Below are 57366 nucleotides of genomic sequence, written 5' to 3'. Positions count from 1 at the left end.
CGAGTTGCGGATATTTACCGCGACTTGCGGCTTGCGAATATATTTGAGCAACGCCGACTCGATATATTGCGCGACTTCGACCGAAGTCTTGCCGCGCACGTCGATCAGACCAACCAGAGGCATCGAGATGCGGCCGCTTGGGTCCACCTGGGTTTCCAGGCTAAGGTCATTGACGCCATAGACATCGATCCCGATCGTATCGAGGGGGCCGATCAGGCTCTCGCGATCCTCGGCGACCAGGTCAGCGCGCGTTGGAACCGGGAGCGCATCGGTCCGAACCACCTGAAGGCCGGGGCCAGGCAAGACGCGGGGACCCGCGCATCCCGAGAGAATCAGCGCACTCGCGAGCGCGGCAGCCAAACAACGCATTGATTTAGAAGTTTCCCTATCGCAACTTAGCCGCGCTATACGTAGAAGATCATCTGTCGTAAAGCGGTACTCCGGTGTCGACGGAGGCCCTTGGCAGGACCGTCCAGGCCGCCGCGATTACCGTCAGCACCATCATCAGTGGCGTCCGGATCGGATAGTCGGCCGCACTTGCCACCATTACGAGGAGGATGACCAGGGCGCCTGCACGCGCTGCAGCGATGGCCTCTTCCGCAATCGCCGCGTGCCCCGCCCGCATGCGGAGCGCGGCCACTGCGCCGATACCCCACCAGACGATGAATGCCGCCAGCAGCGCGAGCCCCACCGCACCGCCCTCGATCGCCAGCTGTAGATAATCGTTATGCGCCTCGTTCAGATAGGTCAGTCTTAGGAGCTCGTCCGGCTCGGCGGCGCGGAACGCCGGCTCGAACCCGCCGAAGCCGGTGCCCGACGGGAAATAGGTTCCGAACACCCGCTGCAGCGTCGGCAATGCCTTCACCCGCGTGTCGTCGGCGATGTTCAGGGTAAACAGCCGCACGATCGAGCGCGCCTGCGGAGACGCCAGCGCGACGGCCGTCAGCGCGACGACGCCGGCGACGGCGCCGCCCAAGACCATCCAGCGCAGCCGCGGCGCCATCCGTCGCAGGATCGCGAGCAGCGCGGCGCCGTGGAGGGCTATCGTGCCAACCAGCGCGATCGCTCCCACGATCAGCCCGGCGCGCGATCCCGTGGTCAGCAGCGCCACGACCAGCAGCAGCCCGAACCCGCCCGCCAGCCAGACACGCAGCTCGCGCGTCAGCCAGCGATCCGCACCGCTTCCGGCCCACAGCGCCAGGATCGGGAAGCCGGCAGCCAGGAAGAGCGCCTGATGGTTGCGATTGGCGAAGAAGCCCACGCCGGATTCGCGGTTGGTCACCGCATACCAGCGCAGCGCGCTGTCCGCGCCCCCGCTCACTTGCGCGACGCCAAGAACCGCGCTGGCCACGATCAGTCCGAGCACGGGCCCGGCAAGCCGGAGGCGATCGGCAGGGGTCAGGAAGACCAGCCCGATCAGGACCGCGGCGGGCGGGATCAGCGCGAACAAGGCGTTATATCCCAGCGGCGGCGCGATTGCGAGCGGGCGCCACGGCTGGGGCAGCCCTGCGAGCGGCGCCGCCTGCGCGAACAGCGCCCGCCCCGGCAGCGCCGTCCACATCTGCGGCGGCAGGGGAACGAGCATCGCCGCCATGACGAGCGCCAGGACGGCCACGAACAAAAGCGGCAGCCGCAGCGAGCGCCATTCGGCGGGACGGCCAACCAATACCAGCACCGCCAGCAAGGCCGCCATGCCGGCGCGCACCACTGCCTGCGCGGACTCGTCCGCGCGCGAGGCGCCGCCAAAGAGCGCCGCGAGGACCAGCATCGCGGACAGGACCCAGAATGCGCGACGGCTGGCGCGATCGGCTGGGGTTGGCTCCGGGCGGGCGCGCGCAGTGGACTTGCTATAGCTCATGGGCGCGATGCCTAGCAATCGTCCCAACCCAGGTCGAGTGGGTCGCTTGTGGATAACGAATAACAGCCGCGCCCGGGGCTGCGACACTAAGGATATGAGGGGAAGGTATAATATGCGAATTTGCCGGCCCGCCGGTCGGCACGGATAGGCAACGGCATCATGCAATCGGGCCATGCGGAAAAGGTTGCTATCAACTTGTCTCTGAGATAGAGCACCAGCGGGTTTAATTCAGGGAGAAGATTACCCGGGGGGACAAGTTTGTGGCGCGATCGTCATCCTTGACGTACCGTTTCGGCGTATTCCGTTCAGATCGCATGGGCGATTCGATAGGCGTACCCCCTAAGAGCCGCGGCGAGGTTCGTCGCCCTCGGTTCTCTTTTTTCGTTTAGGCTGCAAGGCATCAAGGGAGTTTGGTCAAAATGGCTATTTATGTAGGTACTGGTGGCAACGACACTATCGACGGTTCGGCGACCGACGACACGATCCTCGGCAACGACGGCAATGACAGCCTGCACGGTCTGGCTGGCACTGACTCGATCGAGGGCGGCAACGGCGACGATCTGCTCGACGGCGGCACCGGCAGCGACATTCTGGTCGGCGGCGCAGGCAACGACACCTATTATGTCGATGGCGATGGCGATGTGATCACTGAAGCGGGCGCGGGCGGCACGACCGACGCCGTCATCTCTTCGAGCAGCTACACGCTCCTGGCAAATGTCAGCGTCGACTCGCTGTCGTATGGTCCGGCTCCGGTCGCGGGCAAGGCATTCACCGGTGCGGACTCGACCGGGACGGTCGGCGTCAATCTCACCGGCAACAATCTCGCCATTGTCATCAACGGCAACGCCGGTCAGAACGTTATCGACGGCGGCCGCAACACCGATGCGACCAAGGGCGATACGCTCCAGGGCTTCGACGGCAACGACACCTATGTCATCCGCAACCCGAACGACTTCATCGTCAGCGACACCAAGGGCATCGACACGGTTTATGTGTCTGCGTTCGATCTTGGCCAGCAGGGTCAGGCAGTTCCGACCTACTCGCTGCTGACGAACGGCACGACCGGCATTGATAGCCTTTCGGCATCGAACCAGAGCGGCACCGAGAGCATCTATCTCACCGGCGGTTCCGACAGCCAGAGCGTCGTCGGCAACATGGGCACCAACACCCTTGACGGTGGCGGCGGTGTCGATACGCTGATCGGTCTCGACGGCAACGACACCTATCTGATCGGTGACACGCTCGATGTGATCAGTCAGGAAACCGGTGGGTTCGATACGGTGACCTTCATCACCGGCCTGGGCACCTATAACCTGACCACCGCCGGCAATAAGGCGATGGCAGATACGTCGATCGAAGTCGTTCAGGCGACCGACACTACGAACAACGTCACCGGCAACAACCAGGGTCAGGTTGTGACCGCAGCCGGCCTGGCTGCTGGGACCGCGGCAACGCTGAGCGGCGGTGCAGGCATCGACACGCTCGTCGGTCATGCGGGTAACGACGCCTTCGTTGTCGATGTCGACGGCGAGACCGTTACCGAGACCAGCAAGGCGGGCACCAGCGCTAACGACGTGCTGCTCTACGAGGGCAAGACCGGCGGCTTCAACCTGGCGGACGGTCAGCTTATCGAGACGATGGCGGTAGCAGATACCACTGGCGTGGTAGGTGCTCGTCTCGCGTATAACGGCACCTCGAATGGCGTTTATCTGGTCGGCAACGACGCGTCGCAGTCGATCTTCGGCGCCGGCGGCAACGACATCCTCAATGGGGATCGCGGTGCCACCACCAATGCCGACACGCTGTACGGCGGTGCAGGCAGCGACACCTATCGTGTCTACGCGACCACCGACATCGTTTCGGAAGGTCAGTTCAGCACAGCGGGCGTTGTCGACAACACCAAGGATGCCGGCGGCGCGAACGACACGATCTTCACGAGCGTGACCTACTCGCTCGGGACGGTTCTCGGCGGCGGTCTTGGTGGCGGCGTTGAGACGCTTTCGACGTCCGACCAGGGCGCTACCACGGCAATCGATCTGACCGGTGCTGCGAATGCCAACACGCTGATCGGCAACTTCGGCAAGAATACGCTCGACGGTGTTCTGAACACCGGTGCGGACGCCGGCAAGGGCGATACGCTGATCGGTCTTAGCGGAGACGACACCTACACGGTCCGTCAGGCCAACGACGTGGTCATCGAGGCTTCCGGTGGCGGCCTGTTCGACACGCTGAACTTTGCAGCTGGCTTTAAGGATGCCACCGGCCTCGCGGCAGGTACGACTTATGTCCTCAACGCCGACTCCGAAGTTGACACGATCAACCTCAGCAATGGCGTGATCGATATCACCGGCAGCAAATATGCCCAGGTCATCAACGGCTCGGTTGCCGATGAGACGATCCGGGGCGGCGGCGGCGCCGATCTTCTGGTCGGCGGTGGCGGCAACGACACCTACTTCATCTCGGCCGGCAGCGACGGTGTGGTGATCCAGGATACGGTCGGCGCGAACGTCGTGAACTATACCGGCACGACGGGCGGCTTCGCCCTCACCAACGCGGCGACTGTCGCTACGGTGAATGCTACGGGCTCAAGCGGCGACGTCTACCTCGTCGGCAATAGCGGCGTGCAGACTCTCAATGGCAACGTGGGCAACAACATCCTGAACGGCGGCGGCGGTCTCGACGGCGCGGGCAAGGGTGACACGCTGGTTGGCGGCGCGGGTGACGACACCTATCGTGTCTTCAACTCGAACTACCAGGGCTCGACGACTGCCGCAGCTACCGGTGATGTTGTCACCGAGGGTGCAGGCGCAGGTAACGACACGGTCTACACCAGCGCGAGCTTCGTGCTGGGCACCAACGTCGAGAACCTGGTCGCAGCTGATCAGGCCAATGTCACGACGCTGACGCTGGTCGGTAACGCGCTCGACAACGTGATCTCGGGCTCGAACGGCAACAACGTGCTGGTTGGTGCAGATGGTCGTGACTATCTCACCGGTCTCGGTGGGGCGGACACGTTCCACTTCGGCGGAACCATCGCGCTCGCAAATGCCGACACGATCGCGGACTTCAGCTCGGCGCAGGGTGACAAGATCTCCCTCTCGGAGACTTCGTTCGCGGCTACTGGCGGGGCGACCGCTTTCGGTCCGACCGTTGAAGGCGCCGAGTTCCAGAACGGCACGGTTGCCAGCGGCAGCCAGGCTACCATCCTGTACGATCAGGCAACTGGCCGCGTGTTCTTCGACTCGGACGGTGCTGGTGCGACTGCGGCGGTTCTCTTCGCCCAGGTCAATCCGGGCACGACGCTCGCAGCGACGGACTTCGTGATCACGCCGACCACGACGCTGCCGACCGCAGCGTAAGCTGCATTGAATACCAAACTCCCTGGAGGGCCCCCGTTCGCGGGGGCCCTCTTTTTTTGCCTGCCGCAGGTCGCCCGGCCTGCGCGGGGCGGCCCGTGGACAGCGGGTTCCACATCGGTTAAGGGCGCCTTACCCTCGGGGCGGCACGCCGGGTTCTTGCGTGCAGAAGGAACTCATTTTCGGATGCGTACATATTCGCTGCCTCGCCGCCGTGCAGGCCGCCGGGCCTCGCCCCTTCTGATATCGCTGGCGCTTCCCCTGGTCGGCTCGCCGCCCGCCGCGGCGCAATCGACTCCCCCCGTCTCGATCAGCCCGCCTTCCTCCGCCGAGAATCCGGCGCCCGCGCCGTTCACCTCCACGGTCGTTCCCCCGGTCAATGTCGATGTCCGTCCGCCCCAGGCGCCGGTGATCGATCCCGCCGCCCGCGTCGCGGTGCCGGTCGCAGGGCCGCCGCCGCTGCCGGTCTCCGAAGGACCGCAGGATGTGCGGCTGCCCGGCCCGGCCGCGCGCCCGCTCGATCTCGATCCGGCCGACGATCCGCTGCTCGCCAGCGTGCTGGTCTCGGCCCCGGCGGATGGCTTCCGGGCGCTCGTCCAGGCCGCGGTCGTGCGCCATCCGGGGCTCGACGAGACCAGCGGCTATGCCGAGGAAGCGCGCTATGCGCTGTATCAGCAGGAGGCTGCCAAGGCGCCCTCGGGCGAGCTCAACATCGTCGGCTTCCAGGTGCTCGGTCGCCAGTTCTCGGGCGATTCGGTCGACAATATCGTCGAGCGGACCCGCGCCAACCGCCGCTTCGACGAACTGGCCGTGGTGAACCAGCTCATCACCGATTTCGGCGCCACCAATGCGCGCATCGATGCCGCCGGCGCCCGGCTGCGCGCCGCCGCGCTGGGGGTGGACAATGCCGCCGATCAGGTCGCGCTCAACACGATCGCCGCCTGGTACGACGTCTATTCGCTCCGCACGATCATGGCGCTCACCAGCGCCTATCAGCAGGATTCGCTCAAGAATCGCGAAGGCGTGCGCAAGCGGATCGCCGGCGGCGTCTCGGCGCAGAGCGATGCCGCGCTGATCGAGAATGCGCTCGCGCAGCTCGATATCCGCAGCGCCCGCTATGCGCAGCAACTGAGCTCGGCCGAGGCCCGCTTCCGCGAGCTCACCGGCGCGCCGCCCCCGCTTGGGCTGATGCGCGCGCCCGAGCTCGGCACCCCGCCCGAGACGATCGAGGAAGCGCGGACCGCGGCCGACACGACTCCCGCGGCGCGTGCCGCGCGCGAGCAGGAGGTTGCCGCCCGCCGCGATGCGCGCGCCGCGGAGCGCGATCTGTTTCCCACGGTCGGCGCCTCGATCAACGCCGGGCGCTATGGCCTGCTCGAATCGCCGCGCGATTATGACGTCGTCGCGCGGATCACGCTGCGCCAGCGCTTCTTCGGCGGCCTGCCGCAGCGCGCCAAGGGCGCCGCCGCGCATGCCAGCGCGATCGCCGCGCGGACGACGCGCATCTCCGAGGAGGGCCGGCGCGATGCCGCGGTCGCGTTCAGCGATCTCGAGGCGCTCGATCGCCAGCTGGAGGCGATGAAGGCCTCTTATGCCGCGACCCGGATCACCCGCGACGCCACCGTCGAGCGCTTCCGCTTCTCGCGCGGGACGATCTTCGATGTGCTCAATGCCAGCGATACTTTCTATGCCGCGGCGATCAGCTATGTGCAGGCCTTGGCCCAGCGCGATGCCGCGCGCTACGTGCTCCTCTCGCGCACCGGCCGCCTTCTCGATGCGCTGGCGATCCCCAAATATATCGTCCGGGACTAAGTCATGACCGAGCATTCCATGTTTTCCGCTTCCAGCAAGCCGTTCGCGCCGTGGCTGGTTCAGCCGATGCTCGAAAATCGCAGCAGCTATGTGAAGGTCGGCTTCACCGCGATCCTGATCAATCTGTTCGGGCTGGTCACGCCGATCTTCACGATGACGATCTACGATAGCGTGCTGCCCAACAACGCCACCGCGTCGCTGGTCGGGCTGGCGATCGGCATCGGCATGATCATCATCTTCGATTTTCTGCTGCGCTCGCTGCGCGCCTATTTCGTCGACGTCGCCGGGGTGAATGTCGATCGCTCGATCGGCGAGGTCGGCTTCGATCGGCTGATCGGGATGCGCATGGCGTCGCGCCGCGGGTCGACCGGGGCGATGGCGGGGACGATGCGCGAGCTCGAGACGCTCCGCGATTTCTTCGCCTCCGCCACGATCGTCGCGCTGATCGACGTGCCGTTCATCCTGCTCACGCTCATCGTCATCGCGCTGATCGGCGGCTGGGCCGTGATGGTGCCGCTGGCGATGCTGCCGCTCGTCGTGCTGTCGGGCGTGCTGACCTTCCCGGCGATGGACAAGCTCGCCGCCGATGCGATGAACCAGGGCCTCACCAAGCAGGGCGTGCTCACCGAGACGATCGGCGGGATCGAAACGGTCAAGGCGACGGGTGCCGATGCGCTGCTCAAGCGCCGCTGGTTGAGCGCGATCGACGATTATTCGCACATGTCGCTGCGCCAGCGGCTGCTCGGCACGATCAGCATGAACGTGGCGAACAGCGCCCAGACCATCGCCTATATCGGCACGATCGTCGTCGGCGTGTTCATGATCGAGAATCGCAGCCTGACGATGGGCGGGCTGATCGCCTGCTCGATGCTCAGCAGCCGCGCGGTCGCGCCGCTGGCGCAGATCGCGCAGCTTTTGTCGCGGCTCAGCGCCACCAAGACCGCGTTCCGCACGCTGCGCCCGTTCATGGAGCAGGAGAGCGAGGGCGAGAACCGCCACCTGCTCAAGCCCGCGCGGATCGATGGGCTGCTCGAATTTCGCAACGTCACCTTCCGCTATCCGGGTGCCAAGGAGGATGCGCTGAGCGGGATCAACCTGACGATCCGGCCCGGCGAGCGGGTGGGAATCCTCGGGCGGATCGGCTCGGGCAAGTCGACCCTCGCGCGGCTCGCGCTGGGCCTCTACGATCCGGCCGACGGCATCGTTCTGCTCGACGGCACCGACGTCCGCCAGATCGACCCAGCGACCTTGCGCAAGCATATCGGCGCATCGCTGCAGGAAAGCGTGCTCCTGTCCGGCTCGCTGCGTGAAAACATCACCCTGGAGCGCGAGAATATCGGCGATGAGGAAATGCTGCGCGTCACCCAGTTGACCGGCACGCATGAGTTCATCGGACGGATCGCGAACGGCTATGACCTGCGCCTCGCCGATCGCGGCGACAGCCTGTCCGGCGGTCAGCGGCAGAGCGTCTCGCTCGCCCGCGCCTTGGTGGGCTCGCCGCGCATGCTGATCCTGGACGAGCCGACCAGCGGCATGGACCAGATCAGCGAGAATGTGCTGATCGATCGCCTGACCGCGGAGGTCGCGGGCCGCACGGTCCTGGTGATCACCCACCGCATTTCGCTGCTCCGCCTGGTCGATCGGGTGATCATCATCACCGACGGCAAGGTCAGCGCCGACGGCAGCCGCGACGATATCGTCCGCGCCATCACGCGCCCGGTGGCGGCATGATGAACATGCAGAACAAGCAAGATATGCAGGTCCCGACCGAGTCTCCCACGCGCGGGGAGCCCAGGCTGCTGCAGCCGAACCGCATGTCGAATTTCCTGCTCTACGGGACACTCGGCTTCTTCGCGCTGATGCTGCTGTGGGCGATCTTCACGAAGATCGACCGGACGGTGCACGCTAGCGGCCGCGTGGTGCCGACCGCGCAGCTCCAGCGCGTGTCGAACCTCGAAGGCGGGGTGGTCGCCGAGATCCTCGTGCGCGCCGGCCAGATGGTGAAGGCAGGCGATCCGCTGATCCGGCTCGATCGGACTGCAGCAGAGAGCGACTATTCGTCCAGCCAGTCTTCGATCGCATCGCTGACCGCGAAGATCGAGCGACTCCAGGCCGAAGTGACGGGCCGGACACCCAATTTCGCGACTCCGACAAACCCTGCCGAGCGCGAGCAGGTGGATATCGAGCGCTCGCTCTATATGTCGCGCCAGGCCGACTTGCGGAGCCTGGTCAATGCGTCGCAGGCGCGGCTGGTGCAGGCCCAGCGCGCAGTGGGCGAGGCCGAGGCAAATCTCAACGCGTCGCGGACGGCGCGCGACGCCGCGCGGCAGCAGGCCTCGATGCTGCGCCCGCTCGTGGCCAGCGGAGTCGAGCCGCAGCTCTCGCTGATCCAGGCGGAGCGCCAGGCCAATGTCGCCGCCAGCCAGGTGGCGGCGGCGCAGGCTACGGTGGCGCGCGTCCAGTCGGGCGTGGTGGAGGCGCGCGCGGCGTTGATCCAGGCGCGCGACAATTGGCGCGCCCAAGCCGCAACCGAGCTCGCAACCGCACAGGCAGAAGCGGCCGGCCGCCGCGTGGCGCAGCCGGCGTTGCAGAACCGCCTCAACCGCACCGTCGTGCGCGCACCGCTCACGGGTCGCGTCAATCGCGTGCTCGTCAACACGGTCGGGGGTACGGCCCGGGCGGCCGAGCCGCTGGTCGAAATCGTGCCTTCGCAATCCGGCCTGACGATCGAGGCCGCGGTTCGACCGAGGGATATCGCGTTCGTACGTGCCGGCCAGCGCTCGCTCGTCAAGATCACCGCCTACGACTATTCGATCTATGGCGGCATGGAAGGCGAGGTGGTGGACATCTCCCCCGACGCCATCGTCGACGAACGTACCGGCGAAACCCACTATACGGTTCGTATCCGAACCAGCTCCGATACGCTCACCTCGCCCTCGGGCCAGCGTTATCCGATCACCTCGGGCATGATCGCCGACGTCAACCTGATCGGGGACAAGCGCTCGATCCTGAGCTATCTGCTTACCCCGTTCACGCGGCTCAGCGAGGATGCATTCCGCGATCGCTGACGCGCGCGGATCCCATAGTCAGAAACCGGATCGGCGCGCTCCCATGAACGTCCTGCTTGTTCATCAGAATTTTCCGGGGCAGTTCAAGCATCTCGCCCCGCAACTGGTGGCGCGGGGCGATCGGGTGGTGGCGCTGACCATGAATGTCGCGCCCGACATGCCCGGGGTGGAGGTGCGCAACGCCAAACCCACCATCGGAACCGCTTCGAAGTTGCCTTGGGCGCAGGATTTCGAGACCAAGCTCATCCGCGGCGAGGCGGCGCTCCGCGCAGCCATGGCGCTGCGCGACGAGGGATTCTATCCCGACGTAATCGTCGGCCATCCCGCATGGGGCGACACCTTGTTCGTCAAGGAAGTGTGGCCGGAGGCGCGCTTCGGCATCTACTGCGAGTTCTTCTACAGCGACACCAACGGCGACGCGGATTTCGATCCGGAGTTTCCTGTGCCGGGCAACGAGGTTGCCCGCCGCGTGCGCCTCAAGCTGAAGACGTTGCCGCAGAGGCTGCATTTTCCACTCGCCAATGCCGGAATTTCGCCGACCCGGTTCCAGGCCGATACCTACCCGGCGATTTTCCGCGATCGCATCACCGTGATCCACGACGGGATCGACACCGATCGCATCGCGCCACGCACGGATGGCTCGATCCGGCTTGGGGATGGCCGGACGATCACCCGTGCGGACGAGGTCGTCACGTTCGTCTCGCGCAATCTCGAGCCCTATCGCGGCTACCACATCTTCATGCGCGCCTTGCCCGAGCTGCTGCGTCGCCGACCCAACGCCAGGGTCTTTCTCGTCGGTGGAGACGGCGTCAGTTATGGTGCCGCGCCTGCCAAGGGCAGCTGGCGAGACCTGTTCTTGAATGAGGTGCGCGACAAGCTCGACATGTCACGCGTCCATTTCGTCGGGCATCTGCCCTATGACGTGTTCCTCGGCCTGCTGTCGATCACGCGGCTGCATATCTACCTCACATATCCGTTCGTCCTTTCCTGGAGTCTGATCGAGGCGATGGCGCTCGGCGCCCCGATCCTCGGCAGCGATACCGCACCTGTCCGCGAAGTGATCGAACATGGCCGTAACGGCATCCTCACGCCTTTCTTCGATCCGGCGGCGCTCGCCGCCCAGGCCAGCGAGATGCTGGAGGATGACGATCTCCGCCTGCGGCTTTCGGCCGCTGCTCGTCAGACAGCGGTCGAGGGTTATGATCTGAAGCGCGTGTGCCTGCCGCGACAATTGCAGTGGATCGACGCGCTCGCCGCCCAGACGCCGCGACCCGCATTGTTCGACGACGATTGACCACCGGCTTCGGCTGTTGCCGCCATCCGCAGCCCTGACTATGACCCACGCCATGTCGCCCGTGCAGCTCATACTCCCAAAGAGGTTCGCCGATCCGCGCGGATGGTTCATGGAAGTCTATTCGGAACCGAAATTCCGCGAGCGTGGGATCGACTGCGATTTCGTCCAGGACAATCACTCGCTCTCGATTCCCGCCTTCACGTTGCGCGGTCTGCATTTCCAGACGCCGCCGCATGCGCAGGACAAATTGGTCCGCTGCGTTCGCGGCCGGATCTTCGACGTCGCGGTCGATGTGCGACGCGATTCGCCGACCTTCGGCAAGTGGGTCGGCGCTGAACTGTCCGCGGAGAATGGCCATCAATTGTTCGTGCCGGTGGGTTTCGCGCACGGATTTCTGACGCTCGAGCCCGATTGCGAAGTCACCTACAAGGTGTCGGCGCTATACGCTCCCGAATGCGACGGCGGAATCCGCTGGGACAGCGCCGGTGTCGATTGGCCGCTTCCCGCGGGTGCCGAGCCGATCTTGAGCGATAAGGACGCGCAGCTTCCCTCATTGTCGGATTTCTCCGCTCTCTTTCCCTATAACGGCCGCCCGCTCGGCCCACTCGCCTAAGGACCTCGAATATGCGCGTGTTGGTTACCGGCGGCGCCGGCTTCATTGGCTCGGCGCTGGTCCGCCATCTGATCGCGCATAGCGAGCATGAAGTGCTCAACTTCGACAAGCTGACCTATGCCGGGTCGTTGACGACGGTGGAGACGGTGGCCGCCAGCAATCGCTACCGTTTCGTGCGGGGCGATATCTGCGACGCCGAGACGGTGCGCGCGACGATCGCCGAGTTCCGCCCGGACGTCATCACCCACCTGGCGGCGGAGAGCCATGTCGATCGCTCGATCGACGGGCCGGGCGCTTTCATCCAGACCAACCTGGTCGGCACCTACACGATGCTCGCAGAGGCCCGCGCTTATTGGCAGGCGCTCGATCCCGCGTCGCAGGAGCGCTTCCGCTTCCATCATATCTCGACCGACGAAGTCTATGGCTCGCTCGGACCGACGGGGCTTTTCACCGAAGACACGCCTTATGATCCGCGCTCGCCTTATTCGGCGTCGAAGGCCGGATCGGATCACCTGGTCTCGGCATGGGGGCACACGTTCGGCTTGCCGGTGATCGTGACCAATTGTTCGAACAATTACGGCCCCTACCATTTTCCCGAGAAGCTGATCCCGCTCGTCATCGTGAAGGCGCTCGCGGGCGAGCCGCTGCCCATTTATGGCAAGGGCGATCAGGTGCGCGACTGGCTGTACGTCGAGGACCATGTCGCGGCGCTGCAGGCGGCGTTCGAGCGCGGCACGCCGGGCCGGACCTACAATGTCGGCGGCAACAACGAGAAGCAGAATATCGAGGTGGTCAAGACCATCTGCACGATCCTCGACCGGGTGCGTCCGCGTGCGGACGGGCAGCCTTATGCGGCGCAGATCACCCATGTCGCCGATCGTCCGGGGCATGACATGCGCTATGCGATCGATGCGAGCCGGATCGCCACCGAACTGGGCTGGACCCCCAAGGAGAGCTTCGAGAGCGGCATCGAGAAGACCGTCCACTGGTATCTCGAAAACGAAGCCTGGTGGCGCCCGCTCGTGGAGGCGAAGGCGGCCGAGCGGCGTGGCGTGACTTCGTGAAGCAAATCCTGGTCACCGGCGCCAAGGGCCAGCTGGGAACCGAATTGCGGCGCGCTGTGCTTCCCGAGGGCTGGGAGGTCGTGGGTTTCGGTTCGGCCGAGCTCGATCTGAACGACCTGCAGGCGATCGCCACCACCGTGGCTTCGCGGAAATGGGCGGCCGTCATCAACGCCGCCGCCTATACCGCGGTCGATCGGGCGGAAAGCGATGTCGTCGCCGCCTGGCAGGTCAACGCGCTGGCGCCGGCAGCCTTTGCCGCGGCGTGCCAAGCCGCGGATATCCCGTTGATCCAGGTCTCGACCGACTATGTCTTCGACGGCGAAAAGCCGGGTAGCTGGGAGGTCGACGATCCGGTCGGGCCGCGCAGCGTCTATGGCGCCTCCAAGCTCGGCGGCGAGCTGGCGGTGCGAACCGGATGCCACAGGCACGCGATCGTCCGCACCAGCTGGGTCGTCTCCGCGCATGGTGCCAATTTCGTAAAGACGATGCTGCGCGTCGGCGCCGAGCGCGATCAGCTCAAGGTCGTCGACGATCAGCATGGCGCCCCCACCTCCGCGCACGACTTGGCCGCGGCGCTGATCCAGATCGCCCGCAGGTTGGTCGAAGTGCCGAACCTGCAAGGCACCTGGCATTTCAGCAATGCCGGGGAGACCAGCTGGTACGGCTTCGCGCGCGCGATTTTCGATCAGGCGGGCGCGCATGGCGGCCCGGCCCCCGAACTGTTGCCGATTGCCTCCGCCGACTATCCCGTCCCCGCGCGGCGGCCCGCCAACTCCTTGTTGAGCCACGCCGCCTTGACGCGCGATTTCGGCATCGTACCAAGACCCTGGACCGAGGCGCTTTCCGACATCCTCGCCGAGCTTTACCGAAAGACCAAATCATGAAGGGCATCATTCTGGCCGGCGGGTCCGGCACCCGGCTCCATCCGGCGACGCTCGCGATCAACAAGCAGCTGCTGCCCGTCTATGACAAGCCGATGATCTATTATCCGCTGTCGGTGCTGATGCTCGCCGGCATCCGCGAGATATTGATCATCTCCAGCCCCGAATTTCTGCCCAATTTCCAGCGCATCTTCGGCGACGGCAGCGATTGGGGCCTCTCGATCTCCTATGCCGAGCAGCCGCGCCCCGAAGGGCTGGCGCAGGCGTTCACGATCGGGCGCGAGTTCATCGGCGACGATCGCGTCGCCCTCGTTCTGGGGGACAACATCTTCTTCGGCGCGGGGCTGCAGCAGCTTTGCGCAAGCGCCGTCGCGCGCACCGACGGGGCCACGGTCTTCGCCTATCGGGTCGAGGATCCGGAGCGCTATGGCGTGGTGGAGCTCGACGCGCAGCGCCGGGCGCTCAGCCTGGAAGAGAAGCCGAAGGCGCCCAAGTCCAACTTCGCGGTGACCGGCCTTTATTTCTACGACAACCGCGTCGTCGACTATGCCGAGAATCTGAAGCCCTCCGCGCGCGGCGAGCTGGAGATCACCGACATCAACCGGCTCTACATGGAAGCCGGCAACCTGTTCGTCGAGCAGATGGGCCGCGGCTATGCCTGGCTCGATACGGGCACGCATGACAGCCTGTTGGAGGCCTCCGAGTTCGTCCGGACGATCCAGCACCGCCAGGCGATCCAGGTCGCATGCCTCGAGGAAATCGCCTTGCACCAGGGCTTCATCAGCATCGAACAGGCGACTGCGCGCGGAAAAGCGCTCGAAAAGACCGCTTATGGCCGTGCCATACTAACCGCGGTCGAGGACGAGCTGCGGGCGTGCGAACTTAGCACTCAGGGGAATGTATGAGCATTTGGACTTCGGGCTACGTCACCGACGTTGGCTACACTTTCGGCTTTTATCCTGAGATGAGCCCCGCTTCGTTGACGGGTGCGCTGAGAATGTCCGGCCATGACGTCCGGCTACGCGACGATTTCACTTATTGTGAGCTCGGGATCGGCCAGGGTGTCACCGCGGCGCTGCTCGCGGCGGCGCATCCAGAAGCACGCTTCTACGGCAACGATTTCAATGCGTCGCACGTCCTGCACGCGCGCGACCTGGCGGCGGCGACGGAGCTGACCAATCTCACCGTGTCGCCGGCGTCGTTCCAGGACTATGTCAACGATCCCGATCTGCCGGACCGTTTCGACGTGATCGCACTGCACGGCATCTATTCGTGGGTGGACGGAAAACTGCGTGACGCGATCCGGGAGTTCATTGATAGGAAGCTGGCCGTCGGCGGCATCCTCTACATCTCGTACAATGCGTTTCCCGGATGGTCCGCGATGTTGCCAATGCGTCAATTGATCTTCGATCACGGCTCGCGCGGCACCGGAAGCGCGATCGATCGCGTCAAGGGAGCGATCGCTTTCGTCGAGCAGGTCAAGCAGTTGGGGGGCGGATTCTTCCGCCAGAATCCCGCGATGGGGCCCAAGTTCGATAATTTGAAGGCGATGTCTCCGGCCTATCTCGCCCATGAATATTTCAATCAGGTTCAGCAGCCCTTCTATTTCTCAGCGATCGCTGAAGAAATGTCGGATATAGGCCTGAGCTTTGCGGCGTCGGCAAACTTCGTCGACCGTTTTGCCCGTCGGACGATGACAGCAGAGCAGCGTGCATTCCTCGACGCGCTGCCTTCCGAAATCGAGCGTGAGAGCATGTTCGATTATTTCGCGAACCAAGTGTTCCGGCGAGACTTGTTCGTGCGCGGATCGCGCCCGCTCGCACCGGGGCAGGCCAATTCTGCGCCCGGGCAGCGCTTCGCCGCGGTCAAGCCGCTGTCAGAGATGCCCGAGCAAGTCGTCACGACGACGGGTGCCGCGTCGATCAAGCGTGAATCGGGCGAGCCCGTGCTTGCCGCGCTACTGAAGCGACCGAGCACGACGGAAGAGCTGGTCGCGGCCTTGTCCGGCGGAGCGCAATCCACGCTGAATGTCGGCCACAGCCTGGAATATCTGCTCGCTGCAGGTTGCATCGTCCCCGCGCTCCCCGCCGCAGGCGAGGAGGCGCGTTCGCGTTCGACCGAGGTCTTCAATCGGCATGTGCTCGCCCGCTCCGCGGAAAGTTCGGACCTGATGTACCTCGCTTCGCCGGTGACCGGTCAGGGCTTTTCCTTGAGCAGGATCGAGATGCAGTTCCTGGAAGCTCTAGCCGCGCATGGAGGCGCAGTCGGCGATTGGACGGCGCCCGTTTGGGACAATCTTCGTGCCAGGAATGAGCGCCTGCTGAAAGATGGCAAGCCGCTGGCGAGCGATGAGGAGAATATCGCGGACCTGAAGCTGCGCGGCGCCGAGTTCGTCGCCAAGCGCGTGCCGATCCTGCGCTCGCTCGGCATTGTTCAATAGGGGCTCGATGGCGGCTGCGCGCGCCGGTCGGACTCTATTCCGCGGAGCGACCGTCTAGCGCGTCGAGCAACCGCTGATTCGCCAGATGCACGTCGAAGCGCGTTTCTGCGATCCGGCGGCTCTGCGCGCCCATGCTTGCGATCAATGCCGGATCCTCCAGGAATCGAAACATCGCCTGCGCCAAGGGCTCAATCGAACGGATGGGAACCATGAAGCCATTGACGCCTTCATCGACGGTTTCCCGGCACCCCACGGCGTCGGTGGTGATGACGGGTCGCCCCATCGCCATTGCCTCCTGCGTGCTCTTCGGCACACCCTCGCGATAGGAGGGCAGCACATAGACGCTCGCGCGTGCGATCCACTCGCGGACATCGCTCACTTCACCCGGCCATTCCAATATTCCCTCGGCCACCCATGCGAGGATCTGGTCACGGCTGAGGCCGCCGGGGTTGGAATCGATCGGTCCCAGCAGGATGAAGCGCGCGGCGGGGAAGCGTGCACGAACGAGGCGCGCCGCCGCCACGAACTCGCCGATGCCCTTTTCCCGAAGCAGGCGGGCGATCAGCAGAAAAGTGACTTGGTCGGGGAAGGGCGTAGGCGTGAACTTCGTCAAGTCCACGCCGATTCCGCCGATCACCTCGGTCTTGCGCGCGTTGACCATCCCGGACGAAACGAACAGCGCTCTATCGTCGCGGTTCAGGAAAAGGACCCGGTGCGCAAAGGCCAGTGCGAGCGTGTAGAGCCGCATCGTGGCAAAGCGGAGTGCGCGGCGCTTTAGGCTCTTGGCGCCTTCGCCCTCGGTGAAGACGTAGCCCAGCCCTTCGACGATTCCGACGCGGCGGCGCACGCCGGCCGCGGCCGCGGCCAAGGTTCCGTAATTCACCGCCTTGGGCGAGTAGCAGAGGACGGTGTCGGGCTTGAGTCGCCGCAGACGGCGCCATAGCCGGACGATGTCCACCAAGTCACGCGACAGGCGCATCCCCGTGCGCTCGAGCGAATAATCGAGCGGTTCCGCGCCGAGCGCACGCGTCAGGGTGCGTTGCTCGTCGTCCCAATCGGGCGCAAGGGCGAGGACCCGGTCGCCTCGCCCCACGAGTTCCGCGATCAGGGGGCCACGAAAATTCGCTACCGAATTCGCGATGCCGGCGACAAGTACGATCTTTCTCATCGGATGCACTCTCTCGCGTCGCCGCGATCTATCAGTTCTGCAAATTTCTGCACGAGCGTAGGCGCGATCACTTCGGCGGAATATGTCTTCTCCACCTTATGCCGGGCCGCCGTGCCGAGGCGGGTACGCAGGCCCGCGTCCTCCGCCAAGATGCGCAATGCCTGGACCCACTCGTCGACCGAATCGGCCAGGAACCCTATGTCCGGTGTCACGATAACCTCGTTCACTCCCACCGGCGAAGCGATCACGGGCCGACCCGCAGCCATATATTGGATGAGCTTGTATCCGCATTTGCCGCGTTCCCACGGTGTGTCGGTGAGCGGCATCACGCCGATATCGATGCTCGCCGCCATCTCGGCCTCGGTAGCTTCCGACCATGGATGGCTTTCCTGCGGCGCCTCCAGCCCCGGCAGCTGCGCGGCCCCCATCGTCACCAGGCGGAGCGGGATCTCGGGGGTCAGCCGGTTGATCGCCTCGATGACAGGCGTGAGATAGCGTGCATTGGCCGGGGTTCCGATCCATCCCACCCGCACGGCATCATCTGCTGTCTTGCGCTGGGTGGAATAGCGCGCAGCCTCCACTACCGTCGGCACGCGGATCACGGTGCGCGCGCCGTGCCTGGCAGCGTAATCGGCGAGATAGGCATTGCCTGCCGTCACCAGGGCTGAGCCCGCCAGCAGCGGGTCAAGCTTGTGGGCCAGAAGTGATCGAACCGGCCCGGACGCGGACAGATCGTAATTGTGGAAAATCGCATCGTCATAATCGACGACGTAAGGCCGCCGTCTAAGGCCGATCAGCCGTTCCATCCAACCCGGTAGATAGGGAAATACTTCCTTCTCGATCCAGACGAGATCGGCGCGGTCGGCCGAGACCGCCGCGAGTCGTCGGGCGTAGCCCAGAAAGGTATGCAGCTTGCTCTTTGCTCCGCTAGCAAAAAAGCCGCGAAGATAGGCGTCGCTGAAAAAAGGAGAGACGCGCACTTTGGCCCCTGCAGCCTCGAGCGCTGGGATGAACTGGCTCATCCGCAACCTGCTGCTTGGACCGGTGTCGGTGTAGCGGGGAAGCATAAGGATCGTTCGACCGGCCAGAGATTGTCGCGAGTCCTGCGTCATCCGATTCCTGTTTGCTGAGTGCGCGCGCCCTAACACCTGTCTATCGCGAGTGCCACCGGGTCGCGACGTCGCCTCGTGGCGGTGATGTTATCGCGCCTCGCCGATCAGCGCGGCCGCCTTCGCGCCCGTCCAGTCCATCTCGCCGGCCACCCGCCAGAGCTCGCGCCCTTTCGAATCATAGAGGATCGTCGTCGGCAGGTTCAGCCCCATGCCGCTGCTGAACGCAGTCTCGGTATCGAGATAGGGCTGGAGCTTCTTGAACGCCGCTTTCGCGAAGAAGGGTGCGACCTTCTCCGCGTCGAAGTCCTGGCTGATCGTCAGGACCTGGAGCTTCTCGCCCTGCGCCACGGCGAGCGCATCGAGCGTCGGCATTTCGGCGACACAGGGTGCGCACCAGGTCGCCCAGAGATTGAGCAGCACCGGCCGCCCCGCGAAGGCCGCGAGCGTCACCGTCTTGCCGGCCGGATCGAGGAATTCGGTCGCGGGCGCGGCCTCGCCTTTGTGGCTGCGGTCGACACTGCCCTTCTCCTCGGGCGCGGCGACGTTGGCGGAGACGTTCGCCTCCGCTTGCTGCGCAGGCTGGGATTGCCTATCGCAACCGCCGATCGCCGGTGCGGCCAGAAGGAGAAGCACGATTAGCGAGCGCAAGGACAGCTCCAAGCCCCAGGAGGGCAACAAGATGTGGGGTGGGCGCTTCGCCGAAGGCCCGTCTGCAGTGATGCGCGAGATAAACGCCTCGATCCCCTTCGACAAGCGAATGTGGCGGCAGGACGTCCGCGGATCGCAGGCGCATGTCGCGATGCTCGGCAAGCAGGGCATCGTCTCGCCCGAGGATGCCGCGACGATCGCCGCGGGCTTGGAGCAGGTTGCCGCCGAGTTCGAGGCTCACGGGGTGCCCGACGATCTGGCGCTCGAAGACATCCATATGCTCACCGAAGCCCGGCTCTCGGACAAGATCGGCCCGGTCGCGGGGCGCCTCCACACCGCACGCTCGCGCAACGATCAGGTCGCGACCGACTTCCGCTTGTGGGTGCGCGACGCGATCGACCAGGCCGAGGCGGCGCTGGGCGCGCTCCAGGATGCGCTGCTCGCCCGCGCCGAGGAACATGCCGAGAGCGTGATGCCCGGCTTCACCCATCTCCAGAGCGCGCAGCCGGTGACGCTTGGCCACCATCTGATGGCCTATGTCGAGATGGTCGGTCGCGATCGCTCGCGGCTGCGCGACGCGCGCGCGCGGATGAACCTGAGCCCGCTCGGCGCCGCCGCGCTCGCCGGCACCGGCTTTCCGCTCGATCGCGACGCCACCGCCGCGGCGCTCGGCTTCGACGGCCCGACGCGCAATTCGCTCGATTCGGTCTCGGACCGCGACTTCGCGCTCGATTATCTCACCGCCGCCGCGCAGTGCAGCCTCCACCTCAGTCGGCTGGCCGAGGAATTCGTGATATGGGCGAGCCAGCCCTTTGGCTTCGTCGCTTTGTCCGACCAATGGTCGACCGGCAGCTCGATCATGCCGCAGAAGCGCAACCCCGACGCCGCCGAGCTGGTGCGCGGGCATTCGGGCCGTATCGTCGGCGCGCTGGTCAGCCTGATGATCACGATGAAGGGGCTCCCGCTCGCTTATTCGAAGGACATGCAGGACGACAAGCCACCGGTGTTCGAGGCGCACGATCTGCTCGGCCTCTCGATCGCGGCGATGACCGGCATGGTCGAAAGCGCGAGCTTCCGCACCGATCGCATGCGCGCCCTCGCCGAATCGGGCTTCGCCACCGCGACCGACCTCGCCGACTGGCTGGTCCGCGAAGCCGGGGTGCCGTTCCGCGAGGCGCATCACATCACCGGCCGCGCCGTCGCCGCGGCGGAGGGGGCGGGGGTCCGCCTCGATCAGCTGCCGCTCGCGACGCTCAAGGAAATCGACGACAGGATCAACGAGTCGGTATACGGCGTGCTCAGCGTCGATGCGTCGGTCTCCAGCCGCACCAGCTTCGGCGGGACTGCCCCGATCCGGGTCCGCGAAGCGATCGCGGCGGCGCGGCGGCTGCGCGAGGAGGAAGGCCGATGAAGCGACTAATTCCCCTGGCCGGCCTGATGCTCGCGCTCGGCGGCTGCGGCGCGCGCGAGGGCCTGGCGCCACCCCCGGGCCAGGCGCTGCCGATCGCCCCTTATGGCGCGACCGCGACGCCGACTCCTCAGGACCTGCTGAAGCCGCCGATGCAGACCCGCCCCGCCCGCAGCGACGATCTGATCGAGAGCGTCGACCGACGGCGCAGCGACCAGTTCGACCTGCCGCCCCCCAACTGACGGAACCCATGGACCATTTTTCCCTGATCGACGGCGAGATGCATGTCGAGAATGTCCCGCTCGCCCGCATCGCCGAGGCGGTGGGCACCCCCGTCTACGTCTATTCGACCGCGACCTTCCAGCGCCACGCCCGCGTCTTCCGCGATGGCCTCGCGGGGGTCGGGCGCAAGCATCTCGCCTTCGCGGTGAAGGCCAATCCCAATCTCGCGGTGCTGCGCCTGCTCTCGAACGAAGGCTTCGGCGCCGACGTCGTCTCGGGCGGCGAGCTCGCCCGCGCGCTCGCGGCGGGGATGCCGGCGAAGGACGTGGTCTTCTCGGGCGTCGGCAAGACCCGCGCCGAGCTCGAACAGGGCTTGGATGTCGGCATCGGCCAGTTCAACCTCGAGCTCGAGGAAGAAGGCGTCGTCCTCGCCCAGCTCGCCGCCGCGCGCGGCCTGCGCGCGCCCGCGACGCTGCGGGTCAATCCCGATGTCGATGCCGGCACGCACGAGAAGATCAGCACCGGCCGCGCCGAGAACAAGTTCGGCCTGCCGATCGACGAAGCGCCGGCGATCTTCGATCGGCTCGCGCCGCTGCCCGGGCTCAATCTGCGCGGCGTCGCGGTGCATATCGGCAGCCAGCTCAGCAGCCTCGAGCCGCTCGAGCGCGCCTTCGTCCGCGTCGGCCAGCTCGTCGCCGATCTGCGCGCCGCCGGCCACACGATCAGCCATGTCGATCTCGGCGGCGGGCTCGGCGTGCCCTATCGCGCAAGCGACAATCCGCCGTCGCCCGCCGAATTCGGCGCGATGGTCGAGCGCGTCACCCGCGGCTGGGACGTCGAGCTTATGTTCGAGCCGGGACGGGTGATCTCGGCCAATGCCGGGGTGCTGCTGACCCAGGTGCTGTGGGTCAAGCCGGGCGTGGTCCACCCCTATGTCATCGTCGATGCGGCGATGAACGATCTCGCCCGGGTCGCGCTCTACGACGCCTATCATGATTTCGCCGCGGTCCGGCCGACCGGCGCGCGGATGATCGCCAATGTCGCGGGCCCGGTCTGCGAGAGCAGCGATGTCTTCGCCAAGGGCCGCGACATCGACGTGGTGAAAGGCGGCGACCTTGCCGTGTTCCGCAGCGCCGGCGCCTATGGTGCGACGATGGCGAGCACCTACAACAGCCGCCCGCTGGTCCCCGAGGTCCTGGTCTCGGGCGACAAGTTCGAGATCGTCGCCAATCGCATCACCGCCCAGACGATCATGGGCGAGGAGCATGTCCCGGACTGGCTGAAATGAGCCTCGCCGCCCTGCCGATCTTCGTGCGGTTGGGCGGGCGGCCGGTGATTCTGATCGGCGCGGGCGAGCCCGCCGACGCAAAGCGCCGCCTGCTCGAGCGCGCGGGCGCGGCGATCGTCGGCGAGGACGTGCAGGCCTCGCTCGCCATCGTTGCGCTCGACGATCCCGAGCCCGTGGTGGCGCGATTGCGCGCGCGCGGCGTGCTGGTGAACACGGTCGACCGGCCCGATCTGTGCGATTTCACGCTGCCCGCGATCGTCGATCGCGATCCTTTGCTGGTGGCGATCGGCACCGGCGGCGTATCGGCAGGGCTTGCAGCGGCGCTGCGCCAGCGGCTCGAAACCCTGCTCCCCGCCGGTGTCGGCCGACTTGCGCGCGCGCTCGAAGCCGCGAAGCCCCGGATCCGCGCGCGCTGGCCCGATCTGGGCGACCGCCGTCGTGCGGTCGGCGCGGCGCTGTCGGGCCCGCTCGATCCGCTCGCCGATCAGGGTGACGACGCAGTGGCGCGCTGGCTTGAGGACGCCGTGGGCGCGAAGCCCGTGCTGCTCCGCTTCACGCTCACTTCGCCCGATCCGGACGATCTCAGCCTGCGCCAGGCACGCGCGCTCGCACAGGCCGATCGGGTCTTCCATCGTCGCGACGTGCCGTCCGCCATTCTCGATCGCGCCCGCGCCGATGCGGTTCGCATCGCCTGCGACAGCGCGCCCGCCGATCCGGGGTCCGGGATCGCAGTCGATCTGGAGATGGCGCGTTGAGCGGCTTCGCCTATGTAGTCCGCGGCGGCAAGGTCGAGACGCCGCCGCTCAAGCAGGCCGCCCAGGCGCAGGCCGATCTTGTCTGGGTTCACCTGACCACCAACGACGATCGCGCCAAGGTCTGGCTGCGCGACGGCGCAAAGCTCCCGCCGTTCGTCATCGAATCGCTGACCGCCGCGGAAACCCGCCCCCGCTGCGATGCGGTTGGCGAGGGCGCCATGGTCAATCTGCGCGGGCTGTCGAGCGAGCAATTGGCGGCGTCCGATCCGCTTGCCTCGATCCGCATGTATGCCCTTGGCGGGACCGTCTTTTCGGTGACGCGCAAGACGCTGAACGCGGTCCAGCCGGTGCGGGAGATGGTCGAGGCGGGCAGGGTGTTCGATCCGGGCGACCTCATCGCCGCGCTGGCGCTCGCGATCACCGAGGAGCTCGACCCCGTCGTCGCCGATCTCGGCGATTCGCTCGACGATTGCGAGGAACGGATCGTCACCGGCCACGCCTTCGAGCTTCGCCGCGCAGTCAATCGCACGCGCAGCCAGGCGATCGGCTATCGCCGATTCCTGGCGCCGCAGCGCATTGCGCTGGAAAAGCTCGCCGCGCTGCCGGGCGACTGGCTGCGCGACGATGATCGCCTCCATCTGTCCGCCGCCGCCGATCGCGCCGCGCGCATGGCCGAGGAACTCGAGAGTATCCGCGAACGTGCCGCGCTTACGCACGAAACGCTCACCGATCTGCGGGCCGAGCAGATCGACCAGCGCTCGCTCGTCATTGCGGTGGTCGCGATGGTTTTCCTCCCGCTGACCTTCCTGTCGGGCCTCCTCGGGATGAACGTCGCGGGTATTCCCTTCGCGCACGAGCCTTGGGCATTCTGGGGCGTGGTGGGCGTATGCGGCGCGCTGGCGCTGACGATCGCCACCTTCTTCCTCTGGCGGCACTGGTTCGATGGGTAGCGCGTTTTAGGCCGCGACGGCGCGCGCCTGTTTCTGCAGCGTGTGCAGCGACGCGGCGAGGCGGAGCTTTTCCGCCTGCGCTGCCGCCAGTTCGACCTTCATTTCCCCCAATTCCATCGCGCGCGCGGCGATCCGTGCGTCCAGCGCCAGGTTCGATCGCTTCAGTTCCTCGATCCGCAGCGACCGCGCCAGCGTCCGCTCGAGCCGAGCCGCCAATATATCGAACGCGACCGGCTTCGTCAGGCAGTCGTCCGCACCGACGGCAAAGGCCTGGAGCTCGGCGGCGTTGCCGGCTCCCGATGACAGCAGGACAACCGGCAGGTCGGCGGTGTCGCGCGCGCCGCGTATCTCGCGAAGCACGTGCAGGCCGATCGTGTCGGCCGCCTGCGTGTCGAGCAATATCAGATCGAAACCCCGCGCCGCGATCAGCTCGAGCGCCTGCGAGCCCGAATGGCCGAGGACGACGAGATAGCCGAGCGTGCCGAGCTGTTGCGCCACCCTGTGGAGGCTGTCGCGGTCGCTGCCTACGGCCAGAATGGTGCGGGTCGCCTTGCGGCGTCCGCCCATGCCCCGGCCAACAGGCTGCTCCATCCGCTCGATCTCCGCTTCTCGAAGGGGCGGAGCCTAGGGGAAAGCCCTCACGAAAGGGTTAAGCGCCGTGCAACCAGCGCCTCAACGGTTCAGGAAGGAGAATAGCTGGTCGACCATGACATGCATCGAAGGTTCACAGCGCGCGACCGCGTCGCCCGGCTCGCTGGTGTTGATCGCCAGCCCCATCGGGGTCGGCCAGCCGCGCAGCGAATGGGTGATCGTGCGCAGCGCATGCAGCGTCGATACCGCCGCCTGCCATCCGGCGGCGGTGGCGATCAGCCCCACCGGCAGCCCGTCGAGATAGACCCGCTCATCGGTGCGCAGCTGCTCGACATAATCGAGCGCGGTCTTGACCAGTCCGGACAGCGTCCCGTGATAGCCCGGCGAGCCGACGATCACTGCGTCGGCGGTGCGCAGCGCTTCCAGATAGCGCGCGATCGCCGGATTGCCCTCGACATTGCCGGGCTCATAATGGGGAAAGGCGATGTCGTCGCCGGTCAGCAGCGTCGTGCGGGCGCCGCGCGCAGCGGCCATGGCCAATGCCGCGGCCAGCAGCCGACCGGTCGAGGATTCGGGCCGCAGCGTGCCCCCGAGGGCGACGATATGGGGAGCGCTCATAGCGAACCCGCTAGCCCAAAGCCGCCGATTGCGCCAGCATGGCCGCTTGCGGGAAAGTTCACTGGGTTCGATCGTTCGGCAAGCGAAGGAGAAACGGGATGCTCGAACATGTGCCGCACTGGCTGGGAAGCGCGCTCAAAGGGTTGCGCGCCGGCACCGATAAATTGGCGATCGTCCAGCCCGAGCTCGGCACGTTCGAATCGCTCCATCTCGCCAGTCCCGCCTTCGCCAATGGCGGTCGCCTGCCCGAACGCTTCACCGCCGATGGCGAGGGGGTCTCACCACCTCTGTTCTGGACGGGCGTGCCCGACGGCACCGAGCGCCTCGCGCTGATCGTCGAGGATCCCGATGCGCCGGCGCCCGCGCCGCTCGTCCATGCCGTGGTCTGGGATCTGCCGGGGCACGAGGGGGAACTGAAGGAAGGCGCGATCCGCCGCGACGGGGCCGGCAGCAGCGATGGCACCGATGTCGGCCGCAACTCCTATCTCGGCGAAGGCTGGCTCGCGCCCGATCCGCCCACCGGCCATGGCGAGCATCATTATGCCTTCCAGCTCTTCGCCCTGGGCGCGGGGCCCGATGTCGGCGATACGCCCGGCCGCGGCGCGATCGTGGCTGCGATGGCCGGCCGCGTGCTCGCCGCGGGGCTGCTCACAGGCACCTATTCGCGTGGCGAAGAGGCGCCGCTAGGCCCGGTCGGGGGCGCCGCCCTGGCGTGACTGCGCTTGACATTGTTCTTGTTTTGTTCTACTGTCATTCTCGGCGCTCTTTGACATAGTTCCGGCGAACCCTCTCAACGCATCCGCTTGCCATCGTGGCGAATGCGTCTTGGCGCGACTTTCTGTGACTTTCGCGTCGCGGCGTTCCATCCCCTCGCGGGAATGAAACGCGCCTTGGTGCGACTTTCTGTGACTTTCGTCAGCCGTTGACGATCGTTCCGCCATTGGGATGCAGCACCTGGCCGGACATATAGCTGGCATCCTCGCAGGCGAGGAACAGGAAGGACGGTGCGACTTCGTTGGGCTGGCCAGGGCGTCCGATCGGTGTGTCTTCGCCGAAGGTCGCCAGCTTTTCGGGAGAGGCGCCGCCCATCGGGTTGAGCGGAGTCCAGATCGGGCCGGGCGCCACCGCGTTGACGCGGATGCCCTTCTCGATCAGATTTTCGGAAAGGCTGCGGGTGAAGGCCGTGATCGCGCCCTTGGTCGAGCTATAGTCGAGCAGCTCCTTGGAACCCTGGTACATCGTCACCGAGGTGCAGTTGACGATCGCGGCGCCCTCCTCGAGGTGCGGCATCGCCGCCTGCACCATGAAGAACATGCCGAAGATGTTTGTCTGGAAGGTGCGCTTGAGCTGTTCCTCGCTGATATCGACGATATCCTTGTCGGGATGCTGCTCGCCGGCATTGTTGACGAGGATGTCGACCTTGCCGAATTTCTCGATCACCTGCGCGATCGCGGACGTGCAGAAATCCTTGTCGCCAATGTCGCCGGCGATGGTCAGCGCCTCGCGGCCTTCCGAGCGGACGATGTCGGCGGTCATCGCGGCGTCGTCATGTTCGCAGAGATAGAGAATCGCCACGTTGGCGCCTTCGCGCGCATAGAGCGCCGCGACCGCGCGGCCGATGCCGCTGTCGGCGCCGGTGATCACCGCCACCTTGTCCTTGAGGCGGTCGGAGCCCGGATAGCGGGGCTCCCAATCGGGCTTGGGGTCTAGCGCGCTTTCATGTCCGGGCAGCGCGTCTTCATGGATCATCGGGATCGTGTCGGTATCGCTCATCGGCTGGCTCCTGACGGGAGGTTCAGCATGGCTAACCGGTTCAGAAGGTGGGAAGTTCCCTGGGGCCGGGGTGGCGGCGGGTTCAGCCGATGAAAGCCGAACCCTGCGCGCCGGTGCCGACGATCATGACCGCGGTAAGCGCGAAAGAGATTGCGCCGGCCATCAGGCTGCGGATCATGCTGATCTTGTCCCCGCTCATGCGACGGGGATCACGGGAGTCGAGAGGAGAACGAGCGTGGTGGTGAAGAGGATTGCGCCGAACATGGCGATCGAGCGCTGAAGTGAGTCGAGGCGTGCAGTCATGGTGGATACTCCCTGGTTTCGTCTGCCGGACCATCCGGCGGCGAATGCCAGAGAGGTTTGCAGGGAGCGTGCCAATTTCTTAAGTTGCTGAATTCGTTGGATCGGTGAGCGGCGATCCGCGATCGTTGGTGTTTTGCACACCTCGATTTGGTGTATTTCACCAATTCAAGGTCGCTCTATCCGACCCGTATGCAATTCCGTCCTGCGCTCTTTGCCGCATAAAGTAGCCGGTCCGATCGCTGGAAGGCGGCATGGAAAGTATCGCTCGGGGTTGCCGCGGTCAGCCCGGCCGAGAAAGTGATCTCGCCGAGCGGCGCATCGCTCTCGCGCAGGCGATAGCGTTTTGCGGCGACGGTGATCCGAGCGGAATCGAGCTTCGCCCCCGCCGTCTCGGCATCCATCGCGGAAAAGAGGATGGCGAACTCCTCGCCGCCATAGCGGGCGACGAACTGCCCCGAACAGGCTTCGGTGAGGGCGGCGGCAATAGCCTTGAGCACCCGATCGCCCACCGCATGGCCGAACTGGTCGTTGACCGCCTTGAAATGATCGACGTCGCAAATCGCCAGGCACAGGATTTCGCCGGTCGCCACCTGCGCGGCATAGGCCTCTTCGAAGGCACGGCGGTTGGGCAGCTCAGTCAGCGGGTCGCGGCGGGCATTGTCGCGTGCCTCTTCCAGTTTCTCGCGCAACTCGCTCGCCTCGCGCGTGGCCGCCTCGAGCCGCGCCTCGGCAGTACGGACCCGCTCGAGCATCGCGCCGGTGATCTGGGCGACCTCGCCGATCATCGCGGCGCTTCCGCCTGCGGTTGCGGATCGAGAGATTGCCGCGGCGCTCTCCGCCAGGTCGCGGCCGAAGCCTTCGGTCTCTGCACGCATCGCCAGGACCATGTCCTGAAAGCCTTCGACCTGCATCTGGGTCTGCGCGACCAGACCATCGGCCGGGCTGGCGTCGGGAATCTCGCTCTTGTGGGTCGGCTGGAGGTCGCATCCCAGCCCCTCGATGTCGCGCTGGGTCAGGCGAACGCCACCGTCGGTCAGCGCGCGTACGGCTTTCGCGAGGGGTCCGTCGGGATTAGCGAGCAGATGATAGGCGAACGCATAATTGGCGGGATGGGCGTCGAGCCGCTGATCGATCAGGAATTCCCCGATCCGATCATAGAGGCGGCGGACCGCATCGCCCCCGCTTGCAACTCGCACGGCTGTCGCCCCGGCCATCGCCACCAATCCCTAGATGCTCTTCGTGCGCGCCGGCATTCGAATCCGGCAATGTCTCGATGGCCGCAACTTTAGGGACTAACTGCTAATATAGCGTGAGCGGAACCTGCGAAGACGTGAAGTCTCCGGAATGGATCAATAAGTTCAGTTACGCTTGCCGGCACGGTAGTTGCGGACCGCCTGCAAGGTCAGCTTGACGTGATCGCCGGGGTTCATGTCGGTATGGGCAAATAGAATGCGGCCATTGGGCGCGATCACGAAGCTGGTACGGCTGGTGACGGTCGACGGCGTGCCGTCCGGCTTCTTGAGCAACACGTCGTAACCCTTGACGATCGCCGGGCTTGCCGCCGCCACCGCGAACTTGCCTGCGCAATATTCGCTGCTGAACTTCTGGAGCTGATCGACGTTGCCCGCGGTCATGCCGATCACGGTTGCGCCCGCCTTGGTGAAATCGGGCAGCGCTTCGGCAAAGGCATGGGCCTCCGCGTTGCAGCCCTTGGTGAAGGCGGCGGGGAAGAAATAGAGGACCACGGGCCCATTCTTGAGCGCGGCTGCCAGGTTGACGTCGAGCGGCTTGCCTGCCGATGCGCCGGGCGCCGTGAAGATCGGAGCCTTCGCACCCGGCGCCAGCGCGGCCTGCAGCGGAAGCGCAAGCGGCAGGAGAAGGGCAGCGAGGAGGAGCTTGGTCCGCATGATATTCTCCCTGAAACCTATCGCGTGAGCGCGATCCCGAGCCGGGCATGGCTATCTTTTCGACGGAGGTCGTCGAGGACTTCGCTATAGCCGGTGAACGCCTGGCCGAACAGATAAAAGCCCGCTCCGCCGATCCGCGCGAGCGGGTAGGAGACGAATAGTTCGGCCGCGCCGCGCCGCGTCTCGAAATTGCCGCGTCCGGTCAGCGCGATCTTGAGCCCGTCCTTCTGGCGGATCGCCGCGGTGAGCGCGGTGTAGCCGAAATAGTCCTTCACATCGCCGGCATCGCCGGCGCTGCCGACATAGAACCAGGCCTGCGGCGCGACATCCAGTCGCCAGTCCCCGCCCAGATCGAACGACTTCTCGGCGCGCGCGAAGATGCGGTTGAGATCGACCGACTCTCGATCGCCGCGGCCGTTCGAATCGTGCCGCCAGCCGAGTGCGATCTTAGTCTCGTCGTCGAAGGGAATGTCGGCATAGACTTCGGGGCTATAATTGGTCGAGCGGAACGGGCCGGACGGCCGGTCGATCGCCCAGAACATCGCCTGGGTATAACCGAAGCGCAGATTTCCGAGCTTGAGCGGCGCATCCTCGGCGAAGGCGCGGAAGGCGAAGCTGAACTGCAGCTTCGCGCCCGCATCGCCCGCGCCGAACGCGCCGTAGATCGGCTCATGCGCCTCGAAGCGATCGAGGAAGGAAGCGGAAGAGCCCGTGGAACTCTGCACCACGGTCTCTTCGCTCGGCATCGGCGCGGCGGGATGCTGGGCCGAGGGCGGCACCGCGGCCTGCGCGACGCTCACCGGCACGTAGCGCGCCTTGGCGAAGCCACCGGGGGCAATCGTCCGCGTCGGGCCGGGCAACCGCTCGAGCAGCATGCGGGTCCCGTCCAGCGCGGTCACTTCGATCTGCCGCGGCCCGGCGTCGGCGATCGGCGCCTCGCTTTCATTCACCAGGAACACCTCGACCCCGCGCAGCGCCTCCTGCTCGGACGCCGGCTGGGCCGGGACGGCGCGGACCTGCGCAAGGGCGGGCGGGGCGGCAATCAGCCCGAAAGCAAGGAGCGGCAGGCGCATGGCCAAAGTCGTTGCCAGCGCTTTGTGACCTTGGCGAGTCAAAAGCAGGCGGCTAGGGCCGGGGCATGCCCGTCACCACATCCGATATCGCCCTTGCCGAACGCCTCGCCGATGTGGCGGGGGCCGCGATCCGCCCCCGCTTCCGCGCCGAACATGGCGCAGAGGCGAAGGACGACCTCTCGCCCGTAACCCTCGCCGACCGCGAAGCCGAGGAGGCAATGCGCCGCCTGATCATCGCCGAGCGGCCGATGGATGGCATCATCGGCGAGGAATATGGCGAGCGCGAAGGCAGCAGCGGCCGCATCTGGGTGCTCGATCCGATCGACGGCACCCGCGCCTTCATCGCCGGGCGTCCGATCTTCGGTACGCTGATCGCCTTGATCGAGGAGGGCTGGCCGCTGCTGGGGGTGATCGACCAGCCGATCGCGCGCGAACGCTGGCTGGGCGTCGCAGGGCGACCGACCCTGTTCAACGGCAAGCCGGCGCGCACCGGCATCTGCCGCGATCTCAAGGGGGCGATCCTGGGGACGACGTCGCCGGCCCTGTTCGACGATTCGCAGCTTCACGCCTTCGAGCATCTCGACGCCGCGGTGATGAGCACGACGCTGGGCGGCGATTGCTACAATTACGGCTGCGTCGCCAGCGGCTGGATGGACGTGGTCGTCGAAGCCGGTCTCAAGCTACATGACTTTGCCGCGCTGGTCCCGGTGGTCGAAGGCGCGGGCGGGCGGATGTGCGACTGGCAGGGCGATCCGTTGCATGCGGGCAGCAGCGGCGAAGTGATCGCGGCGGGCGACCCGGCGCGGATCGACGATATCCTCGAAGCCCTGGCCTGCCGGGGGCACTGAGCCTTTAGAAAATACCCAGGAACTTCTTGCGCTGTTCCTTGCGCTCGCCCCGCGAACGCTTGCCATCCTCGGACGTGGCGGTGGTGCCTTTGCCGATATCGTCGCGAGGACGCCCCTTGTCGTCGCGCTGCGCCCGCGCCGAGGCACCCGCAAGCACCGGGCCGCAATCGGCCGCCTTGGCATCGCCCACGTCGACGAAGGCGATGACCGCGGCGAGCGGGCTGGCGACGAGCGCGAGCCCCAGCCCGACGCCGGCGCGCGAAAGCAGTTCGGGTGAGATCACATCGATCTTCGGCTGCGCGAAGAAGCCGCCGATGCCCACCGGCGATTGTCCGGCGAACAGGCTGAACTTCTTTCCGTCGGCACGAAAAGCCAGATCGAGCGTCTCGTTCTTGAAGCTGAAGCCGCCGCGGCCCAGCATCACACTCTTCTCGGTATCGATCAGGATCGGATCGGCGGCGGCGATGCCGTTGCGCACGGTGAAGCCGAGCAGCCCGCAATTGATCTGCACCGGCTCCTTCAGCTTATTCTCGAACATCTTCTGGACGAAGGTGCCGATATCGAGCTCGGCGAGCTGTACGTTGCGCGTCCAGAAGCTGCCCTTGGGCAGGATGATGGCGATGCGGCCGTTCGAATTGGCGAGCGAATCATGCACGCTGTTGCCCCGGCCGGTCAGCTGGACGCGCGCCTTCAGCGTGCCGCTGGTTCCCGATTCCTCGACCCCGAAGCCGGCGAGCAGCACCCCCATCGGGGTGGGCGACAGGCGGATGTCATAATCCGTGACGACCGGCTGGCGGCGCGAATCGATTATGATGTCCGAACTGACCATGCCGCGCGCCAGGCTGAAGTTGAGCGGCGAGAGTTTGAGGAGGCGGTCGTCCAGCTCCAGTCCCAGGCGAACGTTCGACATGGGCAGATTGTCCGCCCGGACGTTGCGCACGGTCCAATCGACCTTGGCGTCGAAATTCTTGAGCGCCTCGGCGCGCAACTGTGCGTCGGGGAGAATGCGTGGCGCCCCGCCCACGCTTGTCACCACTGCGCCCGCCGCCGACGCGCTAGGGCTGTAGCCGATGAATGGCCCGGCATCGACGATGTCGAGCGTTCGGGTGGCGAGATCGGCGGTGAGCAGCAGCCGCGGCTGGAGCATCTTCACCGTGACTTTGCCAGCAAGGTCGCTGGCGCCGAAGGTGCCGCGAAGGTTGGTGAAGCGCCATTCGTCGCCAGCCTTGGTCATGGCAGATTTGAGGCGATAGGTGCGCGTATCGGGTAAGGCGACGCCGAGCAGCGAGAAGGCATCGGCGATATTGCGGCCGCGCAGATCCATCTGCAGGTCGGAGCCGTCGAGTTCGGTGAAGCCGGGCAGCGTGCCGGAAACGTCGAGCGTCGTCCGAAGCGCCTCGGCATGGAGCTTCAGTTCGTTCCGGCCGCCCTGGATCGTGGCGTTGGGGCTCAGCAGGGTTCCGTTCATGACGAACCGGGTGCCGCGAACCGTGCCGTTGCCGTCGAAGCCGACCGCGCTGGCGAATCTGGTGTCTGTGGCCTCGACCGGATCGACCCGGATGGCAGCCGCGATATGCATGCGCGGATCGACATAGCGGACCATGGTGCCGCGGATCAGCGCACGGGCGATCACCGGCAGCTCGAGCGGCTCGCCTTTTTCCTCGCTGAAGGTCCAGGTGTTGCGCGTGTTGCCCTTGTTCCATTGCAAGTCGAGCCGGCCGTCCTCGAGGCCGAGCCAGTTGATGCGGCGATTGCCGGTGATGAGGCTCCAGGTCGAGATTTGCGAATCGATCCGCCGAGCCTCGAAGAAATTGCCCGTGCCGGCCCAGTCGGGATTGGTGATCGTCATCCCCTCGGCGACGAACTTCAGGTTGAACGGCGCGAAATACAGCTGGAAGTCGCCTGCAACCTTGACTTGGCGGTTGGTCTGGCCGGCGACGATCGTCTCGAAGCTGTGCTTCAGGAAGCGGCCCTTGGTGACGAACAGGATCACCCAGGCCAGCACGACAAGGCCGAGAAGCGTGCTAAGGACGGCGATACCGGAAGCGAGCGGGGTGCCGATCGCCCGGGCGGGGCGCGCGCGGATCGTTTCGGGTGTCGCCATTTCCTCTGCCATCCCGGCAGAAAGCCCCGCGCGGCGACTAGTTCCGCGAGAGGTGAAGGGGCGTGCCGGGACGCATCCGACTCAGGTTGCCAATCCGTGGCACGTCGGCTATGCGCCCGCCTTTCCTCGTCCGTCAGGAACACGCCCGGCCATCAAGGGCTGCCGCGGCTGTTCGCACGTTCGAGATCATAAGGAGACCAAAATGCCCAAGCTCAAGACCAAGAGCGGTGTGAAGAAACGCTTCAAATTCACCGCCACTGGCAAGATCAAACACGGTTTCGCTGGCAAGCGTCACCGTCTGATCAGCCACAACGCCAAATATATCCGCCAGAATCGCGGCACCTCCGTGCTCGCTCATGCCGATACCGCACGGGTCGTCGGCTGGGCGCCCTACGGTCTGAAGTAAGGAGGCCCGGACATGGCTCGAGTAAAACGCGGTGTAACCACCAAGGCGAAGCATAAGCGGATTCTGGATCAGGCGAAGGGCTATTATGGCCGTCGCAAGAACACGATCCGCATCGCGCGCCAGGCCGTCGAGAAGGCCGGCCAATATGCCTATCGCGACCGCAAGGTTAAGAAGCGGAGCTTCCGCGGCCTGTGGATCCAGCGCATCAACGCCGGCGTCCGGGCCGAGGGCCTGACCTATTCGCAGTTCATGCACGGGCTCAAGCTCGCGGGCATCGAACTCGACCGGAAGGTCCTGGCCGACATCGCCATGCACGAGGGTGAAGCGTTTAGCGCCATCATCGCGCAGGCGAAGGCGGCTCTGCCCCAGGCCGCCTGAGGCAGCCTGACGCTAGACGAACAAGGGGCGTCGGTGGCAACACCGGCGCCCTTTTTTCTTGAAAGCATAGCATGATCCAATTGCACGCCATGACCGATCGAGACTTCGCCTGGCTGCTGGGTGAGGCGGAGAGCGACGATTCGCTCCGGCTTTGCGAGGGTGGGATCGGACCCCACGAAGTGACCGCGATGCTGCGCGGCATAAGCGCTGAGATCGCGGCGGGGACCGACCAGCCGGTGGCGTGGCTGATCGTTCAGGACGGTCACGTCGTGGGCATGACGAGTTTCACACGCGCGCGCGGCGATGGCGGTTACGATATCGGCTATGGCATGGCGCCCACTTTCGAGGGGCGCGGGATCATGAGCGCGGCTTTGGCGGAACTCGTTCGGATGGCGCCGGGACTGGGCCATAAGCGCTTGACCGCCGAGACCAGCGTGGACAATCCGGGATCGCAGCGCGTGCTGGAAAAGAACGGTTTCATGCCCGTGGGCACCCGCGACGATCCCGAAGACGGTGCGCTTATCCAATGGGCCATCGAGCTACCTCAGACCAAGAGTGACGCATGACCGATCTTGAACAACTTCGCCAGGACCTGCTCGGCGCGATCGATGCCGCCGCAGGGCTAGACGCGATCGAGGCGATCCGCGTCCACGCGCTGGGCAAGCAGGGCGCGGTGACCGGGCTGCTCAAGACGCTGGGAGCGATGAGTCCCGAGGAGCGCCAGCTGACTGGCCCGCGCATACACGCGCTGCGCGAGGCGGTGACCGAGGCGCTGTCCGAGCGCAAGGAGATGCTCGAGCGCAAGGCGATGGATGCGCGGCTGGCGAGCGAGACGCTCGACATGACGCTGCCGGTCGACCTGGTGCCGCCGGGCACGGTGCATCCGGTGAGCCAGGTCATGGACGAGCTGGCGGAGATTTTCGCGGACCTGGGCTTTGCCGTCGCCTCGGGACCCGAGATCGAGGACGATTGGCGTAATTTCACCGCGCTCAATATCCCCGAGACGCATCCGGCGCGGGCGATGCACGACACCTTCTACTTCCCGGAAGTGGAGGGCGCCGAGCATCGCATGCTGCTGCGCACGCATACGTCGCCCGTGCAGATCCGTACGATGATGATGCAGAAGCCGCCGATCCGTATCATCGCGCCGGGGCGGGTCTATCGCTCCGACAGCGATGCGACGCACACGCCGATGTTCCACCAGATCGAGGGGCTGGTGATCGACAAGGGGATCACGCTCGGCCACCTGAAATGGACGCTCGAGACCTTCCTCAAGGCCTATTTCGAGCGCGACGACATCGTGTTGCGGCTGCGGCCGAGCTATTTCCCCTTCACCGAGCCGGGCGCCGAGGTCGATGTCGGCTATTCGGTGGTCAACGGAAAGCGCGTGATCGGCGGCGACCCGTCCAAGGGCAATGGCGGCTGGATGGAAGTGCTGGGCAGCGGGATGGTGCATCGCAAGGTGATCGAGGCCTGCGGGCTCGATCCCGATGAGTGGCAGGGATTCGCGTTCGGCACCGGCGTGGATCGGCTGGCGATGCTCAAATATGGGATGGACGATCTGCGGCCCTTCTTCGACGGCGATCTGCGCTGGCTCAGACATTATGGATTCTCGGCGCTCGACGTGCCCACGCTGAGCGGAGGAGTCGGGGCATGAAGTTCACCTTTGCCTGGCTCAAGGAGCATCTGGACACCGAAGCCGACCTCGATACCGTGGTCGAGGCGCTGACGCGCGTCGGGCTCGAAGTCGAAGGCGTCGAGAATCCGGGCGAGAAGCTTGCCGGGTTTCGCGTCGCGAAGGTGCTCACCGCCGAACGCCATCCGCAGGCGGACAAGCTACAGGTGCTGACCGTCGATACTGGCGACGGCGTGCCGCTCCAGGTCGTGTGCGGCGCACCCAATGCGCGCGCCGGGCTGATCGGAGTTTTGGGGACGCCAGGCGCAGTGGTGCCCGCCAACGGGATGCAATTGAAGCTGTCCTCGATCCGCGGCGTCGAATCGAACGGCATGATGTGCTCGACGCGCGAGCTGGAGCTGGGCGACGATCATGACGGGATCATCGAGCTGCCGGCCGATGCGCCGGTGGGTGCGGACTTCGCCGATTACGCGCAGCTCAACGATCCGGTGATCGATGTCTCGATCACCCCCAACCGGCAGGATTGCATGGGCGTGCGCGGGATCGCCCGAGATCTGGCCGCGGCAGGACTGGGGACGTTGCGACCGCTGGAGGCGATGCTGAGCCAGCTTCCCTCCCCCGAGGGCGAAGGTCCCGGGCCGGAGGTTCGTACCGACGATGCGGAAGGCTGCCCGGCCTTTTTCGCGCAGGCGGTGTCGGGCGTGGTCAATCGACCCTCGCCCGACTGGCTCCAGCAGCGGCTCAACGCTGTCGGGCAGAAGCCGATCTCGGCGCTGGTCGACATCACCAATTTCGTCATGCTCGGGCTCGGTCGCCCGCTGCATGTCTATGACCGGGCGACGCTGAAGGGCGGGCTGGTCGCGCGCAAGGGCGTGGACGGCGAGCAGGTGCTGGCGCTTAACGGCAAGACCTACACGCTCGACGCGACGATGACCGTTATCGCCGATGATGAGAGCGTGCACGATATCGGCGGGATCATGGGCGGCGAGCATTCTAGCGTGCAACTCGGCACGACCGACGTGCTGATCGAATGCGCTTATTTCGATCCCGAACATATCGCCCGCACCGGCCAGAAGCTCACGCTGACCAGCGACGCCCGCACCCGCTTCGAGCGCGGCGTCGATCCCGCCTTCCTCGACGACGGCCTGGCGATCGCCACGCGGCTGGTCCTGGCCTTGTGCGGCGGTAAGGCGAGCGGAGTCACGCGCAGCGGCCAGCCGCCGCTCGCGCAGCGCAGCGTCCGCTACGATCCCGCGCGCGCCGAGACGCTGGGCGGGCTGGCCGTCGCCGAAGACCGGCAGAAGGCGATCCTCGAGAGCCTGGGCTTCACGGTGGACGGAAGCTGGAACGTCACCGTGCCGAGCTGGCGCCGCGACGTCGACGGATCGGCCGATCTGGTCGAGGAAGTCATCCGCATCGAAGGGATCGACAAGGTCCCCTCGACTCCGCTCGATCGCGCCCCCGGGGTGGCACGGCCCACCGCGACGCCTGAGCAGAAGCTGGAGCGCAAGCTGCGGCGCACCGCGGCGGCGCGCGGGCTCAACGAGGGGATCACCTGGAGCTTCCTCTCCGAGGCCGAGGCGGCACCGTTCGGCGGCGGCGCCTGGACGCTCGCCAATCCGATCAGCGAAGACATGAAGGTGATGCGGCCCTCGCTGCTCCCCGGGCTGCTCGCCGCGGCCGAGCGCAACCTCAAGCGCGGCGCGACCAGCGTGCGCCTGTTCGAGCTCGGGCGGCGCTATCTGGCCGATCGGGAGCGGCTGACGCTGAGCGTGGTGCTGGCCGGATCGCGGAGCCCGCGCGGCTGGCAGGCGGGCCGCGCGCAGCCCTTCGGCGCGTTCGACGCCAAGGCCGAGGCGCTGGCTTTGCTCGAAGCGGCGGGGGCGCCGACTGCGAACCTGCAGGTCATGGGAGAGGCGGGCGACGTCTATCATCCCGGCCAGTCGGCGACGCTGCGGCTGGGGCCGAAGACCATACTCGCCGCGTTCGGGATGGTGCATCCCACCGTGCTCAAGGCATTCGACCTGGAGGGCGATATCGCCGCAGTGGAACTCTATCTCGATGCGCTGCCCGCCAAGCGCGGGACCGGCTTCATGCGCCCGGCCTTCGCGCCGCCGGCGCTGCAGGCAGTGACGCGCGACTTCGCCTTCCTGGTGCCCGCCGATCTCGTGGCCGGCGATCTGGTGCGCGCGGTGAAAAGCGCGGACAAGGCGCTGATCGTCGACGCGCGGCTGTTCGATGTCTTCACCGGCACCGGGGTGCCCGAGGGGCAAAAGTCGCTGGCAGTGGAAATCACGCTCCAGCCCGGCGAGAAGAGCTTCACCGATGCCGAGCTGAAGGCAGTGGCGGACAAGGTTGTCGCCGCCGCCGCGAAGCTTGGAGCGAGCCTGCGCGGATGACCATGCTCGACCGGTTCAGCCATGGTCTCAGCGAGATGATGGAAGACCCGGATGACGTGGAATATATGACCGTCGTCGTACCCGGCGATCTGGATCCGTTCGATCGGCACTACCGGTTCAGCGTGCATATCGACGCCGAGCTTCGCCTTGCCCGCCTTGGCTGTAGCGTCGGCGGCGGCACGCTGTATCAAGGCGTCGATTTCGAGGACGAGGACGAGGAGGGCGAAAATGAGATCGTCTCCTGCATCCTCGATGTCGACGCGACCGATGTCGATGGCGCGCGGGCGTTGATCCGGCTCCACATGCCCGAGCTGGGCGCGCCGGCGGGCACGTTGATTCAATTTGGCGATCACGAGGACCGGTTCGACGGCGATCGCTGGCATCTGGACGAACCACGCAGCATCGAGGAAATCTGATAATGCCGACAGCCTTCATCACCGGCGCGACCGCAGGGATTGGCGAGGCGTGCGCGCGCGCCTTCGTGGGCGCGGGCTGGCATGTCGTCGGCACCGGGCGCCGGGCGGATCGGCTCGCGGCGCTGTCCGCCGAACTGGGCGAAGCCTTTCATGCGGCGGAGTTCGACGTGCGCGATGAGGCCGCGCGCGATGCCGCGATCGATGCGCTACCTGAGCCCTTCGACGGCATCGATCTGCTGATCAACAATGCCGGGCTCGCGCTCGGGCTCGAGCCGGCGCAGCAGGCGTCGCTGTCCAACTGGACGACGATGATCGAAACCAACATCGGCGCTTTGGTGTCGGTGACGCATAGATTGCTGCCGATGCTGGTCGAGCGGCGCGGCGCGATCATCAATCTGTCGTCGGTGGCGGCGAACTACCCTTATCCCGGCGGCAATGTGTATGGCGCGACCAAGGCGTTCGTCCGCCAGTTCAGCCTGAACCTGCGCTCGGACCTGATCGGCACCGGGGTACGCGTCTGCTCGATCGAGCCGGGGATGGTCGAAACCGAATTCACGCTGGTGCGCACCGGCAGCCAGGAGACTTCGGACAAGGTTTATGCCGGCGTAAATCCGATGACCGCGGAGGATATCGCCAGGACGATGCTGTGGGTCGCCGAGCAGCCGCCTCATCTCAACATCAATTCGCTCGAACTGATGCCGGTCAATCAGGCCTGGTCGCCCTTCCTGGTGCATCGCGAAGGCTGACATGACGCAGCTGATCCAGATCGCGTCGGACGCTCTGTCGGCGGCAATCAACCCGTTCGGCGCCGAGCTCAGCCATTTGCGCGACGCCAAAGGGCGCGAATTGATGACCGACGCCGATCCCGCCTTCTGGTCGGGCCGGGCGCCGCTGCTCTTCCCCATCGTCGGGCGGCTGGTGGGCGATCGCTATCGGCTGGAGGGCAAGGAATATGCCCTGCCGCAGCACGGCTTCGCGCGGCGGCAGCCGTTCGAACTGGTCGAGCAGGCCCCGGATCGGGCGCGATTTCGGCTGGGCGACAATGATGCGACGCGGGCCGTCTTTCCCTTTGCCTTCACACTCGACGCGGACTTTTCGCTCATGGGCGCGACGCTCGCGATCGACGTGACGGTGACCAACAGCGGCGACGTACCGATGCCGGCGAGCTTCGGCTTCCATCCGGCCTTTGCCTGGCCGCTGCCCTTTGGGCGGTCGCGCGGGGAGCATCGGATTCTGTTCGAGAAGCCCGAGCCGGCCGAGCTTTCAGCGATCGTGCTGGGCGGCTGGATCGACGATCATGGCTGGCCCAGCCCGCTCGAGGGGCGTGAGCTGCCGCTGAGCGACGCCTTGTTCGAGCGCGATGCGTTGGTCTGGGGCCGTCTGGAGAGCGAATCGGTGTCTTATGACGGTGGCGAAGGCCCCGGGCTGGAGATCGGTTTCGCCGGCATGCCAAAGCTCGGCATCTGGACCAAGCCCGGCGCGCGCTTCCTCTGCATCGAGCCGTGGCACGGCATCGCCGACCCGATCGGCTTCGACGGCGAGATCTGGGACAAGCCCGGCATCCTGCGCTTCGAGCCCGGTCAGGCGCGCAGCTTCGGCATGCAGGTGACGTTGCGCAGCTAACCCGCTAGAGGCGCGCAATGTCTCCCCACACCAACGACCGCCGTACCTTCGCGATCATCTCGCATCCCGATGCCGGCAAGACGACGCTGACCGAGAAACTGCTGCTGTTCGGCGGCGCGATCCACCTCGCCGGCGAAGTGAAGGCGCGCGGCCAGGCGCGGCGCGCGCGATCGGACTGGATGAAGATCGAGCAGCAGCGCGGCATCTCGGTCACGTCGAGCGTGATGACCTTCGAGCGGCAGGGGATCACCTTCAACCTGCTCGATACGCCGGGGCATGAGGATTTCTCGGAAGATACCTATCGCACGCTGACCGCGGTCGATTCGGCGGTGATGGTGATCGACGCGGCGAAGGGCATCGAGCCGCAGACCCGGAAATTGTTCGAAGTCTGCCGGCTGCGCAGCGTGCCGATCATCACCTTCGTCAACAAGGTCGATCGCGAAGGGCGCGAAGTGTTCGATCTGCTCGACGAGGTCGCGGACATGCTCGCGCTAGACGTGGTGCCGATGACCTGGCCGGTCGGGATGGGCGGACAGTTCGAGGGCATTTTCGATCTGATCGACAATCGCCTGCTGCTGCCCGAGGGCGGCAGCCGCGAGTTTCAGGGGAAGGTGGTGCAGACCGAAGGGCTCGACGACCCCAAGCTGGCCGAGATCCTGACTGCGGAGGGGCTCGCCAAGCTGCGCGACGAGGCCGAGCTGGCAATGGTCGGCTACGGCGCCTTCGATGCGGAGAAATATCGCGCCGGCGACATGACCCCGGTCTATTTCGGATCCGCGCTGAAGGAATTCGGCGTCGATTCGCTGATCGACGCGATCGCGGTCCATGCCCCGCCGCCGCGCACCCAGCCCGCCGAGCCTGCCCCGGTGGAGCCGACGCGCGACGAAGTCACCGGCTTCGTGTTCAAGGTCCAGGCGAACATGGACCCCAACCACCGCGACCGGATCGCGTTCATGCGTTTGGTCTCGGGCACCTTCAAGCGCGGCATGAAGCTGACCCCGACCGGGCACGGCAAGCCGATCGCGATTCATTCGCCGATCCTGTTCTTCGCGCGCGAACGCGAGCTGGCGGACGAGGCTTTTCCCGGTGACATCATCGGCATCCCCAATCATGGCGTGCTGCGCGTGGGCGATACGTTGAGCGAGAAGGCCGATGTCCGCTTCACCGGCCTGCCCAATTTCGCGCCCGAGATATTGCGTCGGGTGCAGCTGAAGGACCCGACCAAGACCAAGCAGCTGCGCAAGGCGCTGGACGACATGGCCGAGGAAGGCGTGACCCAGGTCTTCTACCCGGACATCGGCGCGAACTGGATCGTCGGCGTGGTGGGGCAGCTCCAGCTCGAAGTGCTGCTGAGCCGGCTCGAAGCGGAGTATAAGGTGGCGGCGGGGCTGGAGATGGCGCCGTTCGAGACCGCGCGCTGGGTGTCGAGCGAGGACCCGGCGGACCTCAAGACCTTCATGGAGCTCAACCGCGGCGCGATGGCCAAGGATCGCGACGGCAATCCGGTATTCATGGCGAAATCGGCGTGGGAGGTCGGCTATCTGGTCGACCGCTACCCCAACGTGAAGTTCGCCGCGACGCGCGAGCGGTGAAGGGGGCGGACCGGGTAGCCGTCGCCACCCGGTCCACGATGTTCCGGAAAGCAGCGCCCTCGGAATAGCCGCAGAATCGGGGAAATGGGCGGTTCGCGCGATTCGGGGAAAGCCCGACTCGGTGGACTACTTAGTCGACCCAGTCCTGGGTCAGCTTGCGGCTCGCCAAGGCCATCAGCAATCCGGCCACCAGATACAGGCAAAGGCCCGCGGCGATCGCGTAGCGCAGCGCTTCCTCGCCATATTCGGGAGTCAGCGCCTTCGATAGCGAGCCGATCGCCCAGCTGCCCAGCCCCAGGCCGATCAGATTGTTGATCAGCAGGAAGCTGGCCGAGGCGGTGGCACGCATGTGCGCGGGGACGAGGTGCTGGACTGCGGTTAGCACTGGGCCGAGCCAGACATAGACCAGCGCTTGCGGCACCAGGAAGAGCGTCAGCGCCACCGGCCAGGAAGAGGACAAGACGCCGGCGATGAAAAGCGGCGTGCCGGCGATGTAGCAGATCGCCGGCGCGAGCGCGTACCAGCGGCGGCTGCGCGCGCCGAGCTTGTCGCCCAGCATGCCGCCGATCAGGATGCCGGCGACGCCGCCGGTGAGCAGCAGCGCGCCGAAGAACTGGCCGGTCTGGACCAGGCTGAGCCCGAAGCTGCGCATCATCAGGCTGGGGAGCCAGAAGGCCACGCCATAGCCACACATCGATCCGGCCGCCGCGCCGAACGCCATCAGCCAGAAGCTCGGCTTGCGGGCGAGAATGCCGAAAACGCGCGCGACGGGCACCTGGTTCTCGACCGTCGCGGCGGGGCGGGGCCTGTCCTTGACCACCAGCCGGAAGATCGGCGCGATCGCGACGCCGGCCAGCCCGCAGACGATGAAGGCGACGCGCCACTCGACATTCTGGGCGATGTAGCCGCCGAGAAGGACGCCGCCGGCGGCCCCCAGCGGAATGCCGAGCGAGTAAATGGAGAGCGCGCGGGCGCGACTCTCGGGCGGGAAATAGTCACCGATCAGCGCATAGGAAGGCGCGACTCCGCCGGCCTCGCCGACGCCGACCCCCAGGCGGAACAGGAACATCTGGGTGAAGTTCTGCGCGAAGCCGCAAAGCGCCGTGAAGCCGCTCCACACGCCGAGCGAGATGGTGATAACCCAGGTGCGGCTGGTGCGATCGGCGAGCAGCGCCAGCGGGATTGCCAGCGTTGAATAGAGTGCCGCGAAGGCCAGCCCGCCGAGCATGCCGAGCTGCGCGTCGTCGAGCCCGAGATCCTTCTTCACCGGCTGGGCCAGGATGCTGAGAATCTGCCGGTCGAGGAAGTTGAACGTGTAAACCAGCAGCAGCATCGCGAGCACGACGCCGCGATAGCGCGCGGTGGGAGCGGGGGGGGCTTCGAGCATGGGGGCTTCCCTAGAAGCAGACGCGCCGGATGTCATGGACACCCGGCGCGCTGAAGGCGGTCGGCTGGATCGCGTCAGTAGCGGACTTCGACGGTGCCGGTCACGGTCCGCGGCGGGCCATAATAGCCGATGATCGAATTGCCGGTGAAGGCGCCGGGGAAGTTGTAGCCGCCGACCCGGTAGCGCCCGTCGGTCAGGTTGCGCCCTGCCACGCCGATCCGATAGCGGCCATCGCCCGAGGTCCAGTTCAGCGACGCATCGAGCAGCGCATAGCCGTCCTGATCGAGCGCCGGGGTCGGGATCTCGAACATGTTGAAATCGCTGCGCAGCGAGACTGCCGGCGTGAACGACAAGGTGCCGCCGGCGAGATCCGCCGACCAGGTGGCGGAGGCGTTGACGGTGAATTCCGGAGTGTTCTGGAACACGCGGTCATCCGCCACGTCGACCGGGGTGGTGCCGCCGCCGACGAAGGTCAGGAATTCCTTATAATCGGCATTGGTGTAGCCGAACGACGCGGTCGCCGAGAAATGCCGCGAGGGGACCGCGCGCATTTCCAGTTCGACGCCGTAGATATCGGCCTTGCCGGCATTGTCGACGAAGCTGGCGATCCCGCTCGGCAGCGCGGGGACCTGGATCGTGACCTGCTGGTCCTTATATTTCGAGTAGAAGCCGGCGAGATTGACGAAGAGCATGCGATCGAGGAACGCGCCCTTCATCCCCAGCTCATAGCTGTCGATCGTCTCGGGGTCATAGCCGTTGACCGTCGTGGGAGTGAACACCGCGTCGCCGCGCATGTCGAACCCGCCCGATTTGAACCCCTTACCATAGCTGGCGTAGAAATTGAGATCGCCGCGCGGCTGATAGCTGATGCTGATCCGCGGGGTGAGCTTCTCGAAGCTGCGGCTGTTGGTGTAATCGGTGCGGATCAGCCCGGGCACCGCGGCGGCGTTGCCGAAATAGGGGCTGCGGATGCCGGTATAGTTGCGGCGGAAGACCGTGCCGGTCTTGTCGTCCTTGGTATAGCGCAGTCCGGCCGAGACCTTGAACTGCTCGGTCAGGTCGAAGCTGACGTCGCCGAACGCCGCATAGCTTTTGGTAAAGACCGTGCCCGAGGTGAGCGTGGTGGTGTTGAGCAATCCGACCACGGTGTCGAAGGCGCCGCTGGCGCGGCCGTTGAGATAGTATAGGCCGACCACGCCCTGGATGCGATCGCCCTCATAGAGCAACTGGAGCTCCTGGGTGAATTGTCGGTCGTCATATTCGGCGGGCACGTCGAGCGTGGGCAGCCGGGTGTTGTCGAAATCGATGACCGTGTCGGTATGGCCTTCGCGCCATGCGCTGATCGTCTTGAAGGTGAGCGAGTTGCTCAGCCCCATCTCGCCGGTGGCGGAGAGGCCCTTGGTCTCGACGCGATTGTCGTCGCCGATCCCGGCGCGCGTGTCATAGATGCTGGCGGTGGGCGCGTAGATCGGATCGACCCCGTTGGGGAGCAGGCGGGTGCCGTGGCGCGGGTTGGACTTGTCGAGCACGCGGTCTCCGGCGACGCGGAAGAAGATGTTGTCGGTGGGCGCGAACTCGGCGGAAAGCCGCGCGGCGATGACGTCCTTGTCATAATGTTCGGCGCCGGTGGTCAGATTCTCGCCGAAGCCGTCGCGCTTGTAGCGGGCGACGGCGCCGCCGATCGCGAAGCTGTCGCCGATCGGCACGGTGACCTGGCCGACCAGGTCGAGCTGATTGTACGAGCCGTAAGAGGCGCGGGCGTTCGCCTTGAACTCGTTGCCGAGCCTGCGCGTGACATATTTGACCGCGCCGCCGATCGTGTTGCGCCCATAAAGCGTGCCCTGCGGACCGCGCAGTACTTCGACCCGCTCGACGTCGAAAATGTCGAGCACGGCGCCCTGCGGGCGGGCGACATAGACGTCGTCGATATAGAGCGCCACGCCCGGCTCGAAGCCCCACAGCGGATCCTGCTGGCCGACGCCGCGGCTGAACGCGATCAGCGTCGAATTCGAGCCGCGCGCGATCTGCAGCGTGAGGTTGGGAGTCTTGTCCTGCAGCGCAGTGATGTCGGCGGCGCCGCTGCGCACCAGCGAATCGCCCGAAATGACCGACATCGAGATCGGCACGTCGATAAGATTTTCTTCGCGGCGGCGCGCGGTGACGACGATCTCGCCGTCCGCCGTCTGGGCGGGGGCAGCCGGGGTATCGGTCTGCGCCTCCGCGAGGGTCGCGTCTTGCGCCAAGGCGGGCGTGGCGGTGAGGGCGGCAAGCGCGGCCCCGGCGAAAAGCAGATGGCGAGCAGACGGATTCAGGCGTGACATGGTGTGTTCCTCCCCAGAAATGACCCGTCGTTCGTGCGGGTTGTAAGCGATAGCCCAACGCTATACTGAAACCTGAACCAGGTTTCAACTTGGATTCGGTCAGGGGAGGGTCGCGAATGGCGGAGGGTCGTGGCAAAGAGGTCACAGTGACAATGCTGGACCCAGGCGAGACGGCGGCGAGCGCCGGCAAGGAACCGCGCACCGCACGCGGCCGCCGGACCCTGCGCGCGATACTGGATGCCGCGGCCGAGGAGTTCGGCGAGAAAGGCTTTCACGAGGGGTCGGTCAGCGCGATCACGCGTCGTGCGGGCGTCGCCCTGGGTAGCTTCTATACGTATTTCGACTCCAAGGACGACGTGTTCCGCGCCTTGGTCCGAGACATGTCCGATCAGGTGCGCGCGCATGTCGCCCCGGCGCTGAAGGATGCGCCGCACCAGATTGCCGCGGAGCAGGCGGCGTTGCTGGCCTTCATCAAGTTCGCGCGCACGCACAAGGAAATCTATCGGATCATCGACGAAGCCGAGTTCGTGGATCCCGAAAGCTTCCGCATGCACTATGCGACCACCGCCGATCGCATCGCTCGACGCCTGCAGGCGGCCGCCGAGCGGGGCGAGGTGAGGCCGGACGTCGGCGAAATCCACGCCTGGGCGATCATGGGGATGAACGTGTTCCTGGGGCTGCGCTACAGCGTGTGGAACGACGACGTGTCCCCCGAGACGATCGCCGACGTCGTGGCCTCAATGCTCGCCCGGGGGATCGCGACGCAGGAATGAGCGTGCGTTTCGTCGCGACGGTGCGCATCGTGACACAATCGCGCGCGTAAAATGACTTGCTGGAGGCCTAGTCTGAGTAGTACGTGACGCTACGATGACTCCTCCTTTGCCGGACCGGTCGCGGGATCGCCGGATCGAGGATCCGACCAACCTTTGGATCATACACCCAGCCGGGCGTGCCTTGCTGCCGTGGTTCATCGCGCGTGGCGTTTCCGCGAACGCAGTGTCGGTCTGCGGCCTGGTCCTTGGCGCAGGCGCCGCGCTTGCTTATGCCAATTGGGCGCTATGGCCCTTCGCGTTGCTCGGACTGTTGCTATCGGTGGGATGGCTGATCGCCGACGGGCTGGACGGCATGATCGCCCGCGCGACTGGCACGGCCAGTCCGCTGGGGCGCTTCCTGGACGGACTTTGCGATCACGGCGTGTTCGCGATGATCTATATCGTTCTCGCGCTTTCCATCGGAACGGTGGAAGGCTGGGTGCTGGCGGTTTCGGCGGGCCTTCTCCATGCGGTCCAATCGAGCTTCTATGAGAGCGAGCGGGCGCGCTTCCATCGGCGCTGCCGGGGCGTTGCGGTCGCCGCGCCCGTTCCCAGCGGCAATCCGCTGGTCCTTCTCTACGATGGGGTGGCGGGTATCATCGATCGTTTCGCCTATCGTTTCGACGCGGCGCTGTCGCGTTCGCCCTCGTCCGCCGCACTCGCCGATGCCTATGGCAGCCAGGCGACGCAGCCGATGCGGTTGATGCGGTTGCTCAGCGCCAACACCCGCGTCGTCGCGATCTTCCTCGCCTGCCTTGCCGGCAATCCGCGTCTGTTCTGGTGGTTCGAGATCGTTCCGCTGACGCTGGTCCTGATCCTCGGCCTGGCCTGGCACCGCGCCGTCGAAGCGCGCCTCACCGGCGCCGCTTCCGCACCCCTTTCCAATCCTGAATCCCCCACCCAAAGGACGTGACGCAGCAATGACGAGCATCAACATCGCACTTGTGGGAGTCGGCAATTGCGCCAGCTCCCTCGTCCAGGGCCTCTCCCATTATCGTGACGGTGCCAACCAGACGATCGGGCTGATGCACTGGGACCTTGGCGGCTATCGCCCCAGCGACATCCAGGTCGTCGCGGCCTGGGACGTCGACAAGCGCAAGGTCGGCAAGGACGTGGCAGAGGCGATCTTCGCCAAGCCCAATTGCACCGCAATCTTCTGCGAGACGATCGAGACCACCGGCGCCAAGGTGCGGATGGGCAAGATCCTCGACGGCGTCGCCGAGCATATGGCCGACTATAATGACGATCGCACCTTCATGCTCGCCGATGCGGCCGAGCCGACGAAGGATGAAGTCGTCGCGGCCCTGCGTGAGAGCAAGACCGATGTGCTGATGAACTATCTGCCGGTCGGTTCGCAGGAAGCGAGCGAGTTTTACGCCGAATGCGCGCTCGAAGCCGGCGTCGCATTCGTCAACAACATCCCGGTTTTCATCGCCAGCAACCCGGAATGGGCGAAGCGGTTCACCGACGCGGGGGTGCCGATCATCGGCGATGACATCAAGGCGCAGCTGGGTGCCACGATCGTCCACCGCGTGCTGACCGATCTGTTCGCCAAGCGCGGCGTCAAGCTGGAGCGGACCTATCAGCTCAACACCGGCGGCAATACCGACTTCCTCAACATGTCGAACCATCGCCGGCTCGCGTCGAAGAAGATCTCGAAGACCGAGGCGGTCCAGTCGGTCGCTGCCGAGCGGCTCGAGGACGAGAATGTCCATATCGGCCCGTCGGACTATGTGCCCTGGCAGAACGACAACAAGGTCTGCTTCCTGCGCATGGAAGGCTCGATGTTCGGCGGCGTGCCGATGAACCTTGAGCTGCGCCTCTCGGTCGAGGACAGCCCCAACAGCGCCGGTGTCGCGATCGACATGATCCGCTGCGCGATGCTGGCCAAGGATCGCGGCCTGGGTGGCCCGATCGATGCGGCATCGGCCTATTTCTGCAAGCATCCGCGCACGCAGATGACCGACGATCTGGCGCAACTGGCGGTCGAAGACTTCATCACGCTCCAGTGAGGTGATCGAGACCGCGATCCTGCTCGCGGCGGGCGAGGGCAGCCGCCTTCGCCCGGCCGCGCCGTTCAAGCCTTTGTGCCCCGTCGCCGGGCGGCCGCTGCTCGACCATGCCGTGCAGGGGCTGGCGGAGGCGGGGCTGCGCCGCGTGATCGTCGTGCTCGGCTATGGCGCCGAGGCGATCGAGGCGCATATCGCCGCGCGAAGCTGGCCGATCGCCGTCGAGACCGTGCGGGTCGAGGATTACCGGAAGCCCAACGGCTCCTCGCTGCTGGCGGCCGAGCCGCTGGTGGCGGGCGCGGATGCGCTGCTGGCGATGTGCGACCATCTCGTCGATCCGGCACTCTACCGGCGGATGGCTGAGGCGGGTGCCGGCGCGGGCGCGCGCCTGGGGGTAGACCGACGGATCGGGAGCGACTGGGTCGACCTTGACGACGTCACCTGCGTGGCGACCGACGGCGAGCGGATCGTCGCGATCGGCAAGGGGCTGGCAGAGTATGATTGCTTCGACACCGGCGTGTTCGCGATCGGGCCGGCCCTGTTTGCGGCCTTGCGCACGCTGGAGGCGCCTTCGCTGACGGAGGGGATGCGCATTCTGGCAGCCGCTGGGACCGCGCTGGCTGTGGAGTGCGGCGATCTCGACTGGATCGACGTCGACGACCAGCCGGCGCTCGACAAGGCCGAGGCCTGGCGAGCGACGTTCATCTAGCCCTGGCCCTTCGTCAGCCTGTCCTTGAGCGCCGCCAGCCCGCTGAATGGCCCAACTTCGCCTTCGCCCAGCACCCCGGCTTGTTTGAGCGCATCTTCCGCGTCGGGGCTGCGCGGGAACGGATCGAGCGCGAGCGCCAGCGTCTCGGCCGCGGCTTCGCCCAGGTCGATCGCATTGCCGCTGTAGAAGACCGTGTCGCACTCCGATTCGTCGAGCTCGACTTCCTCGGGTGCGTCGTCGGCACCGGGCTCGGGGAGGAAGCGGATCGCGAAATCCTCTTCGATTCGCGCAGGCAGCGGCACGCCGGTGGCGACGCAGGACTGGGTGACCTGCGCCGACAGATGCCCGCGGGCAAGGACGCCGAGCGCTTCGCGGCGCAGGCGGTAGCTGGCCTCCAGCTTCTCGACGGCGGGGAGTCCGAAGCGGCGCGCGATCGCCTTCAGCTCCTCGCCTTGCGCGGCGACGTGAACATCGCTTTCGCCCGCGCCGATCCGGTCAAGGCGATGCGGGCGCGAAAATTCGGGGGTCATCTCGGCAGCTGTCCGGCCACGATCGTGGCGACCGGCGTCCCCGCGAGTCGCGCGCGAAGTGCGAACAATTCCGCTTCCACATGCGCCAGCGCGGGATCGCCGGGGGCCTCCCCGCGATAGAGATTGCGCACCAACGCCTCCTTGAGGCTGCCCTCGGCAATGCCCGCGCGATAGGCGGTCAGCCGCCCGCCGAGCATTCCCATCATCCGCCCCATATGCTTGCCAACCACCACGTCGCCGATGCCGATCTCACGCAGCTGACCGTCCATGTCTTCGATGAAACATTCGGCGAGCCCCGTGCTCGGCGCCTTGCCCGCTTCCTCCTGCTCGAGCCGAAGCAGCACCAGCGCGAGCACCGCGGCGATCATGTCGAAGCGACCGTCGATCGTGTCGGGCACCTGCCCGGCCTGGTACCAATGCGGCGCGCGACCCTCGGCCACCACGGCGCCGTAAAGCGCCGGCGCAGTGCCGCGATCCGGGCCGCCGAACAGCCGCTTGAGCAATCCCATAATCTGTCGTCCATGTCTGATCGGGACGCGAACCTTGTTTGGCCGCATTTTGCCGCATATTGAGGCGAAAGCCGTGCGATGCAATCCGCACCCGTACTCGTTTGCGCCTGGAGACCATGATGCCCTTTCCCGTCCGCCTGGCCGGCATTGCCGCGACGCTCGCGCTTCTCGGCGCCAGCGCCTGCACGCCGGTGCGCACGCACCAGGGCTATGTCGTCGACAAGGAGCTCGTCGATACGATCCAGCCGGGCGTCGACAATCGCGAATCGGTGCTTCAGACCCTCGGTCGCCCGACGCTGACCAGTCAGTTCAACGAAGGCGAATGGTATTATGTCTCGCGCGATGCGAGCAATCTGGCCTTCAGCGATCCCAAGGTGCGCAGCCAGCTGACGCTGCGGGTGCGCTTTGACGCGGCAGGCAATGTCGCGGCGGTCGATCGCATGGACGAAAAGCTGATCGCTTCCATCGACCCCTATGGCGACAAGACGCCGACGCTGGGCCGCAAGCGCGGCTTCTTCCAGGATCTGTTCGGCAATATCGGCACCGTCGGCGCGCCGGGCATGGGCGGCGGCGGCCCACCGGGCGGCGGGAACCAGTAATCATCCTTGCTGGTTGCTGACGACCCCGTTCCCGCCTCGTTCAGCACGGATGCTCCAGAAAGTCTGCGTGCCGGCAGAACCGCCGGCTTTGCCTTTCGAGGAGGTCGTATGAAGAAATATATCACCGCGGCGCTACTGGCAGCCGTTGCCATGCCAGCTGTGGCGTTGCCAACCGCCGCCAGCGCCCAATCGCAGCGCGAACTGCGCCGCGACCGCCAGGACATCCGCGAAGAAACCCGCGAACTGCGCCAGGCCCAGCGTCGCGGCGATCGCGGCGACATTCGCAACGAGCGTCGCGATGTGCGCGGCGCGCGCCAGGAATATCGCGAGGATCTGCGTGATCGCAATCGCCGTTGGGGCAACGACGACTGGCGGAGCTATCGTAACAGCAACCGCAGCGTGTTCGCGCGCGGTTCGTGGAATGCGCCCTTCCGTTACACCCGCTTCAGCGCCGGTGCGCGCATCGGTGCGCCCTATTACGGCTCGCGCTATGTGATTTCGGATCCGTGGCGCTATCGCCTGCCGCCGCTGGGCCGCTATCAGCGGTGGGTGCGTCATTATAACGACGTGCTGCTGATCGACACGCGTCGCGGCCGCGTCATCCGCGTGATGCCGGGCTTCTATTACTAAGCGTTCGTCGCGGGCCCCGGACGGTGAAAGCCGTTCGGGGTTCGGCCGCGCCGATGCGGCGGCGCGGCCGGTGCCCGGAAGGCACGGTCCAAAAAGGGTAAAGGACCGCGCCTTGAACGCGCGGACCCACGATTAGGTCCCGAGACGCGCTCGGACTCGTCAGCGAACCGTGAAGAGAATCTGATCGACGACGCGCCCGCCCAGATCGATCAGCCGCAGCCGGTGCTGGCCGCGCCGTGGCGGGATCTGCGGGTGCGAATCGGCCGATCCCAGATCCTGCCTGTCGAGCAGCAGGCGATGCCCCGTCGCTTCTCCCGAAACCGCGATCGATAGCCGCTGCTTGTCGGGCGGGATGTCCGGATCGAGCGCATAGACGCTTCCGGCCACCGGATTGACGATGCGCGGGCGGCGCGATGCAGCGGGCGCCGCTGCGACTTCGATGAGCGCGGTTCCGGCAAGAAAATGCTCGCGCCTCGGTCGCTCGATTCCATCGGCGAAATGGATCGTGCGCGTGTCGATGCCCGGCGGGCGCGGGGGTGCCTTGCCGGGGGTGGCGGCGTGGAGCGCCATCATCACGTCGCGCCATACCGGCGCGGCGCCGCTGGTGCCCGAGACTGCGCGCATCGGATCGCCCTCCAGATTGCCGACCCAGACGGCGACCGTGAAGCGATCCGAGAAACCGATGCACCAATTGTCGCGCATCGCCTTCGACGTGCCGGTCTTGGCTGCGGCCCAGAAGGGCAGGCGCAGCGCCGAATCGACTCCGAACGTGCCCGCGCGGGCATTGGGATCGGCGAGCATGTCGGCGACGATCCACGCCGCCTGGGGCGAGAGGATCTGGCGGGGGCGTGCGCGCGGTGCATCCATGGTGAGCCGCAGCGGCGCCCAGCGGCCTCCCACGGCGAGGCTTCGGAAGGCGGCAGCCTGCTCGACCAGCGTGACTTCGGCCGATCCCAGTGCGAGCGAGAAGCCGTAATATTGGCCGTCCTCAACCAGCCCGCGATAGCCGGTGTCCCATAGCCGGTCGCGGAAACTGTCGACGCCGGTAAGCAGGAGCGTGCGCACGGCGGGGACATTGAGCGATCCGGCGAGCGCGATCCGCGCCGAAACCGGGCCTTTGAAGGCGCGATCGTAATTTTGCGGGACGTAGAGCCCGGAGGCGGTGTCGAGCTGGACGGGCGAATCGTCGAGGATCGACGCGGCGGTGAGATAGCCTTTCTCAATGCCCAGCCCGAACAGGAAGGGCTTCAGGGTGGAGCCCGCCTGGCGATATGCCGAGGCGCCGTCGACTGCGGGGGCGGTGGATTCGCCGCCGATCCCGCCGACATAAGCGCGCACGTCGCCGCTCGCATTGTCGACCACGACCACAGCGCCGTCGCGCGCGCGCGTGCCCCCCAGGCCCTGGAGCTGACGGCGCAGCGCGGCGATCGCGACCGCCTGGACGCGCGCGTCGAGCGTGGTCGTGATCCTCGCGCCGCCTTGGTCCAGCAGGCGATCGGCGAGGTGCGGGGCGAGGCCGGGATCGAGCGCAAGGCTGCGCGCCGGACCGAGCATCGAGGCCGCGGCACCCGCGAATCGGGTGCAATCGGCATCATGGCTGAGCGCGCACGCGCGGCGCGCGACTTCGCTCGCGCCAGCGCCAGGATTGGGGAGCAAGGCGGCGAGGAGCAGCGCATCGTCACGGGTAAGCGTTGCGGGCGTCTTGCCGAACAAGCCGAGCGCAGCCGCGCCGATGCCCTGTGCCTCGCCGCGGAAGCCGGCGAGGTTGAGATAGGCCTCCAGGATCTGGTCCTTGGTCCAGGTTCCGTCGAGCGCGGCGCCGGCGCGCATCTGGCGGAGCTTGTCGCGAATGCCGCGATGCCCGGGGCTGGCTAGCTCAGGGGCGAGATAGGCGGCGACCTGCATGGAGAGCGTCGAGGCCCCCCGCGCGCGCCTGCCCTGCCATTGGTCGCGGATTGCCCCGCCCAGCGCCCACCAGTCGATGCCGCCATGGCTCTTGAAGCGGCGGTCTTCGGCGACGACGAGGATTTCGCGTGCGACAGGCGACACATCTTCGAGCCGGACCCAGGCCAGGCGGCGGGCCTGGTAATCGATGCGGCTGCTGTCGATCAGCCGGCCATTGCGATCGTAAAGCCAGGCTTCGGACGGCTGCCACGCGGCGCGGACCGCAGCCTGGGTTGGGAGCGCGGGGGGGAGGGTGGTCCAGTAAGCGGTGGCGAAGGTGGCGAGGAGGAGCGTCGCGCCGGCGATCAGGATGCGCGGGGGCGTGAGGATGCCGCGCCAGCCTTGTTCCCGCCGGACGGAGCGCTGGGTGACGAACCAATCGCCGAGTGCGGCGGGTAGTGCGTCGATGCGTCGGGCGAGCCGCTTGAGCTTCGCTCCAATGCCCACCCCGCTTCCGTCATCCCGGCGAAGGCCGGGATCCAGGGTCACAAGCTATGTCCTGCTTGGCTCTGGATCCCCGCCTGCGCGGGGATGACGAAGGAAGGGAAGTGGAGGTCGCGCATTACCGCTCCGCCACGACCACCGGCTGGTTGGGGATCTGCGCGCGGATTTCGGGCGAATACATCGCCTCGACCCGCGTCGCCGGCAGACTGAACCGACCCGCGCTGTTCAGCCGCATCACGTACGACACGGTGAAGCTTCCGCGCGGCACCCAGCCATAATAAGCCCGCCACGAATCGCGCCCGCGCTCGATCCAGTTGGGCGAGACGCCTTCGCTGGTCCCCGCCTGCGCGCCCAGCATCTCGGATTGCCCCCCCAGACTGCCGATCACCGTCGCGCCGGTGGGGACGGGATCGTTGATCACCACCCAATTGCGCTCGGCCGTAGCCTCGACGGTGATGGTCACCTTGATAACATCGCCGCGCGTGTAGCGGCCCGGAGTCATCGCCTGGACGACGCTGACTGCCTTGGTCATCTTATAGCCCGCCATCAGCGGCTGGGTGAGCGGCACCGCCGCCTTGACGCGGACGAACGCCCAGGGGCCTGCGCCGCCGGCCTGGCGAAGCACCAGCGGCGTGGTCGCCGCGGGCAAGGGCAGGCTGAAGCTGCGCTGCGGCTCCATCAATGGCCAGTTGCGACTCATCGTGCTGCTGCCGAAGCTGGCGGTGGTGATCCCCGCAATTGCCTCGGCCGGATAGAGCGCGTTGAACTTGCGTGCGGCGATCGTGCCCCAGGCATTGGCGGTGGTCGTGTCCCAATGGCCGCGCTGTTGGCGCATCGCGACGCCGACCATCATCTTGGCCGAGTCGTTCTGCCAGCCGGGGCGGCCGAGCGTGGCGATCACCGATTTGATCGCGGCGCCGTCGTCCGAGGCCATCAGCCACCAGGGCATGCGGCCCTTGTCACTCAAGTCGATACGCGTGCCTTCATAGACCAGGCGCGTGCGCAGCACCTGTTCGGCAGCGGCGCGGAGCTGCGCGCCGTTGGCGAGCCCGGGAACCTTGGCCAGCGCCGCGATATAGTCGGCGAGCGAGGAGGTCGGCATGTCCGCCGGCGTGATGCCGAGCTGGCCGAGCATCGCGCCTGTTGCTGCGCCTTGCCGCGCGAGCGCCGCGAATGCCGCAAGCCGCTGGAGGCGGACGTCGCCATAATCCTCGCGGCGCAGGCGGCCATCGAGGACGGCCTTCATTGCATCGATCATCTTCGCGCGCGGCGCTTCGGGCAGCGGGAGCCCGGCCTCGGCGGTGATCGAGAGGACATAGGCCGTCAGCGCCTCCGAACCCGGCCATTCGCCCGGGAAGTAGCGCAGCAGTCCGTCGCCATCCTGATAGGCGGGCATTTCGCCCGCGAGCAGGTTCCACGCGCCATTGTCGCCGAGCGCGATCGCCTTCGAGAGGCGCTGCTCGAAGCAGCCATAGGGATAGGCCGTCATATAGTCGCGCACGCCCTGGAGCGGCGGCGCGAGCGTGTCGGCGAGCGTCACGTCGACCATGCCGAAGCCGGGCAAGGCGCCCGCGGGCGGGGCGATCGAGAAGCTGGTGCCGTCGCCGACGCGCGCGAGGCTCGCGGCCCAGGTTTCGACCGGAACCGCCGGGATCACGTCCTGGGTGACGCGGATCTTGTCGAGCGCCTTGCCGTCGGCCGAACGCGCCGAGACGGTCCAGTTTAGCTTGCCTTCGGCGGGCGGCGCGGTGAGATTCCAGGTAACGGGCGCGGCGCCGCCGGCCGGGATGTCCACCGTCAGCGGTCGCCCGGTCGCGACCCGCGGGCTCACCTCGACATTGGCAGTGACGCGCATCGGCTTGTCCGATCCGTTGCGCAGCGTGAACATCGCCCCGAACGTGTCGCCGGTGCGCACCAGCTGCGGCACGCCGGCATAGATGCTGAGATCCTGCGCGGTGCGCACGCTGGCCTCGCCCGATCCGAATAATTGCGCGCCGTTGGTGGCGATCGCGACGAGCTTGAACGAGGTCAGCGAATCGGACAACGGCACGGCGACGCGCGCACGGCCCTGCGCGTCGAGCGGGACCTTGCCCCTCCACAGCAAGACCGGCTGGAAATTCTCGCGGTTGAGCCCCGAGAGATCGCCGCCGCCGCCACCGCCGGCCTCGACGGCCTTCTTGCCGTAGTGGCGCTTGCCGACGACCTGCGTCTGCGCAGTCGAAGTGAGCACCGAGACGGGGCGTTCGCCCATCATCGCGGTCAGAACGTCCCAACTTTCGTTGGGCGCGAGCTGGAGCAGGGCTTCGTCGACCGCGGCGAAGGCGACGTCGGCGGAGGCCGCGGGGCTGCCGTCGGGGTTCTTGATCTGGAGGTCGACATTGGCCGTTTCGCGCGCGCCATAGCTTGGCTTCTCGGCCTTGACCGCGACGCCGAGGCGATGGCCTTCCCAGCCGACCTTCACCTTGGCCATGCCGAGGCGATAGGCAGGCTTGGCGAGATCGACCGTCGCGGTCGGCTTGCCGCCGTCCTTCGAGAAGAAGGGTACGCCCCAGTCGCGGGCGAGGTTCGATCCCCAGTTGGACATGCCCGAGACGCGGCCGCGGACGGCCATCACCGATACGAACACGTCGGGCGCGTAGGCGGCGGGCATCGGCACTTCGATTACGGGGTCCTTGCCCGAGAGGCCGACCACGAAGCTGGAAAGCACGCCTTCGCGCTCGACGGTGACCAAGGCGGTTGCGTCGCGGAAGGGCATGCGCACCTGGAACTTGGCGGTTTCGCCCGCCTTATACTCGAGCTTCTCTGGGATCAGGTCCATCCGGTCGCCATTGTCGCCGCCGAACCACCAATCCTCGTCGCCGACCAGCCACACCGATTGGGTGGCGCGGGCGACATTGCCGTTACCGTCCTTGGTGGTCGCGACGGCATAGACCTCGCCCGAGACGCCGGGGTTGAGCTGGCAGGTCGCGAGGCCCTGCGCGTCGGTGGTGGCCGAGCAGGTCGCGCCCAGCTTGGTCGTCTTCATCTGGTTGTCATAGGCATAGAAGCCGCCGATCAGCCGGCGCCGCGCGGTCAATATCTCACGGCTGTAGAGCTCGACCGAGACCGCCTGGTTGGCGAGCGGCTTGCCCGACGTGTCGAGCGCCACGAAGCGCAGTCGCAGATCGTCCTGCTTCATCAGCCAGCCGTCGGTCTTCACACCGAGCTGAACCGCAGAGGTGAAGATCGGAATTCGCCGGGAGGCGGTCAGGATCTCGCCATTGGCGTCCTGATAGTCCATCTCGATCTGCATGTTGGTCGGCTGGTCGAGCGTCTGGGGCACGTCGACCGTGGTGCGTGTCGTGCCGTCGCCGCCGAGCGTGACGGGCAGCGTCTGGGTTGGCGGAAGCGGTGTCGATTCCTCGTCGGTCTCGCTATCGCCGTTGAGCGGCTTGACGCCTTCGCTGAGCGGACGCCCGCCGAAGCTGTAGCTTTCATAGCCCGAGGGGGTCGGGAAGCCCTCGAACCAGCCGACGCGCAGTTCGACCGGCAGATTGCCCGCGCCGCCGCCCGAGAGATAGCCGACGAACAAGTCGAGCGGCAGCGTGCGCGGCCGCACCGCGGCTTCCTTGGGGCCCGCCACCGAGGCGCGCATCGTCGGCAGTTTATACTCGTCGATTTTGAACGATTGCGACGTGTAGATCGTGCGCTCTTCGCCGTTTGCATCCTTGAGCGAGACCTGGAGGTCGTAATCGCCCATCTTGGCGCCGGCGGGTGCGGCCCATTCGGTCTCGCCGGTGCCGTTGGCGTCGATGCTCAGCGGCAGGTCATATTTGGTGTCCGAACCGCGATGCGACAGGCGCAGCGTGCCGGTGAAGGCGGGCGAGGT

At 66.3% G+C, this 57366-nt stretch carries 50 protein-coding genes (2 of these 50 only partly in view); 32 read left to right on the top strand and 18 right to left on the bottom strand.

Going from position 1 to position 57366, the window contains the following annotated elements:
- Both OKW87_RS11025 and OKW87_RS11020 read right to left on the bottom strand, forming a co-directional pair.
- Positions 1-282: the beginning of a polysaccharide biosynthesis/export family protein gene (locus OKW87_RS11025; RefSeq protein WP_265539457.1), read on the bottom strand. Its footprint begins 336 nt before the window's first position; 282 of the gene's 618 nt are visible here — the first part of the coding sequence; the start codon lies at positions 280-282; its stop codon lies off the left edge, out of view.
- A 136-nt stretch (positions 283-418) separates the two neighbouring features.
- On the bottom strand, positions 419-1858 hold the full coding sequence (locus OKW87_RS11020; protein ID WP_265539455.1) for an O-antigen ligase family protein: 1440 nt from the start codon (positions 1856-1858) through the stop codon (positions 419-421).
- Between the two features lie 419 nt (positions 1859-2277).
- On the opposite strand from OKW87_RS11020, the gene OKW87_RS11015 reads away from it, so the two are divergent.
- The 10 genes from OKW87_RS11015 (at position 2278) to OKW87_RS10970 (ending at position 16386) form a co-directional block, all read left to right on the top strand.
- Positions 2278-5217, top strand: coding sequence for a calcium-binding protein (locus OKW87_RS11015; RefSeq protein WP_265539453.1), 2940 nt, complete (start codon positions 2278-2280; stop codon positions 5215-5217).
- A gap of 183 nt (positions 5218-5400) precedes the next feature.
- On the top strand, positions 5401-7026 hold the full coding sequence (locus tag OKW87_RS11010; RefSeq protein ID WP_265539451.1) for a TolC family protein: 1626 nt from the start codon (positions 5401-5403) through the stop codon (positions 7024-7026).
- Positions 7027-7029: 3 nt separating this feature from the next.
- Positions 7030-8757: a type I secretion system permease/ATPase gene (locus OKW87_RS11005; RefSeq protein ID WP_265539449.1), complete on the top strand. Its 1728-nt coding sequence runs from the start codon at positions 7030-7032 to the stop codon at positions 8755-8757.
- Entirely contained in the window at positions 8757-10094 is a 1338-nt protein-coding gene (locus OKW87_RS11000; protein WP_265539446.1) for an HlyD family type I secretion periplasmic adaptor subunit, read from the top strand. The genes OKW87_RS11005 and OKW87_RS11000 overlap by 1 nt, the downstream gene beginning before the upstream one ends.
- 43 nt (positions 10095-10137) lie before the next feature.
- Entirely contained in the window at positions 10138-11388 is a 1251-nt protein-coding gene (locus tag OKW87_RS10995) for a glycosyltransferase (protein ID WP_265539444.1), read from the top strand.
- Positions 11389-11428: 40 nt separating this feature from the next.
- Positions 11429-12001 (top strand): dTDP-4-dehydrorhamnose 3,5-epimerase, encoded by a 573-nt coding sequence (gene rfbC, locus OKW87_RS10990; RefSeq protein ID WP_322740313.1) that lies wholly within the window; start codon positions 11429-11431, stop codon positions 11999-12001.
- Positions 12002-12012: 11 nt separating this feature from the next.
- Positions 12013-13065 carry a dTDP-glucose 4,6-dehydratase gene (gene rfbB / locus OKW87_RS10985; protein ID WP_265539440.1) on the top strand — a complete coding sequence of 351 codons (1053 nt, stop codon included), beginning with the start codon at positions 12013-12015 and terminating at the stop codon, positions 13063-13065.
- Positions 13062-13949, top strand: coding sequence for a dTDP-4-dehydrorhamnose reductase (rfbD, locus tag OKW87_RS10980; protein ID WP_265539439.1), 888 nt, complete (start codon positions 13062-13064; stop codon positions 13947-13949). Before rfbB ends, rfbD begins: the two co-directional genes overlap by 4 nt.
- On the top strand, positions 13946-14851 hold the full coding sequence (gene rfbA / locus OKW87_RS10975; RefSeq protein ID WP_265539437.1) for a glucose-1-phosphate thymidylyltransferase RfbA: 906 nt from the start codon (positions 13946-13948) through the stop codon (positions 14849-14851). Before rfbD ends, rfbA begins: the two co-directional genes overlap by 4 nt.
- Positions 14848-16386, top strand: a complete 1539-nt coding sequence (locus OKW87_RS10970) for a class I SAM-dependent methyltransferase (RefSeq protein WP_265539435.1) — start codon at positions 14848-14850, stop codon at positions 16384-16386. Before rfbA ends, OKW87_RS10970 begins: the two co-directional genes overlap by 4 nt.
- A 34-nt stretch (positions 16387-16420) precedes the next feature.
- Here the strand turns inward: OKW87_RS10970 and OKW87_RS10965 are convergent, their stop codons facing one another.
- The 3 genes from OKW87_RS10965 to OKW87_RS10955 all read right to left on the bottom strand — a co-directional run bounded on the left by OKW87_RS10965 (position 16421) and on the right by OKW87_RS10955 (position 19299).
- Positions 16421-17554, bottom strand: a complete 1134-nt coding sequence (locus OKW87_RS10965; RefSeq protein ID WP_265539433.1) for a glycosyltransferase family 4 protein — start codon at positions 17552-17554, stop codon at positions 16421-16423.
- Entirely contained in the window at positions 17551-18576 is a 1026-nt protein-coding gene (locus tag OKW87_RS10960; protein WP_265539431.1) for a glycosyltransferase family 4 protein, read from the bottom strand. The genes OKW87_RS10965 and OKW87_RS10960 overlap by 4 nt, the downstream gene beginning before the upstream one ends.
- Before the next feature lie 177 nt (positions 18577-18753).
- A complete protein-coding gene (locus tag OKW87_RS10955; protein ID WP_322740312.1) occupies positions 18754-19299 on the bottom strand; it encodes a TlpA family protein disulfide reductase in 546 nt (181 codons plus the stop codon).
- Positions 19300-19345: 46 nt separating this feature from the next.
- Here OKW87_RS10955 and argH point away from each other — a divergent pair, with 46 nt between their 5' ends.
- From argH to OKW87_RS10930, 5 genes are read left to right on the top strand one after another with little or no spacing between them, the layout of a single operon-like run.
- Positions 19346-20725: an argininosuccinate lyase gene (gene argH / locus OKW87_RS10950; protein ID WP_265539429.1), complete on the top strand. Its 1380-nt coding sequence runs from the start codon at positions 19346-19348 to the stop codon at positions 20723-20725.
- The gene (locus OKW87_RS10945) at positions 20722-20964 is read left to right on the top strand and encodes a hypothetical protein (protein ID WP_265539427.1); all 243 of its coding nucleotides are present in this window, start codon (positions 20722-20724) and stop codon (positions 20962-20964) included. Before argH ends, OKW87_RS10945 begins: the two co-directional genes overlap by 4 nt.
- An 8-nt stretch (positions 20965-20972) precedes the next feature.
- A complete protein-coding gene (gene lysA / locus OKW87_RS10940; RefSeq protein ID WP_265539425.1) occupies positions 20973-22232 on the top strand; it encodes a diaminopimelate decarboxylase in 1260 nt (419 codons plus the stop codon).
- Complete coding sequence (locus tag OKW87_RS10935; RefSeq protein ID WP_265539423.1) at positions 22229-22987, top strand: precorrin-2 dehydrogenase/sirohydrochlorin ferrochelatase family protein; 759 nt, start codon at positions 22229-22231, stop codon at positions 22985-22987. The genes lysA and OKW87_RS10935 overlap by 4 nt, the downstream gene beginning before the upstream one ends.
- Positions 22984-23937, top strand: a complete 954-nt coding sequence (locus OKW87_RS10930; RefSeq protein ID WP_265539421.1) for a zinc transporter ZntB — start codon at positions 22984-22986, stop codon at positions 23935-23937. Before OKW87_RS10935 ends, OKW87_RS10930 begins: the two co-directional genes overlap by 4 nt.
- A gap of 6 nt (positions 23938-23943) precedes the next feature.
- Here OKW87_RS10930 and OKW87_RS10925 read toward each other — a convergent pair whose 3' ends face one another.
- Entirely contained in the window at positions 23944-24528 is a 585-nt protein-coding gene (locus OKW87_RS10925; protein ID WP_265539420.1) for a response regulator, read from the bottom strand.
- A gap of 81 nt (positions 24529-24609) precedes the next feature.
- On the bottom strand, positions 24610-25146 hold the full coding sequence (locus OKW87_RS10920) for an NADPH-dependent FMN reductase (RefSeq protein ID WP_265539419.1): 537 nt from the start codon (positions 25144-25146) through the stop codon (positions 24610-24612).
- 98 nt (positions 25147-25244) lie between these two features.
- Here OKW87_RS10920 and OKW87_RS10915 point away from each other — a divergent pair, with 98 nt between their 5' ends.
- On the top strand, positions 25245-25862 hold the full coding sequence (locus OKW87_RS10915) for a YbhB/YbcL family Raf kinase inhibitor-like protein (RefSeq protein ID WP_265539417.1): 618 nt from the start codon (positions 25245-25247) through the stop codon (positions 25860-25862).
- A 199-nt stretch (positions 25863-26061) separates the two neighbouring features.
- Here OKW87_RS10915 and OKW87_RS10910 read toward each other — a convergent pair whose 3' ends face one another.
- From OKW87_RS10910 to OKW87_RS10895, 4 genes are all read right to left on the bottom strand, one after another.
- The gene (locus OKW87_RS10910; protein ID WP_265539415.1) at positions 26062-26919 is read right to left on the bottom strand and encodes an SDR family oxidoreductase; all 858 of its coding nucleotides are present in this window, start codon (positions 26917-26919) and stop codon (positions 26062-26064) included.
- A gap of 479 nt (positions 26920-27398) precedes the next feature.
- Positions 27399-28436 carry a GGDEF domain-containing protein gene (locus OKW87_RS10905; RefSeq protein ID WP_265539413.1) on the bottom strand — a complete coding sequence of 346 codons (1038 nt, stop codon included), beginning with the start codon at positions 28434-28436 and terminating at the stop codon, positions 27399-27401.
- A 144-nt stretch (positions 28437-28580) separates the two neighbouring features.
- Complete coding sequence (locus tag OKW87_RS10900; protein ID WP_265539411.1) at positions 28581-29129, bottom strand: peroxiredoxin; 549 nt, start codon at positions 29127-29129, stop codon at positions 28581-28583.
- Between the two features lie 17 nt (positions 29130-29146).
- Complete coding sequence (locus OKW87_RS10895; protein WP_265539409.1) at positions 29147-30202, bottom strand: phospholipase A; 1056 nt, start codon at positions 30200-30202, stop codon at positions 29147-29149.
- 65 nt (positions 30203-30267) lie between these two features.
- On the opposite strand from OKW87_RS10895, the gene hisN reads away from it, so the two are divergent.
- Complete coding sequence (gene hisN, locus OKW87_RS10890; protein ID WP_265539407.1) at positions 30268-31050, top strand: histidinol-phosphatase; 783 nt, start codon at positions 30268-30270, stop codon at positions 31048-31050.
- Between the two features lie 4 nt (positions 31051-31054).
- Here hisN and OKW87_RS10885 read toward each other — a convergent pair whose 3' ends face one another.
- Positions 31055-33154 carry an AsmA family protein gene (locus tag OKW87_RS10885; RefSeq protein WP_265539405.1) on the bottom strand — a complete coding sequence of 700 codons (2100 nt, stop codon included), beginning with the start codon at positions 33152-33154 and terminating at the stop codon, positions 31055-31057.
- A 202-nt stretch (positions 33155-33356) separates the two neighbouring features.
- Here OKW87_RS10885 and rpmI point away from each other — a divergent pair, with 202 nt between their 5' ends.
- The 9 genes from rpmI to OKW87_RS10840 all read left to right on the top strand — a co-directional run bounded on the left by rpmI (position 33357) and on the right by OKW87_RS10840 (position 41604).
- Positions 33357-33560: a 50S ribosomal protein L35 gene (rpmI, locus tag OKW87_RS10880; RefSeq protein ID WP_100282718.1), complete on the top strand. Its 204-nt coding sequence runs from the start codon at positions 33357-33359 to the stop codon at positions 33558-33560.
- A 12-nt stretch (positions 33561-33572) separates the two neighbouring features.
- Positions 33573-33938, top strand: a complete 366-nt coding sequence (gene rplT, locus OKW87_RS10875) for a 50S ribosomal protein L20 (RefSeq protein WP_265539402.1) — start codon at positions 33573-33575, stop codon at positions 33936-33938.
- A 71-nt stretch (positions 33939-34009) separates the two neighbouring features.
- Positions 34010-34504, top strand: coding sequence for a GNAT family N-acetyltransferase (locus OKW87_RS10870; protein WP_265539400.1), 495 nt, complete (start codon positions 34010-34012; stop codon positions 34502-34504).
- Positions 34501-35595, top strand: coding sequence for a phenylalanine--tRNA ligase subunit alpha (pheS, locus tag OKW87_RS10865; RefSeq protein WP_265539398.1), 1095 nt, complete (start codon positions 34501-34503; stop codon positions 35593-35595). The genes OKW87_RS10870 and pheS overlap by 4 nt, the downstream gene beginning before the upstream one ends.
- A complete protein-coding gene (pheT, locus tag OKW87_RS10860; protein WP_265539396.1) occupies positions 35592-37973 on the top strand; it encodes a phenylalanine--tRNA ligase subunit beta in 2382 nt (793 codons plus the stop codon). Before pheS ends, pheT begins: the two co-directional genes overlap by 4 nt.
- Complete coding sequence (locus OKW87_RS10855; RefSeq protein ID WP_265539394.1) at positions 37970-38389, top strand: hypothetical protein; 420 nt, start codon at positions 37970-37972, stop codon at positions 38387-38389. Before pheT ends, OKW87_RS10855 begins: the two co-directional genes overlap by 4 nt.
- Before the next feature lie 2 nt (positions 38390-38391).
- Positions 38392-39135 carry an SDR family NAD(P)-dependent oxidoreductase gene (locus OKW87_RS10850; RefSeq protein WP_265539392.1) on the top strand — a complete coding sequence of 248 codons (744 nt, stop codon included), beginning with the start codon at positions 38392-38394 and terminating at the stop codon, positions 39133-39135.
- Between the two features lies 1 nt (position 39136).
- Complete coding sequence (locus tag OKW87_RS10845) at positions 39137-40012, top strand: aldose 1-epimerase family protein (RefSeq protein ID WP_265539390.1); 876 nt, start codon at positions 39137-39139, stop codon at positions 40010-40012.
- A 17-nt stretch (positions 40013-40029) separates the two neighbouring features.
- Positions 40030-41604, top strand: coding sequence for a peptide chain release factor 3 (locus OKW87_RS10840; RefSeq protein ID WP_265539388.1), 1575 nt, complete (start codon positions 40030-40032; stop codon positions 41602-41604).
- Positions 41605-41734: 130 nt separating this feature from the next.
- On the opposite strand, the gene OKW87_RS10835 is transcribed toward OKW87_RS10840, so the two are convergent.
- Positions 41735-42991, bottom strand: coding sequence for a spinster family MFS transporter (locus OKW87_RS10835; RefSeq protein ID WP_265539386.1), 1257 nt, complete (start codon positions 42989-42991; stop codon positions 41735-41737).
- A gap of 74 nt (positions 42992-43065) precedes the next feature.
- Entirely contained in the window at positions 43066-45312 is a 2247-nt protein-coding gene (locus OKW87_RS10830) for a TonB-dependent receptor (protein WP_265539383.1), read from the bottom strand.
- Positions 45313-45464: 152 nt separating this feature from the next.
- Here OKW87_RS10830 and OKW87_RS10825 point away from each other — a divergent pair, with 152 nt between their 5' ends.
- The 4 genes from OKW87_RS10825 (at position 45465) to OKW87_RS10810 (ending at position 48842) form a co-directional block, all read left to right on the top strand.
- On the top strand, positions 45465-46085 hold the full coding sequence (locus OKW87_RS10825) for a TetR/AcrR family transcriptional regulator (RefSeq protein WP_265544095.1): 621 nt from the start codon (positions 45465-45467) through the stop codon (positions 46083-46085).
- A gap of 94 nt (positions 46086-46179) precedes the next feature.
- Positions 46180-47037 (top strand): CDP-alcohol phosphatidyltransferase family protein, encoded by an 858-nt coding sequence (locus OKW87_RS10820; protein ID WP_265539381.1) that lies wholly within the window; start codon positions 46180-46182, stop codon positions 47035-47037.
- Between the two features lie 7 nt (positions 47038-47044).
- Entirely contained in the window at positions 47045-48136 is a 1092-nt protein-coding gene (locus OKW87_RS10815) for an inositol-3-phosphate synthase (protein ID WP_265539379.1), read from the top strand.
- Position 48137: 1 nt separating this feature from the next.
- Positions 48138-48842 carry a phosphocholine cytidylyltransferase family protein gene (locus tag OKW87_RS10810; protein ID WP_265539378.1) on the top strand — a complete coding sequence of 235 codons (705 nt, stop codon included), beginning with the start codon at positions 48138-48140 and terminating at the stop codon, positions 48840-48842.
- Here the strand turns inward: OKW87_RS10810 and OKW87_RS10805 are convergent.
- A complete protein-coding gene (locus tag OKW87_RS10805) occupies positions 48839-49372 on the bottom strand; it encodes a YceD family protein (RefSeq protein WP_265539376.1) in 534 nt (177 codons plus the stop codon). The genes OKW87_RS10810 and OKW87_RS10805 overlap by 4 nt on opposite strands.
- A complete protein-coding gene (locus tag OKW87_RS10800; protein WP_265539374.1) occupies positions 49369-49881 on the bottom strand; it encodes a ubiquinol-cytochrome C chaperone family protein in 513 nt (170 codons plus the stop codon). The genes OKW87_RS10805 and OKW87_RS10800 overlap by 4 nt, the downstream gene beginning before the upstream one ends.
- Before the next feature lie 119 nt (positions 49882-50000).
- Here OKW87_RS10800 and OKW87_RS10795 point away from each other — a divergent pair, with 119 nt between their 5' ends.
- Together OKW87_RS10795 and OKW87_RS10790 are read left to right on the top strand one after the other, a co-directional pair.
- Positions 50001-50480, top strand: a complete 480-nt coding sequence (locus OKW87_RS10795) for an outer membrane protein assembly factor BamE (RefSeq protein ID WP_265539372.1) — start codon at positions 50001-50003, stop codon at positions 50478-50480.
- 108 nt (positions 50481-50588) lie between these two features.
- Positions 50589-51110, top strand: coding sequence for an RcnB family protein (locus OKW87_RS10790; RefSeq protein ID WP_265539370.1), 522 nt, complete (start codon positions 50589-50591; stop codon positions 51108-51110).
- A gap of 159 nt (positions 51111-51269) precedes the next feature.
- Here the strand turns inward: OKW87_RS10790 and pbpC are convergent, their stop codons facing one another.
- Complete coding sequence (gene pbpC / locus OKW87_RS10785) at positions 51270-53366, bottom strand: penicillin-binding protein 1C (protein ID WP_265544093.1); 2097 nt, start codon at positions 53364-53366, stop codon at positions 51270-51272.
- A 250-nt stretch (positions 53367-53616) separates the two neighbouring features.
- Positions 53617-57366 carry the 3' portion of an alpha-2-macroglobulin family protein gene (locus OKW87_RS10780; protein ID WP_265539368.1) on the bottom strand. The gene runs 2016 nt beyond the window's last position, so 3750 of the gene's 5766 nt are visible here — the last part of the coding sequence; its start codon lies off the right edge, out of view; the stop codon is at positions 53617-53619.

The sequence above is a fragment of the Sphingomonas sp. M1-B02 genome, from assembly GCF_026167525.1.
Classification (GTDB): domain Bacteria; phylum Pseudomonadota; class Alphaproteobacteria; order Sphingomonadales; family Sphingomonadaceae; genus Sphingomonas.
The sequence above is the reverse complement of the archived record's forward strand: the minus strand, read 5'-3'. Positions and strand labels throughout refer to the sequence as shown.

Bases quoted from the DNA above. Each gene is read 5' to 3' on its own strand.
- OKW87_RS11020 (WP_265539455.1), bottom strand. From the start codon at position 1,858: ATGAGCTATAGCAAGTCCACTGCGCGCGCCCGCCCGGAGCCAACCCCA.
- OKW87_RS11015 (WP_265539453.1), top strand. From the start codon at position 2,278: ATGGCTATTTATGTAGGTACTGGTGGCAACGACACTATCGACGGTTCG.
- OKW87_RS11010 (WP_265539451.1), top strand. From the start codon at position 5,401: ATGCGTACATATTCGCTGCCTCGCCGCCGTGCAGGCCGCCGGGCCTCG.
- OKW87_RS11005 (WP_265539449.1), top strand. From the start codon at position 7,030: ATGACCGAGCATTCCATGTTTTCCGCTTCCAGCAAGCCGTTCGCGCCG.
- OKW87_RS11000 (WP_265539446.1), top strand. From the start codon at position 8,757: ATGAACATGCAGAACAAGCAAGATATGCAGGTCCCGACCGAGTCTCCC.
- OKW87_RS10995 (WP_265539444.1), top strand. From the start codon at position 10,138: ATGAACGTCCTGCTTGTTCATCAGAATTTTCCGGGGCAGTTCAAGCAT.
- rfbC (WP_322740313.1), top strand. From the start codon at position 11,429: ATGACCCACGCCATGTCGCCCGTGCAGCTCATACTCCCAAAGAGGTTC.
- rfbB (WP_265539440.1), top strand. From the start codon at position 12,013: ATGCGCGTGTTGGTTACCGGCGGCGCCGGCTTCATTGGCTCGGCGCTG.
- rfbA (WP_265539437.1), top strand. From the start codon at position 13,946: ATGAAGGGCATCATTCTGGCCGGCGGGTCCGGCACCCGGCTCCATCCG.
- OKW87_RS10970 (WP_265539435.1), top strand. From the start codon at position 14,848: ATGAGCATTTGGACTTCGGGCTACGTCACCGACGTTGGCTACACTTTC.
- OKW87_RS10965 (WP_265539433.1), bottom strand. From the start codon at position 17,554: ATGAGAAAGATCGTACTTGTCGCCGGCATCGCGAATTCGGTAGCGAAT.
- OKW87_RS10960 (WP_265539431.1), bottom strand. From the start codon at position 18,576: ATGAGCCAGTTCATCCCAGCGCTCGAGGCTGCAGGGGCCAAAGTGCGC.
- argH (WP_265539429.1), top strand. From the start codon at position 19,346: ATGTGGGGTGGGCGCTTCGCCGAAGGCCCGTCTGCAGTGATGCGCGAG.
- OKW87_RS10945 (WP_265539427.1), top strand. From the start codon at position 20,722: ATGAAGCGACTAATTCCCCTGGCCGGCCTGATGCTCGCGCTCGGCGGC.
- lysA (WP_265539425.1), top strand. From the start codon at position 20,973: ATGGACCATTTTTCCCTGATCGACGGCGAGATGCATGTCGAGAATGTC.
- OKW87_RS10935 (WP_265539423.1), top strand. From the start codon at position 22,229: ATGAGCCTCGCCGCCCTGCCGATCTTCGTGCGGTTGGGCGGGCGGCCG.
- OKW87_RS10925 (WP_265539420.1), bottom strand. From the start codon at position 24,528: ATGGAGCAGCCTGTTGGCCGGGGCATGGGCGGACGCCGCAAGGCGACC.
- OKW87_RS10920 (WP_265539419.1), bottom strand. From the start codon at position 25,146: ATGAGCGCTCCCCATATCGTCGCCCTCGGGGGCACGCTGCGGCCCGAA.
- OKW87_RS10915 (WP_265539417.1), top strand. From the start codon at position 25,245: ATGCTCGAACATGTGCCGCACTGGCTGGGAAGCGCGCTCAAAGGGTTG.
- OKW87_RS10910 (WP_265539415.1), bottom strand. From the start codon at position 26,919: ATGAGCGATACCGACACGATCCCGATGATCCATGAAGACGCGCTGCCC.
- OKW87_RS10905 (WP_265539413.1), bottom strand. From the start codon at position 28,436: ATGGCCGGGGCGACAGCCGTGCGAGTTGCAAGCGGGGGCGATGCGGTC.
- OKW87_RS10900 (WP_265539411.1), bottom strand. From the start codon at position 29,129: ATGCGGACCAAGCTCCTCCTCGCTGCCCTTCTCCTGCCGCTTGCGCTT.
- OKW87_RS10895 (WP_265539409.1), bottom strand. From the start codon at position 30,202: ATGCGCCTGCCGCTCCTTGCTTTCGGGCTGATTGCCGCCCCGCCCGCC.
- hisN (WP_265539407.1), top strand. From the start codon at position 30,268: ATGCCCGTCACCACATCCGATATCGCCCTTGCCGAACGCCTCGCCGAT.
- OKW87_RS10885 (WP_265539405.1), bottom strand. From the start codon at position 33,154: ATGGCGACACCCGAAACGATCCGCGCGCGCCCCGCCCGGGCGATCGGC.
- rpmI (WP_100282718.1), top strand. From the start codon at position 33,357: ATGCCCAAGCTCAAGACCAAGAGCGGTGTGAAGAAACGCTTCAAATTC.
- rplT (WP_265539402.1), top strand. From the start codon at position 33,573: ATGGCTCGAGTAAAACGCGGTGTAACCACCAAGGCGAAGCATAAGCGG.
- OKW87_RS10870 (WP_265539400.1), top strand. From the start codon at position 34,010: ATGATCCAATTGCACGCCATGACCGATCGAGACTTCGCCTGGCTGCTG.
- pheS (WP_265539398.1), top strand. From the start codon at position 34,501: ATGACCGATCTTGAACAACTTCGCCAGGACCTGCTCGGCGCGATCGAT.
- pheT (WP_265539396.1), top strand. From the start codon at position 35,592: ATGAAGTTCACCTTTGCCTGGCTCAAGGAGCATCTGGACACCGAAGCC.
- OKW87_RS10855 (WP_265539394.1), top strand. From the start codon at position 37,970: ATGACCATGCTCGACCGGTTCAGCCATGGTCTCAGCGAGATGATGGAA.
- OKW87_RS10850 (WP_265539392.1), top strand. From the start codon at position 38,392: ATGCCGACAGCCTTCATCACCGGCGCGACCGCAGGGATTGGCGAGGCG.
- OKW87_RS10845 (WP_265539390.1), top strand. From the start codon at position 39,137: ATGACGCAGCTGATCCAGATCGCGTCGGACGCTCTGTCGGCGGCAATC.
- OKW87_RS10840 (WP_265539388.1), top strand. From the start codon at position 40,030: ATGTCTCCCCACACCAACGACCGCCGTACCTTCGCGATCATCTCGCAT.
- OKW87_RS10835 (WP_265539386.1), bottom strand. From the start codon at position 42,991: ATGCTCGAAGCCCCCCCCGCTCCCACCGCGCGCTATCGCGGCGTCGTG.
- OKW87_RS10830 (WP_265539383.1), bottom strand. From the start codon at position 45,312: ATGTCACGCCTGAATCCGTCTGCTCGCCATCTGCTTTTCGCCGGGGCC.
- OKW87_RS10825 (WP_265544095.1), top strand. From the start codon at position 45,465: ATGCTGGACCCAGGCGAGACGGCGGCGAGCGCCGGCAAGGAACCGCGC.
- OKW87_RS10820 (WP_265539381.1), top strand. From the start codon at position 46,180: ATGACTCCTCCTTTGCCGGACCGGTCGCGGGATCGCCGGATCGAGGAT.
- OKW87_RS10815 (WP_265539379.1), top strand. From the start codon at position 47,045: ATGACGAGCATCAACATCGCACTTGTGGGAGTCGGCAATTGCGCCAGC.
- OKW87_RS10805 (WP_265539376.1), bottom strand. From the start codon at position 49,372: ATGACCCCCGAATTTTCGCGCCCGCATCGCCTTGACCGGATCGGCGCG.
- OKW87_RS10800 (WP_265539374.1), bottom strand. From the start codon at position 49,881: ATGGGATTGCTCAAGCGGCTGTTCGGCGGCCCGGATCGCGGCACTGCG.
- OKW87_RS10795 (WP_265539372.1), top strand. From the start codon at position 50,001: ATGCCCTTTCCCGTCCGCCTGGCCGGCATTGCCGCGACGCTCGCGCTT.
- OKW87_RS10790 (WP_265539370.1), top strand. From the start codon at position 50,589: ATGAAGAAATATATCACCGCGGCGCTACTGGCAGCCGTTGCCATGCCA.